The sequence below is a fragment of the Rhizobium sp. 007 genome (genome assembly GCF_015353075.1).
Taxonomy (GTDB): domain Bacteria; phylum Pseudomonadota; class Alphaproteobacteria; order Rhizobiales; family Rhizobiaceae; genus Rhizobium.
The window spans coordinates 1,021,079-1,078,749 of record NZ_CP064188.1 but is presented as its reverse complement, the minus strand read 5'-3'; the positions used below and the strand labels follow the sequence as shown (position 1 = coordinate 1,078,749).

53 protein-coding genes and 1 tRNA gene (2 of these 54 running past the window's edge) are annotated in these 57,671 nt (G+C 59.6%); 26 read left to right on the top strand and 28 right to left on the bottom strand.

Annotated features, from left to right (window positions below; genetic code table 11):
- The 3 genes from ISN39_RS26265 to ISN39_RS26255 all read left to right on the top strand — a co-directional run.
- On the top strand, positions 1 to 415 hold the 3' portion of the coding sequence (locus tag ISN39_RS26265; RefSeq protein WP_194731067.1) for an FAD-dependent oxidoreductase. The gene continues 1,208 nt to the left of window position 1, outside the view; only the last 415 of its 1,623 coding nucleotides appear in the window; its start codon lies off the left edge, out of view; its stop codon occupies positions 413 to 415.
- 236 nt (positions 416 to 651) lie between these two features.
- A complete protein-coding gene (locus ISN39_RS26260) occupies positions 652 to 2,064 on the top strand; it encodes an FAD/NAD(P)-binding protein (RefSeq protein WP_246763436.1) in 1,413 nt (470 codons plus the stop codon).
- A gap of 309 nt (positions 2,065 to 2,373) precedes the next feature.
- The gene (locus ISN39_RS26255) at positions 2,374 to 3,870 is read left to right on the top strand and encodes a DegQ family serine endoprotease (protein ID WP_194731927.1); all 1,497 of its coding nucleotides are present in this window, start codon (positions 2,374 to 2,376) and stop codon (positions 3,868 to 3,870) included.
- A gap of 328 nt (positions 3,871 to 4,198) precedes the next feature.
- On the opposite strand, the gene ISN39_RS26250 is transcribed toward ISN39_RS26255, so the two are convergent.
- From ISN39_RS26250 to ISN39_RS26200, 11 genes are all read right to left on the bottom strand, one after another.
- Positions 4,199 to 4,705 (bottom strand): RES domain-containing protein, encoded by a 507-nt coding sequence (locus tag ISN39_RS26250; protein ID WP_194731066.1) that lies wholly within the window; start codon positions 4,703 to 4,705, stop codon positions 4,199 to 4,201.
- Positions 4,698 to 5,069: a DUF2384 domain-containing protein gene (locus ISN39_RS26245; protein WP_074072035.1), complete on the bottom strand. Its 372-nt coding sequence runs from the start codon at positions 5,067 to 5,069 to the stop codon at positions 4,698 to 4,700. The genes ISN39_RS26250 and ISN39_RS26245 overlap by 8 nt, the downstream gene beginning before the upstream one ends.
- Before the next feature lie 63 nt (positions 5,070 to 5,132).
- The gene (locus ISN39_RS26240; protein ID WP_239600559.1) at positions 5,133 to 5,924 is read right to left on the bottom strand and encodes a crotonase/enoyl-CoA hydratase family protein; all 792 of its coding nucleotides are present in this window, start codon (positions 5,922 to 5,924) and stop codon (positions 5,133 to 5,135) included.
- Positions 5,921 to 6,790, bottom strand: a complete 870-nt coding sequence (locus ISN39_RS26235) for a hydroxymethylglutaryl-CoA lyase (protein WP_194731926.1) — start codon at positions 6,788 to 6,790, stop codon at positions 5,921 to 5,923. Before ISN39_RS26235 ends, ISN39_RS26240 begins: the two co-directional genes overlap by 4 nt.
- The gene (locus tag ISN39_RS26230; protein ID WP_194731064.1) at positions 6,790 to 8,769 is read right to left on the bottom strand and encodes an acetyl/propionyl/methylcrotonyl-CoA carboxylase subunit alpha; all 1,980 of its coding nucleotides are present in this window, start codon (positions 8,767 to 8,769) and stop codon (positions 6,790 to 6,792) included. Before ISN39_RS26230 ends, ISN39_RS26235 begins: the two co-directional genes overlap by 1 nt.
- Positions 8,770 to 8,776: 7 nt before the next feature.
- Positions 8,777 to 10,384 carry a carboxyl transferase domain-containing protein gene (locus ISN39_RS26225; RefSeq protein WP_194731063.1) on the bottom strand — a complete coding sequence of 536 codons (1,608 nt, stop codon included), beginning with the start codon at positions 10,382 to 10,384 and terminating at the stop codon, positions 8,777 to 8,779.
- Positions 10,381 to 11,544, bottom strand: a complete 1,164-nt coding sequence (locus tag ISN39_RS26220; RefSeq protein ID WP_194731062.1) for an isovaleryl-CoA dehydrogenase — start codon at positions 11,542 to 11,544, stop codon at positions 10,381 to 10,383. The genes ISN39_RS26225 and ISN39_RS26220 overlap by 4 nt, the downstream gene beginning before the upstream one ends.
- Before the next feature lie 316 nt (positions 11,545 to 11,860).
- Positions 11,861 to 12,892, bottom strand: a complete 1,032-nt coding sequence (locus tag ISN39_RS26215; protein ID WP_074072041.1) for a hydroxyacid dehydrogenase — start codon at positions 12,890 to 12,892, stop codon at positions 11,861 to 11,863.
- A gap of 331 nt (positions 12,893 to 13,223) precedes the next feature.
- Entirely contained in the window at positions 13,224 to 13,547 is a 324-nt protein-coding gene (locus tag ISN39_RS26210; protein WP_194731061.1) for a zinc ribbon domain-containing protein, read from the bottom strand.
- 122 nt (positions 13,548 to 13,669) lie between these two features.
- The gene (locus ISN39_RS26205) at positions 13,670 to 13,861 is read right to left on the bottom strand and encodes a hypothetical protein (RefSeq protein WP_074072043.1); all 192 of its coding nucleotides are present in this window, start codon (positions 13,859 to 13,861) and stop codon (positions 13,670 to 13,672) included.
- A gap of 290 nt (positions 13,862 to 14,151) precedes the next feature.
- On the bottom strand, positions 14,152 to 14,658 hold the full coding sequence (locus ISN39_RS26200) for an Hsp20/alpha crystallin family protein (protein ID WP_194731060.1): 507 nt from the start codon (positions 14,656 to 14,658) through the stop codon (positions 14,152 to 14,154).
- A gap of 335 nt (positions 14,659 to 14,993) precedes the next feature.
- Between ISN39_RS26200 and groES the strand changes: the two genes are divergently transcribed.
- The 10 genes from groES (at position 14,994) to ugpC (ending at position 25,142) form a co-directional block, all read left to right on the top strand.
- On the top strand, positions 14,994 to 15,308 hold the full coding sequence (gene groES / locus ISN39_RS26195) for a co-chaperone GroES (RefSeq protein WP_194731059.1): 315 nt from the start codon (positions 14,994 to 14,996) through the stop codon (positions 15,306 to 15,308).
- Between the two features lie 49 nt (positions 15,309 to 15,357).
- Positions 15,358 to 16,989, top strand: a complete 1,632-nt coding sequence (groL, locus tag ISN39_RS26190) for a chaperonin GroEL (RefSeq protein WP_194731058.1) — start codon at positions 15,358 to 15,360, stop codon at positions 16,987 to 16,989.
- A gap of 53 nt (positions 16,990 to 17,042) precedes the next feature.
- Complete coding sequence (locus ISN39_RS26185) at positions 17,043 to 17,279, top strand: hypothetical protein (RefSeq protein WP_074073087.1); 237 nt, start codon at positions 17,043 to 17,045, stop codon at positions 17,277 to 17,279.
- Positions 17,280 to 17,522: 243 nt separating this feature from the next.
- Positions 17,523 to 17,810 (top strand): hypothetical protein, encoded by a 288-nt coding sequence (locus ISN39_RS26180; RefSeq protein WP_022716313.1) that lies wholly within the window; start codon positions 17,523 to 17,525, stop codon positions 17,808 to 17,810.
- A 145-nt stretch (positions 17,811 to 17,955) separates the two neighbouring features.
- The gene (locus tag ISN39_RS26175) at positions 17,956 to 18,984 is read left to right on the top strand and encodes a LacI family DNA-binding transcriptional regulator (RefSeq protein WP_074072047.1); all 1,029 of its coding nucleotides are present in this window, start codon (positions 17,956 to 17,958) and stop codon (positions 18,982 to 18,984) included.
- Positions 18,985 to 19,024: 40 nt separating this feature from the next.
- Positions 19,025 to 20,263, top strand: coding sequence for a sugar ABC transporter substrate-binding protein (locus tag ISN39_RS26170; protein WP_194731057.1), 1,239 nt, complete (start codon positions 19,025 to 19,027; stop codon positions 20,261 to 20,263).
- A 75-nt stretch (positions 20,264 to 20,338) separates the two neighbouring features.
- On the top strand, positions 20,339 to 21,253 hold the full coding sequence (locus ISN39_RS26165; RefSeq protein ID WP_194731056.1) for a sugar ABC transporter permease: 915 nt from the start codon (positions 20,339 to 20,341) through the stop codon (positions 21,251 to 21,253).
- Entirely contained in the window at positions 21,250 to 22,113 is an 864-nt protein-coding gene (locus ISN39_RS26160) for a carbohydrate ABC transporter permease (RefSeq protein WP_074072051.1), read from the top strand. The genes ISN39_RS26165 and ISN39_RS26160 overlap by 4 nt, the downstream gene beginning before the upstream one ends.
- Before the next feature lie 22 nt (positions 22,114 to 22,135).
- Positions 22,136 to 24,064 carry a glycoside hydrolase family 127 protein gene (locus ISN39_RS26155; RefSeq protein WP_194731055.1) on the top strand — a complete coding sequence of 643 codons (1,929 nt, stop codon included), beginning with the start codon at positions 22,136 to 22,138 and terminating at the stop codon, positions 24,062 to 24,064.
- 1 nt (position 24,065) lies between these two features.
- Positions 24,066 to 25,142 carry a sn-glycerol-3-phosphate ABC transporter ATP-binding protein UgpC gene (gene ugpC / locus ISN39_RS26150; RefSeq protein WP_194731925.1) on the top strand — a complete coding sequence of 359 codons (1,077 nt, stop codon included), beginning with the start codon at positions 24,066 to 24,068 and terminating at the stop codon, positions 25,140 to 25,142.
- 34 nt (positions 25,143 to 25,176) lie between these two features.
- Here the strand turns inward: ugpC and ISN39_RS26145 are convergent, their stop codons facing one another.
- From ISN39_RS26145 to ISN39_RS26115, 7 genes are read right to left on the bottom strand one after another with little or no spacing between them, the layout of a single operon-like run.
- Entirely contained in the window at positions 25,177 to 25,788 is a 612-nt protein-coding gene (locus ISN39_RS26145) for an alkylhydroperoxidase domain protein (RefSeq protein ID WP_194731054.1), read from the bottom strand.
- Positions 25,789 to 25,800: 12 nt separating this feature from the next.
- Positions 25,801 to 26,433 (bottom strand): CMD domain protein, encoded by a 633-nt coding sequence (locus ISN39_RS26140; RefSeq protein WP_194731053.1) that lies wholly within the window; start codon positions 26,431 to 26,433, stop codon positions 25,801 to 25,803.
- Between the two features lie 30 nt (positions 26,434 to 26,463).
- Positions 26,464 to 27,513 (bottom strand): putative FMN-dependent luciferase-like monooxygenase, encoded by a 1,050-nt coding sequence (locus ISN39_RS26135; protein ID WP_074072057.1) that lies wholly within the window; start codon positions 27,511 to 27,513, stop codon positions 26,464 to 26,466.
- Positions 27,510 to 29,210: an ABC transporter ATP-binding protein gene (locus ISN39_RS26130; protein ID WP_194731052.1), complete on the bottom strand. Its 1,701-nt coding sequence runs from the start codon at positions 29,208 to 29,210 to the stop codon at positions 27,510 to 27,512. Before ISN39_RS26130 ends, ISN39_RS26135 begins: the two co-directional genes overlap by 4 nt.
- On the bottom strand, positions 29,207 to 30,124 hold the full coding sequence (locus ISN39_RS26125) for an ABC transporter permease (RefSeq protein ID WP_194731051.1): 918 nt from the start codon (positions 30,122 to 30,124) through the stop codon (positions 29,207 to 29,209). Before ISN39_RS26125 ends, ISN39_RS26130 begins: the two co-directional genes overlap by 4 nt.
- Positions 30,121 to 31,065 (bottom strand): ABC transporter permease, encoded by a 945-nt coding sequence (locus ISN39_RS26120; protein ID WP_074072061.1) that lies wholly within the window; start codon positions 31,063 to 31,065, stop codon positions 30,121 to 30,123. Before ISN39_RS26120 ends, ISN39_RS26125 begins: the two co-directional genes overlap by 4 nt.
- Before the next feature lie 52 nt (positions 31,066 to 31,117).
- Complete coding sequence (locus ISN39_RS26115) at positions 31,118 to 32,755, bottom strand: TIGR04028 family ABC transporter substrate-binding protein (protein ID WP_194731050.1); 1,638 nt, start codon at positions 32,753 to 32,755, stop codon at positions 31,118 to 31,120.
- A 334-nt stretch (positions 32,756 to 33,089) separates the two neighbouring features.
- Between ISN39_RS26115 and ISN39_RS26110 the strand changes: the two genes are divergently transcribed.
- Positions 33,090 to 33,818: a YoaK family protein gene (locus tag ISN39_RS26110; RefSeq protein WP_194731049.1), complete on the top strand. Its 729-nt coding sequence runs from the start codon at positions 33,090 to 33,092 to the stop codon at positions 33,816 to 33,818.
- A gap of 17 nt (positions 33,819 to 33,835) precedes the next feature.
- Here ISN39_RS26110 and ISN39_RS26105 read toward each other — a convergent pair whose 3' ends face one another.
- The gene (locus ISN39_RS26105; RefSeq protein ID WP_194731048.1) at positions 33,836 to 34,441 is read right to left on the bottom strand and encodes a class I SAM-dependent methyltransferase; all 606 of its coding nucleotides are present in this window, start codon (positions 34,439 to 34,441) and stop codon (positions 33,836 to 33,838) included.
- A 271-nt stretch (positions 34,442 to 34,712) separates the two neighbouring features.
- Between ISN39_RS26105 and ISN39_RS26100 the strand changes: the two genes are divergently transcribed.
- Together ISN39_RS26100 and ISN39_RS26095 are read left to right on the top strand one after the other, a co-directional pair.
- Positions 34,713 to 34,788, top strand: a tRNA-Val gene (locus tag ISN39_RS26100).
- Positions 34,789 to 34,878: 90 nt separating this feature from the next.
- Positions 34,879 to 35,442, top strand: coding sequence for a hypothetical protein (locus ISN39_RS26095; protein ID WP_246763435.1), 564 nt, complete (start codon positions 34,879 to 34,881; stop codon positions 35,440 to 35,442).
- A 458-nt stretch (positions 35,443 to 35,900) separates the two neighbouring features.
- Here ISN39_RS26095 and ISN39_RS26090 read toward each other — a convergent pair whose 3' ends face one another.
- The 8 genes from ISN39_RS26090 to ISN39_RS26055 all read right to left on the bottom strand — a co-directional run bounded on the left by ISN39_RS26090 (position 35,901) and on the right by ISN39_RS26055 (position 47,706).
- The gene (locus ISN39_RS26090; RefSeq protein ID WP_194731047.1) at positions 35,901 to 36,572 is read right to left on the bottom strand and encodes a hypothetical protein; all 672 of its coding nucleotides are present in this window, start codon (positions 36,570 to 36,572) and stop codon (positions 35,901 to 35,903) included.
- A 20-nt stretch (positions 36,573 to 36,592) separates the two neighbouring features.
- Positions 36,593 to 37,777: a hypothetical protein gene (locus ISN39_RS26085; RefSeq protein WP_194731046.1), complete on the bottom strand. Its 1,185-nt coding sequence runs from the start codon at positions 37,775 to 37,777 to the stop codon at positions 36,593 to 36,595.
- Between the two features lie 43 nt (positions 37,778 to 37,820).
- Positions 37,821 to 38,582, bottom strand: coding sequence for a TfuA-like protein (locus tag ISN39_RS26080; RefSeq protein ID WP_194731045.1), 762 nt, complete (start codon positions 38,580 to 38,582; stop codon positions 37,821 to 37,823).
- Positions 38,583 to 38,589: 7 nt separating this feature from the next.
- A complete protein-coding gene (locus ISN39_RS26075; RefSeq protein WP_246763434.1) occupies positions 38,590 to 39,816 on the bottom strand; it encodes a YcaO-like family protein in 1,227 nt (408 codons plus the stop codon).
- Positions 39,803 to 42,871 (bottom strand): AAA family ATPase, encoded by a 3,069-nt coding sequence (locus tag ISN39_RS26070; RefSeq protein ID WP_194731044.1) that lies wholly within the window; start codon positions 42,869 to 42,871, stop codon positions 39,803 to 39,805. The genes ISN39_RS26075 and ISN39_RS26070 overlap by 14 nt, the downstream gene beginning before the upstream one ends.
- 1,260 nt (positions 42,872 to 44,131) lie before the next feature.
- A complete protein-coding gene (groL, locus tag ISN39_RS26065; protein ID WP_194731043.1) occupies positions 44,132 to 45,772 on the bottom strand; it encodes a chaperonin GroEL in 1,641 nt (546 codons plus the stop codon).
- Between the two features lie 25 nt (positions 45,773 to 45,797).
- Positions 45,798 to 47,060 (bottom strand): 5-aminolevulinate synthase, encoded by a 1,263-nt coding sequence (gene hemA, locus ISN39_RS26060; RefSeq protein ID WP_194731042.1) that lies wholly within the window; start codon positions 47,058 to 47,060, stop codon positions 45,798 to 45,800.
- 25 nt (positions 47,061 to 47,085) lie between these two features.
- On the bottom strand, positions 47,086 to 47,706 hold the full coding sequence (locus ISN39_RS26055) for an SCO family protein (RefSeq protein WP_246763433.1): 621 nt from the start codon (positions 47,704 to 47,706) through the stop codon (positions 47,086 to 47,088).
- A 248-nt stretch (positions 47,707 to 47,954) separates the two neighbouring features.
- On the opposite strand from ISN39_RS26055, the gene ISN39_RS26050 reads away from it, so the two are divergent.
- The 10 genes from ISN39_RS26050 (at position 47,955) to ISN39_RS26010 (ending at position 57,164) form a co-directional block, all read left to right on the top strand.
- A complete protein-coding gene (locus ISN39_RS26050) occupies positions 47,955 to 48,671 on the top strand; it encodes a carboxypeptidase regulatory-like domain-containing protein (protein WP_194731041.1) in 717 nt (238 codons plus the stop codon).
- A gap of 100 nt (positions 48,672 to 48,771) precedes the next feature.
- On the top strand, positions 48,772 to 49,911 hold the full coding sequence (locus tag ISN39_RS26045; RefSeq protein ID WP_074072072.1) for a metallophosphoesterase: 1,140 nt from the start codon (positions 48,772 to 48,774) through the stop codon (positions 49,909 to 49,911).
- An 11-nt stretch (positions 49,912 to 49,922) separates the two neighbouring features.
- Entirely contained in the window at positions 49,923 to 50,390 is a 468-nt protein-coding gene (locus ISN39_RS26040; protein WP_194731040.1) for a hypothetical protein, read from the top strand.
- A 47-nt stretch (positions 50,391 to 50,437) separates the two neighbouring features.
- A complete protein-coding gene (locus tag ISN39_RS26035; protein WP_194731039.1) occupies positions 50,438 to 51,889 on the top strand; it encodes a cbb3-type cytochrome c oxidase subunit I in 1,452 nt (483 codons plus the stop codon).
- Entirely contained in the window at positions 51,886 to 53,556 is a 1,671-nt protein-coding gene (locus ISN39_RS26030) for a cbb3-type cytochrome c oxidase subunit II (protein ID WP_194731038.1), read from the top strand. The genes ISN39_RS26035 and ISN39_RS26030 overlap by 4 nt, the downstream gene beginning before the upstream one ends.
- A 3-nt stretch (positions 53,557 to 53,559) precedes the next feature.
- Entirely contained in the window at positions 53,560 to 53,748 is a 189-nt protein-coding gene (locus ISN39_RS26025) for a hypothetical protein (RefSeq protein ID WP_074072076.1), read from the top strand.
- The gene (locus tag ISN39_RS26020) at positions 53,708 to 53,923 is read left to right on the top strand and encodes a hypothetical protein (RefSeq protein ID WP_194731037.1); all 216 of its coding nucleotides are present in this window, start codon (positions 53,708 to 53,710) and stop codon (positions 53,921 to 53,923) included. Before ISN39_RS26025 ends, ISN39_RS26020 begins: the two co-directional genes overlap by 41 nt.
- A gap of 179 nt (positions 53,924 to 54,102) precedes the next feature.
- Positions 54,103 to 54,225, top strand: a complete 123-nt coding sequence (locus tag ISN39_RS37695; protein WP_257788118.1) for a hypothetical protein — start codon at positions 54,103 to 54,105, stop codon at positions 54,223 to 54,225.
- A gap of 33 nt (positions 54,226 to 54,258) precedes the next feature.
- Positions 54,259 to 54,975 (top strand): sulfite exporter TauE/SafE family protein, encoded by a 717-nt coding sequence (locus tag ISN39_RS26015; protein ID WP_194731036.1) that lies wholly within the window; start codon positions 54,259 to 54,261, stop codon positions 54,973 to 54,975.
- A gap of 56 nt (positions 54,976 to 55,031) precedes the next feature.
- Complete coding sequence (locus ISN39_RS26010; RefSeq protein ID WP_194731035.1) at positions 55,032 to 57,164, top strand: cation-translocating P-type ATPase; 2,133 nt, start codon at positions 55,032 to 55,034, stop codon at positions 57,162 to 57,164.
- Here the strand turns inward: ISN39_RS26010 and ISN39_RS26005 are convergent.
- Positions 57,116 to 57,671: the end of an NAD(P)/FAD-dependent oxidoreductase gene (locus ISN39_RS26005; protein ID WP_083635983.1), read on the bottom strand. 710 nt of this gene lie beyond the right edge of the window; 556 of the gene's 1,266 nt are visible here — the last part of the coding sequence; its start codon lies beyond the right edge, outside the window — the gene reads right to left on this strand; it ends in the stop codon at positions 57,116 to 57,118. The two genes, ISN39_RS26010 and ISN39_RS26005, sit on opposite strands and share 49 nt — an antisense overlap.

Genomic DNA, 57,671 nt, shown 5'->3' with positions numbered 1-57,671 from the left:
GCAAAGCCACGTGCGCTTGTCTGACAGTGTCGATGCTTTCTTCGTGCCGCGGCTAACGATCGACATGCGCGTGCCTGACGAAAATATCCGTGCACTCGTTCGCACCCATCGTCTCCTGAATGACTGGCTTGAAAAAAATTGCTTGGGTGAACTCGATCTGAATCGTAATGACGATACGCTTGCAAGTGCCATCGCTACGCGTATCCGCCATGGCACGCATCAGATTGGGCTGACACGGATGGGAACGAACCGCAACGACGCCGTCGTCGACGGGAACTTGAAGGTCTTCGATCTTTCTAACGCATATATTGCGAGTTCTTCTGTCTTTCCGACGTCGAGCCAAGCCAACCCAACATTGACAGCAATGGCCCTTGCCATTCGCCTCGCGCAGCACATCATCCAGCCGGCACCCTAGCGCTTCTCTTCTGGTGCATACCTCCGAGGACCTAAAGGGTTTCATTTGCGAGCTTCGAGGTTGTCGATTGCCGAAATGACTTTCAACCAGTCTCGGTGGTTGCAGCTGCAGGTTCTGATTGATCTCCATAAATCTTATAGATTAATTTACTGCGACCGCGCCAAATATCGGCTAGGCCGAGCCTCAAAGATGCGTCAAGCTCCTCCCAAATCTCGAACCCAGTTGGATCAGCAGCGGTGACGAAAAACGAAACGGACAGCGTCAAAAGACCCGCCATTGCCATCGTTGGCGGCGGCGTTTCCGGTGCGGGTGTAGCCTTTCATCTCGCAAGGACAATGCACGAGCTGCCACGCGTCATCGTCTTTGAGCCGCGCCGCGAATTGGGCCGCGGGCTTGCCTATGATACGAACGACCCTTCCCACCGCATCAATGTTCCGGCAGCCCGTATGAGCCTGCTTCCCGATGAACCGGAGGATTTTCTTGATTGGATTGCCGACAGCGATGGCGTCGCGGACGATCCGGAAGCGTTATGGCCGAATGGCAATCTCTTCCCGCAACGCCGGCTCTTCGGCGCCTATGTCGCTGCGAGACTGCGCCCATATCTTGAAAACGGTGAGGTCGAGCATAAGAGGACGCTCGTAAGAAGGGTGTTACCCGGTCCAAAGGAATGGTTGATCACCGACAGCAACGGCGATGAGACACGCGCGGATTTCCTCGTGATCGCCACCAGCCATCCAGCGCCCTCAGCACCGCGCAGCCTCTCCGCCGCATTGGCCGGCCACCCGCGCTTTGTTGCCGATCCGATGCGCCCCGGCTCGCTCGATGCCATTCGTCCGGACGATCGGGTCCTCATTGTCGGCAACGGCTTGACATCCGCCGATATCGTCGCGTCGCTGACACGCAGCGGGCATCATGGACCGATCACTTCGATTTCCCGCCGCGGGCTTCGTTCGCGCGGCCACCCACCATGCCCGCAGGAGCCCTTCGGCGACTTCCTTTCCGAGCCGGCTACAAGCGCTGCAGCACTCCTCCGGAACGTTCGAAAGACGATCGCGGGGGCGGCTGAAATCGGCGAAAGCTGGCATGCAGTCATCGATCAGGTCCGCAGCAACGGCCATGAAATCTGGCGCAATCTGCCTGTTGCCGAGCGGCGGCGCATCGTCCGCCATTTGCGGCCTTATTGGGACGTCCATCGCTTCCGCATCGCACCGCAGGTCGAAGAGGTGCTGGACCGGGCGATCGTTGAAGGACGCCTCGAGGTCCTTGCCGCTTCCGTTGCCGGTGCCAAAACCGACGGAGCGGCGATCGACGTACTTCTGTTCAGGCGAAGCGGCGAGCGCGTGGAGAAACGCTTCGATGCTGTGGTCGTGACCACCGGTCCTGCCCATGGCAGCATTCTCCAAAGCCAGATATGGCTGCATGAGCTCAACCAGGGCGGTCATCTGAAGCTCGATCCGAGCGGCCTCGGCATCGCCTGCAACGAGAGCTCAGAAGCGGTCGCAACGGATGGTCTGGCGAATTCGTCATTGCTGATCTCGGGTCCGCTGGCGCGCGGCACCTTCGGTGAACTGATGGGACTGCCGCAGGTAACCGAACATGCTGTCTTCATCGCAGCCGAACTTGCAAAAAAACTGAAAGCGGTCCGATAGCGTCGTGTGATTACCGACGAAGATCGGCCGCTTCGCCCCCCGATGTCCGCATAGGGTGCACGAACATTAACCATCTGTAATTCTTACATTTTTGCAATGAAACCGTAATGAACATTTAATTTGTAAATGCGGCTTGACCAGAGCATATCTCTCCAAGACGCCATTTCTTGAAACCGGCAGCATTCGCTACAGTTTCGATGATTGTCCTCTGGAGGCCAAAGGATTGGCGCCACGTTCACCCGACGCCCGCGTTCCCCGGCATGGAACCAAGACGCCGCCATGCAGTATTTTCGCAAGGGACCTGTCACCATGTTACCGATCCTCTCCAAGCATCGCACCGCAGCGCTGATCGGCGCAGCATTTATCGCCGGCACTGCCGTCGTGCCGTTTGCCATCAACGCATCCAATGCCGCCGCCGCTCCGGCGAAAACCAACGGCGCGCTTTCCTCCAGCGGCTCTTTCGCCTCGGTCGTCGATGCCGACAAGCCTGCCGTCGTCACTATCACCACAACGATGAAGGCCGACGCCAGCGCCGACGACGACCAATCGCCGATGGACGAGCAATTCCGGCAGTTCTTCGAACAGCAAGGCATACCATTTCCGAAGCAGGTGCCGCAGCATCAGCACGATGAGCGCGCCATGGCGCTCGGATCCGGCTTCATCATCAGCTCCGATGGCGTCATCGTCACCAACAATCATGTGATCGACAATGCTTTGGGCATCAAGGTGACCCTTGATGACGGAACGGAAATCCCGGCCAAGCTGATCGGTGCCGATCCTAAGTCTGATATCGCCGTCTTGAAGATTGAAGCTCCGAAGCCACTTGCAACGATCGCCTGGGGCGATTCTGACACGCTGAAGCTTGGTGATCAGATCCTGGCCATCGGCAATCCTTTCGGCATCGGCACGACAGTCACAGCCGGTATCGTGTCGGCCCGCGGCCGCGATCTGCACAGTGGTCCCTACGACGACTTCATCCAGATCGACGCGCCGATCAATCACGGCAATTCCGGCGGTCCGCTCGTCGATCACGGCGGCAATGTCGTCGGCATCAACACGGCGATCTATTCACCAAACGGTGGCAGTGTCGGCGTCGGTTTTGCCATTCCGTCCGATGAGGCCAAGGCGATCGTCGCCAAGCTTCAGAAGGACGGTTCGATCGAGCATGGCTATCTCGGCGTGCAGATCCAGGCAGTTACCAAGGATGTTGCAGATGCCGTTGGGCTCAATGCCTCGCAGGGTGCGCTCGTTGCAGCCGTCACCGGGGGAACCCCTGCCGCACGCGCCGGTGTCAAGACGGGCGATATCATCACCGCCTTAGGCAGCGAGACCGTAAAGACGCCGAAAGGCCTCTCGCGTCTCGTCGCCGACATGTCGCCGGGCGCCAGAGAAACGCTCACCGTCTGGCGCGGCGGCCAGAGCACCGATCTCACCGTCACCATCGGCGGCAACGGCACCGGCGAGAAGCAGGCAGCAGCCGAAGAAAGCAGCGGCAGGACACAGACCGGTCCGGGCATCGGAATTGCTCTTGCCGATCTGACGCCGGATACCCGGGAGGAACTTAACCTGGCCAGAGGCGTCACGGGCGCGGTCGTCGCCAGTGTCAATCCGGACAAGCCGGCCGCCGAAGCAGGCGTTCAGACGGGCGATGTCATCGTCTCGGTCAACGACAAGACCGTACATAATGCAGGCGATGTGAAGAACGCCGTCGCCAATGCTGCAAGATCCGGCCGCAAGTCGGTGCTGCTGCTTGTCGAACGTGGTGGCAATAGGATCTTCGTAGCGGTACCTTTCGCAGCGGCTTGACGCCGAATATCATGCGCTCTGCATTCAACCGGATGCGGAGCGCTATTGCTCCAAGCCTTGCGCCGCCTCCACTTCGCTGAGCGCCAGGAAGCGAGTACTCCAGTGGACGCCAGCCAGCATTGGCAGCGTCCAGATCAGTGATGGCAGTAGGGGTTCCCGCATCCTCCCCGTTTCTAGCTTCGCGAGCCAGACATCTGCTACTTTGAACGACAGATGCGCCGACACCAGCTACTTAAGCAACCGTTCATTGCTCTCGAAGAGCGCTCATAAACTTCCGGAATGCTATAATTGGACAATTCCATCGCGATGTTCTCGACGCGTCCGTAATCTACAACCAGGAGGCCGGTGATTTGGGCAGTCGACCCTCTGGATCGATTGCGCGAAGCTCCGGTGCACCCGGCATATTCCATTCCCACAGCGCGACGCATGTGCCGCCGAGCGACATGAAAGATGGATAGATCGCGCCATGATATCGCGATGCAATCAGACGTTCGCGCAGGTGGTGGGTTGCCGGCACCTTGCTTTCATCCATCAGCATCCGCCATTCGCAACGATGGATATCCGCAGTAACGTCAAACTTTCGAAGAAGCATCTGGTCGGTCGTGTCCGCGAGGCGCGCCCCTTTGAGTTCCAATTGCACGATCATCGCCGGGTGCTGAACAAAGCCCTGGTTATATTCGGCCCAGGCCGTGGACAGCTCGCAGGCCGCATAGATGGTCGGGGCACCCACCCGATTCCACCGGCCACCAAAACGGCTGGCGCCCTCCCCAGAAAGCGGCGCATGGGCCCATCGTGGAACGAAGGCGCGCCATAGATGCACGACGGTCTCAGGCATAGACGCCGGAGCGGACGGCCTCGAGATAGGCGAGAACCCGGTCGGACTTGCCTTCGCCGACAAGGTCAAACGCCGTCTTGCCGCCCCAACCGGGGATCGGCTGATGCTTGAACCATATGACCGCACGGTTTTCGTCGCCGGCCATTTCGCTTGCCATCGCAAGGATGCGGACGACGTTGCTCAGCGCATTATCCACTTTGCGGGCGCCCGATTTCGCCGCCAGCGTATTGCGCGCAACCCCGATCAGCCGGGCTAGCTCGGAGAGCGTTACGCCCAGTTGCTCGGCGACGCGCCGGGCCGATAGAAACGACGAATGTTCATCGCCGAAGCGTGCAGCGACATTGCTGAGGCCTGTGGCTGCCATGATGGGTAATCCTCGCATATTTTGATCAATCCTCAATCAAAGTATGCTCAAAGTACGCTCAATTCAAGCATCACTTCGCCAGGATGGCTCCCGCCGCTCGAAAAAGGCGGCAATGCCTTCGCGCGCCTCTTCCATTTCCCAGGTGTCGGCTAATTGCTCGATGACGCTTTCGATGACCGCGTCCGTGATCGGCATTCCGAGCGAGCGCGCAAGTGTCTTGCCTCTTGCCACTGCATCGGGCGACGCCTTCAGGAAATGCCCGATTTCGGCCTCGACTGCCGCATCGAGATCCTCAGCGGGTACAACGTGCCCGGCCAGCCCGGCAGCCTTTGCCTCCGATGCGTTGATCAGTTTACCGGACATGATGAGCGGCCGGGCAGCTCCTTCGCCGATCCGCGCGACGACGAAAGGACTGATCGTTGCCGGGATGATGCCGAGGCGAACTTCGGTCAGGCCGAAACGGGCGGTTTCAGCGGCAATCACCAGATCGCAAACGCTGAGAAGGCCGACACCGCCCCCAAAGGCATTGCCCTGAACACGGGCAATCACCGGCTTCGGAAGGTCATTCAATGCACGGAACATGGTGGCAAGCCGCCTTGCCTCGGAAATCCGCTCATCCCGCCCCGCCTCAAACTGCGCGCGCATCCAATCGAGATCGCCGCCCGCGCAGAAGCTTGCCCCCTCTGCGGCAAGCACGATTACCCGAACGCTGCGATCAGCACCGAGAGCCTTTGATGCGGCGGTCAGTTCATCCATCATCTGGGGCGAGATCGCGTTGTGCTTTTCCGGCCGCGCAAGCGTCAGCCGCGCAAGGCCGCGGGCGTCGATATCGATGTGAAGCGTTTCAGGCATCACGACTTACTCCTCAGCTCACGGGCAAAGGCGGCTGTCTGCCGCAGCTTGTCTTCCGCAAGCCCTGTCGAAAAACCTCTTGCCGCGAGATGCTGCGCGACGGCCATGGTGTCGACATTGCCCTTTGCACCCGGTGCGTAAGGACAGCCTCCGAGCCCGCCGATCGAGGCATCGAAGACGCGAAGCCCATGGTCGAGCGCAACGTCGACATTTTCGAGCGCACGGCCTGAGGTGTCGTGGAAATGGCCGGCAAGCATTGTGGCAGGCGCTTCGTCAAGCACGGCGGCGAGCATCCTCGCCACGGCTTCCGGTGTTCCGCGGCCGATCGTATCGCCAAGGCTGACCTCATAGCATCCAAGTTCCCTCAGCAATGCTACGACCTTCGCGGCATTGGCGGGCCGTACGGCACCTTCATAAGGGCATTCGACGACACAGCTGACATAGCCGCGTAGTGGAATACCGTGCGCGCTGCTTGCCAGCGCGACGGGGCGGAAACGGTCGATGCTCTCGGCAATCGAACAATTGATATTATGCTGGGAGAAGCTTTCGGAAGCTGCGGCAAAGATCGCGACCTCGTCCGCCCGTGCCGAAAGTGCCGCCTCAAAGCCCTTCATGTTGGGGGTGAGGACGGCATAGCGCACGCCAGGTACGCGGCGAATTCGGGCCATCACTTCGGCGGCGTCGACAAGCTGCGGCACCCATTTCGGACTCACGAAACTCGTCACCTCGATGCGCTCGTAGCCGCAATCGGACAGCATATCGACAAGAGCAATCTTGTCTGCCGTCCCGATGAAGTGTTCCTCATTTTGCAGACCGTCACGCGGTGCCATCTCGACGATCGAAACATGTTCCTGGTGTGCAGCCGTCATCATGCCTCTCTAGCCTTCAGGGTGACGAGGACGGCGCCCTCGGAAACCTGCTGACCCTCACTCGCGTGAACGCTTTCCACGATGGCGTCTCGCGCGGCGGTCAGCGTCAGCTCCATTTTCATGGCCTCCATGACGATCAGCGGCGCGCCTTTCGAGACGGTGGCACCTTCGCTTGTCCGCACGATCTTGACGAAGCCTGGCATCGGTGCGATCAGGCGATCGCCGACCTCCGCTTCTGAGGCAGTACCATCCAGCGGATCGGGCAGCGCAAAGAGGTGCGAATTGCCGTCGAGCCTCAGGCACAACCGATGTGTCCCGCGCTCCACCTCGACAGAAACCTGTCTGCCATCGGTCTCCACTTGCAAACGGTCGGCATGGCGGCTGACAATCCTAATGGGAATCACCCGGCGGCCGTCATGGACGGCGAACATGCCGAAGCCTCGAGCGACGACACACAGACTTGCAGGACTGCCTGCATGTTCCAACGTCACTTTACGCTGCATCTCGCCCCAGAGCTGCCAATGGCCGAGCGTGTCCCACGGATCGCGGCCGTGGCTCTTTCCCTCCAGCGACAGCACCGCCGCAAGCGCAATCACCGTGTCTTCGGCAGCTGGAATTGCGGTCAGGGTCTCAAGATTGCGCTCGATCAGACCAGTGTCCGGATGGCCAGAGACAAACTCCTCCTGACGGCTCAGTTTGGTGAGAAAGCCGATATTGCTCACCGTCCCGGCGATGTGCGATGCCTGCAGTGCCCGCGTCAACACCCCAAGCGCATCGGAGCGATTCGCGCCATGCACGATCATCTTGGCGATCAGCGGGTCGTAATGGGCAGAAATCCGATCGCCTGTCCTGACGCCCGCATCGATCCGCACGCCGTCCTTTGGGAAGCGCATCTCGTCGATCACGCCCGTGGCGGGTAAAAAACCCCTTGCCGCGTCCTCCGCGTAAATGCGCGCCTCGAAGGCCCAGCCGTCGATCTTCAGCTCGGATTGTTTTTTCGGAAGCGGTTCACCGGCTGCCACCCGCAATTGCCATTCGACGAGATCAACGCCCGTAATCGCCTCCGTTACCGGATGCTCGACCTGCAGGCGCGTGTTCATTTCCATGAAGAAGAAGCGGTCCGGCCACAACCCCTTCGAGACATCGGCGATGAACTCCACGGTCCCGGCGCCGCGATAATCGATCGCCCGCGCAGCACGCACGGCCGCATCGCCCATGGCGCGACGCACCTCGGCGGTCATGCCCGGAGCCGGCGCCTCCTCGATGACCTTCTGGTGGCGCCGCTGGAGCGAACAATCGCGCTCGAAAAGGTGCACGACATTGCCGTGCCGGTCTCCGAAAACCTGTACCTCGATATGACGCGGTCGAAGCAGGTATTTTTCGATAAGCACGGCATCATCGCCGAATGCCGCCTTCGCCTCGCGCTTTGCCGCCTCCAGGGCAGATGGAAGCTCTTCGGCCCGGTCGACACGGCGCATGCCCTTACCGCCGCCGCCCGCGCGCGCCTTGATGAGAACGGGAAAGCCGATCTCGGATGCCTTGACCGCCAGAAGGTCCGGATCCTGGTCGTCGCCGTGATAGCCGGGCACGATCGGAACGCCGGCGCTTTCCATCAGGGCCTTGGCGGCATCCTTGCGGCCCATTGCCCGGATCGCCATTGGCTGCGGACCAATGAAAACTATTCCCGCCGCCTCAACAGCCTCGGCGAACTCGGCGTTCTCCGAAAGAAAGCCATAGCCCGGATGGATCGCATCGGCGCCAGCCCGCTTGGCCGATTCTATAACACGCTCGATCGAGAGATAACTTTCATGGGCCGCCGAACCGCCGATGCGGATCGCTTCGTCGGCAAGCTCGGCGTGCAGCGCGCCGCTGTCGGCATCGGAATAGACCGTGGCTGTGCGCACGCCCAGGCGGCGGGCGGTACGAATGATACGGCAGGCGATTTCACCACGGTTCGCAATCAGGATCTTTCCAAACATCGCAGCCTCACATCCTAAACAGGCCGAAGTGCGTGTTCTCGATCGGCGCATTCAGCGCTGCTGACAGCGACAGGCCGAGAACATCGCGGCTCTTTGCAGGATCGATGATGCCGTCGTCCCAAAGGCGGGCGGAGGCATAGAGCGGATGGCTCTGGCTTTCGAAGAGATCGAGAACCGGCTTTTTGAAAGCCGCCTCGTCTTCAGCATTCCAAGGCGTTCCGGCGCGGATCAGCGCTTCGCTGCGAACGGTCGCAAGCACGCCTGCCGCCTGCTCGCCGCCCATTACGGAAATCCTGCTGTTCGGCCAGGTCCAGAGGAAGCGCGGCGAAAAGGCGCGGCCCGCCATGCCGTAATTTCCGGCGCCGAAGGAACCCCCGATCAGCATGGTGATCTTCGGTACCTTGGTGGTTGCCACAGCCGTGACCAGTTTGGCGCCATGCTTGGCGATACCTTCCGTCTCGTATTTGCGCCCGACCATGAAGCCGGTGATGTTCTGCAAAAAGACCAGCGGGATTTTCCGTTGCGAGCAGAGCTCGATAAAATGTGCGCCCTTGACCGCAGATTCGGAAAACAGGACGCCGTTGTTGGCAAGGATCCCGACAGGGACGCCATGGATATGCGCAAAGCCGCAGACGAGCGTGGCGCCGTAGCGTGCCTTGAACTCGTCAAAACGCGAACCGTCGACGATGCGGGCGATCACCTCACGGACCTCGTAGGGCGTGCGAAGGTCGGCGGGCACGATACCGGCGATTTCCGCGGGATCGTAGTGCGGCGGCTCTGCCTCGCGAAGTTCGACCGTATGTGCTTTTTGCCGGTTCAGCGAGGCAACGGCGCGGCGTGTCAGCGCCAGGGCATGGGCATCGTCGCGCGCCAGATAGTCGGCAACGCCAGAAAGGCGCGTGTGCACGTCGCCGCCGCCGAGCTCCTCGGCAGAGACCACCTCACCCGTCGCCGCTTTGACGAGCGGCGGCCCAGCGAGGAAGATCGTTCCCTGCCCTTCCACGATGATGGCTTCGTCAGACATGGCAGGGACATAGGCGCCACCTGCCGTGCAAGAGCCCATCACCACGGCAATCTGCGAGATTCCGGCCGCCGACATATTAGCCTGGTTGAAGAAGATCCGGCCGAAGTGATCACGATCGGGAAAGACCTCGTCCTGGTTGGGCAGATTGGCGCCGCCGGAATCAACCAAATAGATGCAGGGCAGGTTGTTCGCCGCTGCGATCTCCTGCGCCCTTAGGTGTTTCTTCACCGTCATCGGATAGTAAGTGCCGCCTTTGACCGTCGCATCGTTGCAGACGATCATGCATTCGCGACCTGCGACGCGGCCGATTCCCGTGATCAGCCCGGCTGCCGGCGCCTCATCGCCGTACATGCCGTAAGCAGCTGTCGCGGCAATTTCCAAAAACGGTGTTGCCGGGTCGATTAGTCCCATGACCCTGTCGCGCGGTAGCATCTTGCCGCGACCCACATGCCGCTCGCGTGCCGCCGTCCCGCCGCCGTTCTGGGCCGATCGCGCGACGTCCTCAATAAGCCTGACAGCCTCCTGCATGGCCGCCTGATTGGCCCTGAAGGTTTCAGAATTGATCGCGATCTGGGATTTGAGTACGGTCATGCCGTCTCCGCAAAGAGCTCGCGTCCGATCAGCATTCGCCGGATTTCGGAGGTTCCGGCGCCGATCTCGTAGAGCTTAGCGTCCCTCAAGAGCCGCCCTGCGGCATAATCATTGGTATAGCCATTGCCGCCAAGCGCCTGGATCGCTTCGAGCGCCATGCCAGTTGCCTTTTCCGCTGCATACAGAATGCAACCTGCAGCGTCCTTGCGGGTCGTCTCGCCGCGGTCGCAGGCCGCCGCCACGGCATAAACATAGGCGCGCGCCGTATTCAGCGTCACATACATGTCGGCGAGCTTGGCCTGCATCAACTGGAATTCGCCGATCGCCCGGCCGAACTGCTTGCGTTCATGCAGATAGGGCAGAACAAGATCCACGCAAGCCGCCATGATGCCGAGGGGACCGGCCGAAAGCACCACGCGTTCGTAATCCAGGCCTGACATCAGTATCTTCACGCCGTCGCCGATTGCGCCCAGCACGTTCTCCTCGGGCACTTCGCAATCTCGAAAGATCAGCTCGCAAGTGTTCGAACCCCGCATTCCAAGCTTGTCGAGTTTCTGGCCTGTGGCAAACCCCTGGAAGGTCTTCTCGACAAGGAACGCCGTGATGCCGCGCGGTCCGGCCTCAGGGTCGGTCTTGGCATAGACCACGAGCAGATCGGCATCCGGACCGTTGGTGATCCACATCTTGTTGCCGTTCAGGAGATATCGATCGCCGCGCTTTTCGGCCTTGAGCTTCATCGAAACGACATCCGAACCGGCATCCGGCTCCGACATGGCGAGTGCGCCGACATGTTCGCCCGAGATAAGCTTGGGCAGATAGCGGCTCTTTTGCGCGTCATTGCCGTTGCGGTTGATCTGATTGACGCAGAGGTTGGAATGCGCCCCATAGCTCAAGCCGACCGAGGCCGAGGCGCGGCTGATCTCCTCCATGGCGACGCAATGGGCAAGATAACCGAGACCCGCGCCGCCATAAGCGTCGTCCGCCGTGATGCCGAGCAGGCCCATATCTCCCATCTCCCGCCAGAGCGGTGCTGGAAAATTGTTACTGCGATCGGTCTCTGCCGCTAGTGGCGCAATGCGTCCACTCGCAAACCGCCTGACACTTTCGCGCAAGGATTCGATCTCGTCGCCGAGTGCGAAATTCAACCCACCTGAATACATCCGGCCTCTCCCCTTAGCCGTCGATCACGCCGCATCGTCACCGGCATCTGCTCTCCTTCGAGGTCGCAGTGTTGATCCATGATACTGGAAGCAATGCTCCTCCGCTTCATCAGTCCAAGTCAGAACGATAGCACCCGATCCGCAGAATTTCCCCACCAAAAATGCTGCCGCGGCGCATCAATCGAAAAGCGAATGCCCAGGCTCGCGATATTTTCATAAAGGAGCTGGGATCGACGGTTGTTGAACCATCTGCCGCCGCGATTGTGCGGCAAACAGCCGGCCGGCGCTATTGGCACGCGGCACCGCGCATAGCTGATCAATTGATCTTCACGCCCTTCGAGCGCATGCGCGAAACGGTCTCACGCTCGGCCCGCTTGCACCGCATGGGCGGCAAACCGCGGTCCATCAGGTCCATGTCCTCCAACACCATGTCGCCCATCTTCTTGAAGGCACCGTCGAGTGCACCGGCACGATGGGCGGAGCGGATGAACCCCTTCAAACTGCGCACCGGATGGTCAAGCGGCAACGGCTCTTCGGGATACACGTCGCTTGCCGCAACGATATGGCCCGATGCGACGGCCGCCATCAGCGCATCGAAATCGACGACATCGGCCCGACTGAGCAGGATGAACGCCGAGCCGGGCCGCATGCTGGCAAACGCCTCAGCGTTAAGGAATTGCTTGTTCTCACTGGTCACAGCCGCAACGACAAAAACGAAATCGCTCTCGGTTAGCACCTCTCTTAGGCTCGCCGCCTCGACGCCGTGCTCCTCCAGGATGGAGCGCGGCAGCCAGGGATCGAAGACCCGGATCGTCGCCCGGAAACCGCAAAGCACCCGCCGGAGCGCCTTGCCGAGATCGCCGAAGCCGATGATGCCGATCTCGGAGCCTGAAATCAGTCGGGAACTTGCATTGCCCTCTCCGCCCCAAAGCTCTCTGCCTTTACGAAAAGCCAAGTCCTGGTCGACGATGCCGCGCGCGAGCGAAAGTGCAAAACCCAGACCGATTTCCGCCACGGGTTCGGCAAAGACCTGTCCCGTTGTGACGACGTGAATGCCGCGCTGGAAGAGGATTTCATAAGGCATGTTGTTGATGAGATTGCTTTCGACGTTCAGCACGCAGCGTAATTCGGGCATGCGCGCCAAGGTCCCGACCGACAACGGCGGCTGGCCGATGATGTAACGCGCCTTGCCGAGAACGTCATCGCCGAGCCCGGCGACATTCTCCGGATCGGCCTCGATGATCTGATATTTGGCGTGCAACAGTTTTCGCGCCTCGTCGGTAAAGATCAGATCGAGCGTGCGCGGTTCCGGTGCACTGATCGCCAGTGGCCGCTCGTCATATGCCATCTCTTCTCCTCCGCAGCCCTTTAGGGGCTGCCTGCTTAACGCACCCTAGAGCAACCCCGCATTCGTTCGCGAAGCTACCAGATGCCTGGCACAAGCCGGTGCTTCACGTTCCGGCGATAGCGATCATAGCCGGATAATTCCTTGACCAGGTGCTTTTCTTCGTCGAGCAGCCTGGGACCAGGCCTGTAGCGACTGGTTGACGGCCACGAGAAGGTAAAACGGAGGCGTACAATCCCATAGAGGCCTGTCGAGTTAACATCTCCCCCGGCCGAAAGGACGGGATTTTCAGGGGCGGCTCTGGCCGCCCCTTTCGCGTTCTCGGGAGACGGATTTAATCGCCGATGGCCGTGTTCCGGCCGCTAGGATGTTGACCGCCGCGTTGACGTCGACATGGTCTGCGTGTCCGCAGGAGAGGCAGAGGAACTTCGCTTGGTTTTCGCGGTTTCCCTTGTCCCTCGACCCGCATTCGGGAGCAGGTCACGGACGTGTATCGCGGATCGACCTTCACGAGGTTGCCGCCGAGGAAGGCCAGCTTGTAGGAGAGCAGCCGTTCGAAGCGGTACCACGCCGCCGCGAGGATCGAGCGGTTGAGTGCGGCCTTCTGCGCGACGTTCTTTCCCGGTTCCTCTGCCGTCCCCTTGGCCGAGGCGCTCATGTTCCTGATCTTCAGGTCTTCGAGGACGGCCGTTGCGAAGCGCCGCGCGATGCGCGTCGTCGTGAAGGTCTATAGCATATCAGGCGCAGGCAACACCCTCTTCTGCCTATGGCAGACGCCTCTCAGTGATCGAGGTCAAGTTTGAGCTGCTCGCCGCCGCGGGTCTTTACGAGATAGGGGTTCGGCGGTCTCATCAACTGGATCCGCTCGAGCAGCTTTTCACGGCGTTCCAGATCGCGCTCGCGCGCCGAGCGGGATGCAGCAACAAAAGCCAAGGCATTCTGTATAACGAGTTCTGCGTGCGTCATGAGCATCTCCGTTACATTTGTTCCCTATATGTTCTCATTCATCGGCAAAGTCAACCTGCGACGCCCCGGTGCACGGCGATTCCCAGCGTCGCTTTTCCACAGACTACGGCTGAAGTGAGGCTTAGGCACTCACCGCGGGCGCCGATGCAACTGACGATATCCTCCTGGCGCTCGCTCAAAGCCGAATATAGCATCCATTGTCGCCAAAGGCCGAGGCGAAGAGAACGGGGTCGCTGCCAGCGGTCCCGCCCTGTTTCTCGGCCCACGGATGCGGTTTGGCAACGGTGTTCGGCGGCCTAGCTGTTGATCGTAATGCGCTTGGCGGTCGATTGCGCCGTTTCCGAGCGTGGCAGGGTGATCGTCAAGACGCCGTTTTTGAACGAAGCGTCGACCTTGTCTTCCTGCACCTCGTTATTGAGCGACAGGCGGCGCTCGAAGCGGCCGTAGAACCGCTCGGAGAATTGCCGGTCCTTGTCCTCGCTGTCGGCCCGCTTTTCACCGCGGATCGTCAGGATGCCATTGTCGATCAGGAGTTCGATATCCTTCTCGTCCATTCCTGGGATTTCGGCGACGATACGGATGTCCTTGTCCGTCTCCGCGACTTCGATCTTCGGCCAGGCCGTTTCGAACATGAAACCGGACCCGACAGTCGGAAAATGGCCCTCGACGCCGCGGAAGACATCATCGAGCAACCTGTTCATCTCGCGATGAAGCGCAAGGAACGGGTGCTGGTCTCTGCCTGCATAGCCTGTAGGGACCGGACTGTTGCTGCGGCCCCAGGGAATAAGATCACGAACGCTCATCTAAGCCTCCATGTTTTCAACGCGCCGGATCATCCGGCGCACTCGCCTTTGCCCTGGCGGGTATCAGGCGACAAGTCACTCTTCGGAATACACTTGACACTGCGCAGAACTGCCTGCGCCGCATCACAGATTAAACGCTGATGGGGAAGCTTCCGTTCCGCGCGTTAGCACTCTCCTGACACGAGTGCTAATTTTTTGCCGTGGCCCTCTTGAAATTCGAAAAAATCGGTAGCAGATTTTTTCCGCCGAGCGGTCAGCAAGGCTCGGTAGCCGCCCGGATTGGTCGCCTGGTCCGGGAGCGTGATAAGTGATCATCATCGTCCATGGAGGAAGACATGACGTTCCGACCGCTTCATGATCGCATTCTCGTCCGCCGGGTTGAGTCCGAAGAAAGGACAAAAGGCGGTATCATCATTCCCGACACCGCCAAGGAAAAGCCGCAGGAAGGCGAAGTCATCGCCGTCGGCCCCGGCGCGCGCAATGACGCCGGCCAGATCCAGCCGCTCGACGTCAAGGTGGGCGACCGTATCCTGTTCGGTAAATGGTCCGGCACCGAGATCAAGATTGACGGCGAAGACCTGCTGATCATGAAGGAAAGCGACGTAATGGGCATCATCGAGGTTCCGGCGGCCGGCAAGAAGGCCGCTTGAGGCGCCTTTCAGCTAACGCCAGCCGACTACCCAATGGAGGAGTGAAGACATGGCTGCCAAAGAAGTCAAATTCCACAGCGACGCGCGTGACCGCATGCTGCGCGGGGTCGACGTGCTTGCCAACGCGGTGAAGGTGACGCTCGGCCCGAAGGGCCGTAACGTCGTGATCGACAAGTCCTTCGGCGCGCCGCGCATCACCAAGGACGGTGTTTCGGTCGCCAAGGAAATCGAACTTGAAGACAAGTTCGAAAACATGGGCGCGCAGATGCTGCGCGAAGTCGCGTCTAAGACCAGCGACGTTGCCGGCGACGGCACGACGACGGCAACCGTTCTAGCCCAGGCCATCGTTCGCGAAGGCGCCAAGGCCGTTGCTGCCGGCATGAACCCGATGGACCTGAAGCGCGGTATCGATCTTGCTGTCGATGCCGTTGTCAAGGAACTGACGAACAACGCCCGCAAGATCTCCAATAATGCCGAAATCGCCCAGGTCGGCTCGATCTCCGCCAACGGGGATGTCGAAATCGGCAGTTTCCTTGCTGAAGCCATGGAGAAGGTCGGCAATGAAGGCGTCATCACCGTCGAAGAAGCCAAGACCGCCGAAACCGAACTCGAAGTCGTCGAAGGCATGCAGTTTGACCGCGGCTACCTGTCGCCGTACTTCGTTACCAATCAGGACAAGATGCGGGTCGAGCTTGAGGATCCCTATGTTCTCATCCACGAGAAGAAGCTCTCGAACCTGCAGTCGATGCTTCCGGTTCTCGAAGCCGTCGTGCAATCGGGCAAGCCGCTGCTCATCATCGCTGAAGACGTCGAAGGCGAAGCACTTGCCACGCTCGTCGTCAACAAGCTGCGCGGCGGGCTGAAGATTGCTGCTGTCAAGGCTCCGGGCTTCGGCGACCGCCGCAAGGCCATGCTCGAGGACATCGCGATCCTCACCGGTGGTACGGTCATCTCCGAAGACCTCGGCATCAAGCTCGAGTCCGTTACCCTCGACATGCTCGGCCGTGCGAAGAAAATCGTTGTCGAGAAGGAAAACACCACGATCATCGACGGCGCCGGCGCCAAGTCCGACATCGAAGGCCGCGTTGTCCAGATCAGGGCGCAGATCGAAGAAACCACCTCCGACTACGATCGCGAGAAGCTGCAGGAACGTCTTGCCAAGCTCGCAGGCGGCGTTGCCGTCATCCGCGTCGGCGGCTCGACGGAAGTCGAAGTGAAGGAAAAGAAGGACCGCGTCGACGATGCACTGCATGCGACCCGTGCGGCAGTCGAGGAAGGCATCCTGCCAGGCGGCGGTGTGGCGCTGCTGCGCGCCGTCAAGGCGCTCGACAACCTCACCACGGCCAATTCTGACCAGCGTGTCGGCGTCGAGATCGTCCGGCGCGCAATCGAATCCCCGGCACGCCAGATCGCCGAGAATGCCGGGGCGGAAGGTTCGATCGTTGTCGGCAAGCTGCGTGAAAAAGCCGAATTCTCCTACGGCTGGAATGCTCAGACCAATGAATATGGCGATCTCTATCAGATGGGCGTGATCGACCCGGTCAAGGTCGTGCGCACAGCGCTTCAAGATGCTGCCTCCGTTGCCGGCCTGCTGGTGACGACGGAAGCGATGGTGGCGGAAAAACCCAAGAAGGAAGCCGCCGCCCCTGCCATGCCCCCCGGAGCCGGCATGGACTTCTAGGTTGACATACGGCCCGCCCGGCAACGGGTGGGCCGTATGGAATGGAGGTCAAGATGGTTCAGACGATCATAAACAGATCGGACGTGCCGCTCGATACCCGTGACCTTGAGATGTGCCAATGCGTATTCGACGAGGTTCGATCGGAAGCCAAAGTAGCCAAGGATTCCGAAGAAGCGGAGCGGATTGCTGCCATAACGATCGAACTCTATCGCCAGGGCGTGCGCAGGCCCGACCATCTGAAGGTCATGGTAGAGGCGGCTCGCGGTCTTATCGCGCAGCGCGAAAAGTAAAATGAATGGAGCCCAGACTGTCATGGCCGTTTGAAATCCGCAAACGGGCAGGCAGTGAGATGGGAGGACAAACGTTCAATAGCAGGGACAGACGGTCTGCCGGCGACGCGCTGATAAAATTCTTTGCGGCCCTGCATGTCCGCCGCTTGCCGATGATCTGATTTTTTGCCCCTTTTTTGAGGAGGTTCCATGAATCTGTGCTAAGTCGCGGCAAAGAACGCCACCATAGGACTTATCGAACCCATGATTGAACTTACGCCATCGCAGGTCGCAGCACTGAAACTCGCAAGGGACGGCGATCTTTATCCTCAGCCGATGAAGAAGTGGACGCACCAAAACGCCACGGTGACTTACGCGAAAACCGACCGTTGGAAAGAACGGCCGCAGAAAGTGAAATCCGTAACCAGCAAGGCGCTGGACGAATTAAAAGCGTCCGGGTTTCTGGAACGGCGCCATCTCGATCATGATGCTTCAAAGGACGTCTACGGGATCACGATGGCTGGCAAGATGTGGCTGCTAAAGAACAAGTAGGCCTTACCGGATCCTCATCAGATCTTTGATGCTGACCAGTTTTCCGTTCGGCACAGTCGCCTAAGATTGTCTCCCAGAAGGTGAGAAAACGTTTTCGCAGTTGACATTTTTGTTGCGAAAAGGTTTTCTCTTATGGGGTGGAAGAATGAGACTGGACCACACAGGAAGAAAGCAGAGCCGCATCACGATCCACGATCTTGCCGCTGCGGCCGGGGTCAGCATCTCGACGGCATCAAAGGCGCTGAACGATACGGGCCGCATGGGCGAGGAAACACGCGAGCGGGTCAAGCGCATCGCGCGGGAAATTGGCTTCAGGCCGAACGCGCTGGCGCGTGGCCTCTTGAGCAAGCGCAGCTTCACTATTGGGCTTTTGACCAACGATACCTATGGCCGCTTCACCCTTCCGGTGATGGCAGGCATTTCGGAAGCGCTTGTCGATCACGGAGTTTCGGTTTTCCTGTGTGCGATCGAGGACGATCCGGCCCTTGGGCAGATTCATGTGGATGCGATGCTGGACAAGCAGGTCGATGGCATCATCGCATCGGGAAAACGGGTCGATCGGCAGCTTCCGGTCGATTTGTCGAGCCTTCCGGTACCCGTGGTCTATGCCTTTACGGAAGGTATGCCGGGCAGCGTCAGCTTCCGCTCGGATGACGCACAGGGCGCAAGGCTCGCTGTGGAATGGCTGATCGGGCTCGGGCGTTTCCGCATCGCCCATATTACTGGTCCTGAAAGCTTCTTTTCGGTGCGCGAACGCGCTTTTGCCTATCGCGAACTGGCAGGTGACGGTGAACCGGTTCTTTACGGCGTGTGGGCAGAGGCCTGGGGTCACGAAGCGGTCGACCAGATATGGAGCCGCGCCGGAGAAAAACCCGATGGCATCTTCTGCGGCAACGATCAGATTGCCCGCGGCGTCGTCGACGCGCTGCGCGAACGGGGCGTCAAAGTGCCGGAGGACGTTTCTGTGGTCGGCTTTGACAATTGGGAGATCGTCGCCGCACAGACGCGGCCGCCGCTGACGACGATCGACATGGAATTGAAGGAGCTCGGGCGTCAGGCAGGATTGACCGTGCTTGCCCTCGCCGAAGGCCGGCCCGTCGAGCCCGGCGTGCGGAAATTGCCGTGCCGTTTGATCGTGCGGCAGTCATGCGGGAGTGATGCCCGCGAAGAATGAGAAGCGGCGCGAGGAGACGCGCCATATTGGGAGGAATGTCATGATCAAGCGCCTAATAGCAGCGACCAGCATCGCTACCCTATGCCTGGTATCCGGAGCATCGGCCGCCGAAAAAGTTGAAATGTGGGTCCGCTCGGGGATCGGCGACGCCTTCAAGAAGGTCGTCGAAGCCTATAACGCCAACCACGAAAACCAGGTCGTCGCAACCGAGGTGCCATTTTCCGAACTGGTGCAGAAATATGCAACCGCGATTGCCGGCGGACAGGCCCCCGACGCCCTTTCGATGGATCTTATCTATAACCCGGCCTTTGCTGCGGCCGGCCAGTTGGAGGACCTGACGGACTGGGCAAAATCTCTGCCTTACTTCAATTCGCTGTCGCCGTCACACGTTCGCCTCGGAACCTATCAGGACCGCATTTACGGCCTGCCGCTCTCCGTCGAGACATCGGTCTTCGCGTGGAACAAGGATCTCTACAAGAAGGCCGGTCTCGACCCGGAAAAGGCACCGGAAACATGGGACGAGATTACCGCCAACGCGGAAAAGATCCGCGCGCTCGGTGAAGACACCTACGGATTTTATTTCTCCGGCGGCGGCTGCGGTGGCTGTATGATATTCACCTTCACGCCGCTCGTGTGGGGTGCCGGCGCCGATATCCTGTCGGCCGACAGCAAGGCAGCAACACTTGATACCCCGCAAATGCGCAAGGCCGTCGATATCTATCGCAACATGGTCAAGAAGGACCTCGTGCCGGCGGGAGCTGCAAGCGACAACGGCGCGAACTTCCTCACCTTCACCAATGGCAAAATCGGTCAGCAGAGCCTCGGCGCCTTTGCCATCGGCACGCTGGTGACCGAACATCCGGACATCAACTTCGGGGTAACGCTCATTCCTGGCGTCGACGGAAAGCCGTCCTCCTTCGCCGGCGGCGATAATTTCGTCATCACCAAGGGCACGAAGAAGATCGACGCCGTGAAGGAATTCCTCGAATACGTCTACTCAGTGGATGGCCAGAAGGTCATGGCGAAATACGGCAGCCTGCCGACGCGAGGCGATATCGCCGACAAGGTCCTGGAAGGCCTCGATCCGCGCATGCAGGTCGGCCTCAAGGCCATTGGCGTTGCCAAGACACCCTATACGCTGCAGTTCAACGATCTGATCAACAGCGCCAACGGCCCATGGGCCAGCTTCACCAATGCCGCGATCTTCGGCGACGATGTCGACGGCGCCTTTTCAAGCGCCCAGTCGGAAATGCAATCGATCATAGACAGCGGCCAATAATCCTCTCCCGGCCGCGGGCCGGGAGGCGGTGGCAGCTTCCCGGCCAACCTCAACGACAGATGCGGAGCGTTCTCGATGACAGGTTCAGGCTTACCGCGCCAATCTTCCGCGCGCAGGCGTCGGAGATCGCAATGGCGCGGCCTTGCCTATATCGCGCCGGCCATGGCGCTCGTTATCGTCTTCTTCATCATGCCGGTGCTTTTCACCGGATGGATGAGCCTTCACAACTGGCCGCTGATGGGCGCTTCTCGCTGGATCGGATTCAACAACTATTTTCGCATGTATAACGACAGTCGCTTCATAACAGCGCTGAATTTTACGGCCTATTATACCGTGATCGTCACGATCGCGATCTTTTCGGTGGCCTTTCCGCTCGCGATCTTCGTCGAGAAAGAGCGGCAGTTTGTCAGCGCCTACCGCACGGTCATCTTCCTGCCTGTGGTCGTCGGCCTTGCGACGGCCTCGCTGCTTTGGGTTTGGCTCGCCAATGTCGACAGCGGTTTCATCGGTCCCGCCTTGAAAGGCCTCGGCCTCGTGGCAAAGAGCCCCAACCTGCTTGCGACTTTCGACACGGCGTTTCTGACGATTGTCGTGATGGTCGTCTGGAAGATCGCAGGCTTCACCATGATCATCCTCCTGACCGGACTTCAGGCTATTCCCGCCGAACTCACCGAGGCGGCCCGCATCGATGGCGCCGGGCGTTGGCAACGCTTCGTGCACCTGACACTGCCGCTGATGCGCAAGACGATCGCACTGGCACTGATCGTCTCCGTCACCGGATCGATCCTCGCCTTTGACCAGTTCTACATCATGACGGCCGGCGGACCGCAGAACAAGATGATCTCGGTCGTCTACTACATCTTCAATCAGTCCTTCGTGTCCTTCAATCTCGGCTATGGCGCAGCGCTCTCGATCGCGCTGCTCGCGATCCTGGTGGCTATCAGCATCGTGCAGCTCCGGCTGCTCCGTGTCGGAGGGGATCACCCATGATTTCCGCGAAGGAAAAACGTGCACGAAAGCGCTTGCGCCAGAAATCGGCCTATCACCTGACCGGGATCGCCATCGCAATCTTCTTTCTGGCGCCTTTCGCCGTCACGCTGCTTGCCTCGTTCCGGCATGGAACCGAAGCGAGCCTGCCGCCCCTGCCACCATGGCCGACCGCGGGAATAAGCTTCGATTCCTACAGATTGCTGGATACCTTCGGCGCCGGCATCTGGCGGCATATGATCAATTCTCTGCTTGTTTCCCTTGCCACCGTGGTACTCACGGTTGTAGTCAGCCTGCTAGCGGGCTACGGATTTTCGCGCTACCGCTTTCCTCTGAAGAACGTGCTCTTCGTGCTGATCATCACGACACTGATGATCCCGTTCCAGTCGATCCTGACTCCGCTTTTCATCATCCTTGCAAAGCTCGGTCTCAACAATTCGCTGCTCGGGCTGACGCTCGTCTATGTGACGCTTCAGCTACCCTTTTCCGTCTTCATGATGCGAAATGCTTTCGACGCCGTGCCGAAGGAAATCGAGGAGGCTGCGCGCATCGACGGCGCCCGTGATTTAAAACTCCTCGGGCGCGTGCTATTGCCCCTCGTCTTGCCGGGTGTCGCCACCGTCGCGATCTTTGCGTTCCTGAATGCCTGGAATGAGTTCCTGGCAGCACTTGTGCTGCTCTCCAGCAACGAGAAATACACCCTGCCGGTTCTCATGACGGCGGTGCGCGCCGGCCGCCTTGGCGCCATCAACTGGGGTGCTGTGCAGGCGGGCGTCGTCGTCATGACGATCCCCTGCCTCATCGTCTTCCTGCTTTTGCAACGCTACTACATGCGCGGGCTGATGGCCGGCGCGGTAAAATGAACCAGCTACAACGGATGAAGCCATGAACAAGCCAAAACGTGACCGCCAGTTCCGCCCCCTGCCCGTTCCAAACGTCGAGCTTTACGGGATCTTCGGTGACCGTCAGGATGCCATCTGCGAGTCCACGGCTGAGACACTTCTCGACCGCTGCGTGGAGGCGGGCATGCTGCGCGCGATCGATACCAGCCAGCCAGGCCCCGGTGTCGTCATTCCAATTCAGCCCTGGGGCGGTACGACGCAGATGTTCTGGGACAGCGACCTTGGAAAGTCGATCGAGACGGTCGCCTATTCGCTCTACCGGCGCCCCAATCCCCAACTTGAGGCGCGCGTCGACGAAATCATCGACATGTACGAGAAACTGCAGGACGCGGACGGTTACCTGAATGCCTGGTTCCAACGCGTTCAGCCCGGTCGCCGCTGGACCAATCTGCGCGATCACCACGAGCTTTATTGCGCCGGACATCTGATCGAGGGCGCCGTTGCCTATTATCAGGCGACGGGCAAGCGAAAGCTGCTCGACATCATGTGCCGGTATGCCGATTATATGATCAAGGTCTTCGGCCATGGCGAGGGCCAGATACCGGGCTATTGCGGCCATGAGGAGATCGAGCTTGCGCTCGTGAAACTCGCTCGGGTGACCGGCGAGAAGAAGTATCTGGATCTCGCCAAGTATTTCATAGACGAGCGTGGCACAGAGCCGCATTTCTTCACCGAAGAGGCGACCCGCGATGGGCGCGATCCGGCAAATTTCATCCAGAAGACTTACGAATACAATCAGGCGCATCAACCGGTGCGCGAGCAGAAGAAGGTGGTCGGCCATGCGGTGCGTGCGATGTATCTTTATTCCGGCATGGCCGATATCGCGACGGAATATAACGACGACACGCTGACTGCAGCGCTCGAAATACTCTGGGACGACCTTACCACCAAGCAGATGTATATTACAGGCGGCATTGGCCCGGCCGCGGCAAATGAGGGCTTCACCGACTACTACGACTTGCCGAACGAAAGCGCCTATGCGGAAACATGTGCTTCGGTCGGCCTTGTCTTCTGGGCAAGCCGCATGCTCGGCCGCGGCCCGAACCGCCGCTATGCCGACATCATGGAACAGGCGCTTTACAATGGCGCAATGGCCGGTATTTCGCTCGACGGCCGCACGTTCTTTTATGAAAACCCACTTGAAAGTGCCGGTAAGCATCATCGCTGGATCTGGCATCATTGCCCGTGCTGTCCGCCGAACATTGCCCGCCTGCTTTCCTCCATCGGGTCGTATATGTATGCCGTTGCCGACGACGAGATCGCCGTACATCTCTACGGAGAAAGCAAGGCCCATTTTGAAATTGATGGCTCCAATATCACGCTCGCGCAGGAGACGCGCTATCCTTGGGATGGCGCCATATGTTTCGACATCGTAACGGAAAGGCCGGCGCGTTTCGCAGTGTCGCTTCGTATCCCCGAATGGGCAAACGGCGTCGCGATCAAGGTGAATGGCGAGGCGCTTGAACTTTCATCCGTGGCGCTCGACGGCTATGCCCGCATCGAGCGGGAATGGAAAAGCGGCGATCACGTCGATCTCGACATTCCCCTTGCGGCGCGCTCGCTCTTTGCCAATCCGCTCGTGCGCCAGGATGCCGGCCGCACCGCTTTGATGCGCGGCCCTCTGGTCTACTGCGTCGAGGCAACCGACAACGGCTCCGGCTTGAATGGAATCCGGCTCAATGGCGACGTTTCGAAAGCGACAACTTCCGAAGTCGCCGAGCTTCGTGGTGCCGTCGCTCTGGATTTGCCCGCAAGGCGCGATGAGGCCGATTGGGGCAGCGCCCTTTACAGGGCGTCGCCGCCGCATGCACGCGAAACGACTGCGCGCTTCGTGCCCTATCCATTCTGGGACAATCGAGCGCCAGGTGAGATGCTTGTCTGGGTAAGAGCAGGTGAAGAACGCGGTGAGTAAACTGGCTGACACTGGCGTCGTGCTGGCGGGCGTCCGCAAGAGTTTCGCCAGCCTCGATGTCATTCATGGCATCGACCTCGAAATTGCCGAAGGCTCCTTTGTTGTCTTCGTCGGACCGTCCGGCTGCGGAAAGTCGACGCTGCTTCGCATGATTGCCGGATTGGAAGAGGTCACCGACGGCGAGATCGAGATCAAGGGACGCAACGTCACCGATCTCGATCCTTCCGAGCGCGGCATTGCCATGGTGTTTCAGTCCTATGCGCTTTACCCACACATGAGCGTGCGCGAAAACCTCGCCTTCGGACTGAAGATGGCGAGAACGGCGGCAGCAGAGATCGAAGCACGTGTGAAGGCCGCGTCCGCGATCTTGAAGATCGAGCACCTGCTCGACCGCAGGCCCGGACAACTCTCCGGCGGTCAGCGCCAGCGCGTTGCGATCGGCCGGGCAATCGTGCGCAAGCCGGACGTGTTCTTGTTCGACGAGCCGCTATCCAATCTCGATGCCGAATTGCGGGTCTCGATGCGCATCGAGATTGCTCGGCTGCATCGCGAACTCGGCAACACGATGATCTATGTGACGCATGACCAGACCGAGGCGATGACGCTTGCGGACAAAATCGTCGTTCTGCGCGATGGGCGTATCGAACAAGCCGGAACGCCGCGTGAAGTCTATGAGAACCCGGCCAATGTCTTCGTAGCGGGTTTCATCGGCTCACCGCGGATGAATTTACTGCAAGCGACATGGTCAGGCGACGGCACAATCAGCATCGCCGGGACCGTCATCCCGGCGCCGATTGCATCTGGAAAGCTTTCGGCGGGCGAAAGGCTTACATTCGGCGTTCGCCCGGAGCACTTCATTGTCGCTGAAGCTGCGGCGCAGACGCTTAGAGCGCGCGTTGATTTTTTTGAGTACCTGGGCGGAACTCAGTACCTCTACTGCCAACTCGATGATGGCCAGACCGTTACCGCTGAACACAGGTCTTCGCTCACAATCGAGGCCGGCGACACCGTCCATCTTGCAAGCGAGATGACCAAGCGCCGCTTCTTCGATGCAGATGGAAAGCGGCTGGCGGATTAAAATCTTCTCTCTATCGAGATAAAATTCGGCGCCATCAGGCTTCAGCCGCAGGTGTCGGCTCGCCCAGCGAGAGCATCAGTCGGTTGGCCCAGTTGAAGAAAGCGGCACCATGGATGACGTCGGCAATTTCCAGATCGTTCAGACCTTCGGACCGCAGCCGGGCGATCTCTTCTTCATTGAAGGCGGATGGTGTCGCCGTCAAAGCGACCGAAGCCTCGACGATTGCATTCCACCTGCGGCTGCCGAGGTCGGTATCCGTTCCTTCGTCGAGCAGGCGCTGAACATCGCTGGTGCGCTTGGAATAATGAGAGGCAAAACGGGAATGGACCGAGGCGCAGAAAATGCAGCCGTTCAGCCGCGACGCGGCCGTCGCAGACAGCTCCCTATCGGCGCGCGGCAGACCGGCCGCCGTATTGTAGAAGATGTCCTTGTCGGTCTTCGTGCGAGCCTCTAGGATCTCCGGATCGCGTACAAGCAGCATGAAGTAAGCCGACTTGGCGCGCGATGGATCAACGAGCCCGGCCCAATGCCGGTCTGTCAGTTCCTCTTCTACGAGCGGTGCCAACCAGGGTGTCCAGCCAATCTCGGCCTGTGTGAAGGCGGTCGGGCGGTGCTCGAGCTCAGGATGGATTGCAATCTCGGTCATGTAATCGTCTCCTTATTCGGCTGCTGCCGAAGCAAGTGTTCCCTCGCCCGCCTTGGATAGCGCCGCAAGCCCCGTGACCACGCGGATCTGGAATGCAAGGAAGGAAACGATCTGCGAAAGCGTCACGATCGCCGTCGTGCTCCATCCGGCATCCAGCAATTTTTGCAAGGCAGCCGGAGACGCCTCTCGCGGCCGGAACACCAGCAGATGGCTATGTTCAAGCGCCGCCGAAAGCTTAACTCCGAGAGCGACGCGTCCAAAATCGGATACCTCAAAGACCAGGCCCGACTTGTCTCCAGCCGATAGGGGTGCCGCACGATACCTGCCGTAGGGGCCATGCGTGCGCCCCTTCTCGACCTCTGCTCTGACGGCTGCGGCAAGAGAAGCGCCGCCCGTCGTCTCGATGATGCCGGCCGTATAGAATTCTGCTGGCGCGCTTGCATCGTGCAATCCCGCAACGAAGGCGGCAACGGCAAGCCGCTCCATCCGCAAGATGCCTCCTTCCTGTACCGGCTCGAAAAGTGCCAGATAGCTCTTCTGCGCATTTGAGCGTGTTTCAGGCCGTTCCGCACGAATGCGATCGACGAAGGATCCGGCGTGGATGCCGGCTAAAAGATCGATAACGTCAGGTGTCGAAGAGGTCATGGTCGTTACCCTTTCTTGGAGAGCCGAAAATCAGGCGTTGGCTGCGAGCCGCCGCTCGTGATGAAGCAGAGCCTGGCCCGTCCAGCCAAGCGCGGGCGCCACGATGGTTGCCGTCAATTCCAGCGAGCGCAGGATATGCTCTTGCGGCGGATCAACCGAATGCACCTGGAAGACGAGATCGGTCACTCGCGACAGCGCAGTATCGGCCTTAAGCGACGCAATCACGTCGTCCGGCGTTCCGACATGCACATCGAATGCCTTGATGAGGTCTTCTGTCGTCGTGCCGGTAATCTTATGACCGCTTGCGACAAAGCGCTCGACGCTGCGCTTAAGCCCGAGTTCGGCAAAATGCAGCGCCTCCTTCCGGTCATCGGCGACAAAGAGGCTGCGGGAACCGAGAATGCGCGGCGCGCGGCAGTCGGCCAACGCTCCGAGATAGGTATCAATGATCGGATTTTGCAATTCCCAAAGCGCCGCAGACGGGGCTTCAAGCGGACGCGGCTGCGTCCGCGAAAGCATCAGACCATCACCATCACGGCCAGCACGCTCGCCGCCGTCGACGGAAAACGTCGCCTGCCAGACATGATCAAGCAAGTGCGGCGCATCTGGATAGAGGCGGTTGCCGCCTTCCAGCTCGCGGCCGGCCCAGGCGCCGCGCACCATCGCAAGGCTCTTAGCATAGACCTGGCCGCGATCGGCACTTTGCAGGCCGAACGGCAGGAAGGCTGCAGGCGTGCCGCCCGTGCCGAAACCGATTTCAAGGCGGCCATTCGAAAGGATATCGAGAACCGCCGTGTCCTCCGCAACACGAACCGCATTCTCCATCGGAAGCGTGATCACGCCTGTTCCGAGCCGGATGCGCGATGTTCGCGCCGCAAGTTCGGCAAGAAGGATAAGGGGTGAAGGAAGTCCCCCTTCTTCGCCATTGAAGTGGTGTTGGGCAATCCAGGCGCTGTTAAATCCGAACTTTTCCGCATGGATGACCTGCTCGACAACCAGCCGGTAGCGGGTTGCCGGATCGGCCTGGTCGAGTACCCGACTGAAAAAGCCGAGACGCTTCGGCTGGACTGGATATCTCACGGATTCGTTCCTGCATTGGTCAACGACGACCGCCTCGGGATGGGCGGATATTTCTTGCCGGGAATGGCATCGATCAACTCACGCGTGTAGGCATGCTGCGGATCGCCGAAGACACCCTCCACCGGCCCGCTGTCGACGAGCTTGCCTTCTTTCAGCACCGAGACCGTGTCGGCGATCTGGCGGACCACGGCGAGATCGTGGGAGACGAAAAGATAGGTGAGCCCAAGCTCGCGCTGCAGTTTGTCGAGCAATGACAGGATCTGCGCCTGCACGGTGACGTCGAGCGCTGAGACCGCCTCGTCGAGAACGAGGATCTGCGGACCAAGGACCAGCGCACGGGCAATCGCAACGCGCTGACGCTGTCCACCGGAAAGCGCATGCGGCCTGCGCTGCAGCATATCGAGCGTCAGCCCCACCCTTTCGAGTGTGTTTGCGACCCTTTCAGCCCGTTCGGCGCGTGAGATCGGATCGAAGTTCAAAAGTGGCTCCTCGACAATCCGTGCAATGGTCTGGCGCGGATCGAGTGAGCCAAAGGGATTCTGATAGACGAGCTGGATCTTCTTGCGAAAGAGCCTCAGCGTTTCACCGCCCAGACGAGCCAGGTCTAGACCATCGACGAACACGTTCCCCGCCGTCGGCTTCTGGAAGGCCGCCACAGTACGGATTGTCGTTGTCTTGCCGGATCCCGATTCACCGACAAGCGCATGAGTCGTGCCGCGCCGGACCCGAAACGAGATGTCGTCGACGGCGCGAAATTGGCCTTTGTGTCCGCCGAGGCCGAAATCCTGGATTAGATTTTCGACAACGATGATATCGTCCGGCTCTGTGGCCGGCGCTCCTGCAGCAGCCGGCACGCGGCGTCGACCGGCATTGAGAGACGGCGCGTCGGCAAGAAGCTGTCGCGTATATGCACTTTGCGGCGCCCTCAGGATATCGCCGATACGGCCTTGTTCCTGAATGCGGCCATGTTTCAGCACCACCAGCTTGTCGGCCCGGTCGGCGGCAACTCCAAGATCGTGCGTCACCAATAGGAGCGCTGTCCCACATTCGCGGCGCAGCGCGTCGATGAGGTCGAGAATGTGCTTCTGGACCGTCATATCGAGCGCGCTCGTCGGCTCGTCGGCAATAATCAGCGAGGGTCTCAGTGCAATTGCAATCGCAATCAGCACGCGCTGCTTCATGCCGCCGGACAGCTCGTGCGGATACTGCTGGGCACGCAACGTCGGCTGATAGAGGCCGACGCGCCCAAGCAGTTCGATTGCCTGAGCATAGGCAACCGGTCCGGAAGATTGGTCGTGGATTGCGAAGATCTCCGCCACCTGTTTGCCGATAGTCTTAACCGGATTGAGCGCGTTGCCCGGATCCTGCGGTATCAAGCTCACGACTGAACCGCGAATGCCATCGAGCCGCTTCTGAGGCCAGCCGGCAATCTCCTGCCGGTTCAGCCGGATACTGCCTTTCTCGAGGCGTCCGTTTTCCGGCAGAAGGCCGATGATTGCCTGCGCAGTCGAGCTCTTGCCCGAACCTGACTCGCCGACAAGCGCCACGACCTCGCCCGGATCAACGCGAAAATCGATCCCGCGCACCGCAGTACGCGTTCCGTTCCGATCGCTGTAGGAGACCGTCAGCCCCGACACTTCGAGGACTGCGGCGGGCTGGGTCGCGCCGTTCGGCCGACTGACCGGTTGGATCGTCATCTCTGCACCTTTCCGATTGCCTGGCTGACCCGGTTAACCGAGAGAACGACGAGCACCACGGCGATGCCGGGTGCGGCCGTCAGCCACCATGCGGTTGCGATATAGTTGCGGCCTTCGGCAATTAGCAGGCCCCATTCCGGCGTCGGGGGTGGCGCGCCGTAGCCCAGAAAACCGAGGGTCGAAAGTTGCAGGATGGCCGACCCGACCTGCAGCGCTGCAAACGCAATGACAGATGTCAGCGAATTCGGCAGAACGTGCCGCCACAGCACTTTCAGGAACGTGGCGCCGCTGCCGAAGGCCGCCTCGACATATTCGCTGCGGCGCACCGTCACGACCTCCGAGCGCACGATACGGGCAAAGCTTGCAATCGACGTTACGCCGACGGCGATGGCAGCGTTTGTCGTGCCGAATCCGAGAAGGATGATGATACCGAGCGACAGCAATAGGGCCGGGATCGAGAGCAGCACATCCATGAGACGCATGATGACCCCGTCAACCAAACCGCCTAAGGAACCTGCAAGAAGGCCGAGCGCCGTGCCGATGGCAATGCCGATGGCGACAGCCGCAAGCGCGCCGGAAAGCGTATGCACCGAACCATGAACGAGCCGCGCGTAAAGATCGCGGCCGAGCGAATCCGTACCGAGCAGATGCGCTGTCCCAGGCGGTTTCAATTGCTGACCCGCCTGCCCCTGGATCGGGTCATACGCGGTAAAGAGCCCTGGAACGACAGCCCATAAAACGACAAGGGTTAGGATCACAACAGCGAGCACAAAGTCGGGCTGGACGCGGATGCCGTGCCTCTTTCCTTCGGCGGTCGGCAGCGTCTCATCGGCGACCGGTGCTTCCGCGATCCAGTCGACCGGATCCGGACTTTTGATATTGAGGTGCCGTTCTGCACTGTCGAGCTGGGTCATCGCGCGGTCCCCAATTTGGTTTTCAGTCGCGGATCGAGCACGGGATAGAGCAGATCGATCGCAAGGTTTATGGCGACGAAGGTGGCTGCAGATATGACGACGATCGCCTGCAAAACCGCGACATCCTGGAAGGTCACTGCCTGTTCGGCGAGGCCGCCGATTCCGTTGAGGCCGAAGACGGCTTCGGTCACGACGGCACCGGCCAGCAGTTCGCCGAAGAGCACACCAGCCACCGTCAGTACTGGCAGCAGTGCGTTCCTTGCGACATGGCGCCACAACACCCAGGAATGCGATGCGCCCTTGGCGCGCGCAACAGCCACGAAGGGACGCGTAAGGACCTCATCGATGTTCCGAAGCAGGATTTGCGCCATCGGTGCGGAAATCGGAACGGCAACGGTCAGGACGGGAAGGATCAGTCCCTCCCATGGCCCGGGATTGATCACCGGCACGAGTTTCAGCCGGAACGAGAATATCTGGATCAGCATGATGCCGAGCCAGAAAGTGGGCACGGAGACGAACAGCGAAGGGATAGAATGAATGAACGAACGAAGCCGGCCGAGGCCCGGAATGTTGCAAAAGATCGCAAGAATGACCGCGAGGGTTAAAGCGGTGGCAAAGCCGAGCCCTGCAAGCCGGATGGTCGAGGGCAGGTTGACCGCAAGCTGCGCGCTGACGGCGACACCGCGCTGCAGTGAATAGCCGAAATTGCCTGTCAGGAAGTTGCCGATTGTTTGCAGATATTGCGACGCCAGAGACCCGTCTGCTGCGTAGGCTGCACGAATATCGGCCAGCTGTTCCGGGCTGAGGCCGTATTCCGGGTTCTGGAATTTGATCAGCACCGCGTCGCCGGGCATCGCCTGCAGCAGCACGAAGGAAATCGTGAAGGCGGCCCAGAGCACCAGAAGCGCCTGCCCTGTGCGTGAAAGAACATATCTTGCCATGGCAAACTCCGTCTCAGCGAACTAGCCCGGCTCTTGCCGGGCTTTCGGCCGGTTAGTGTTCAGCAAGCCAGATGCTGTAGAAGCTCGGGCGGCCGACCGCCTCGAAGGCTACCCCCTGCACATAAGGTGCGCCGGCAAAGGCCTGCGGCTCTTCAAAGATCGGGATGGCATAGGCCTGATCGATCACGTAGTTCTGAACCTCGCCGGCAATCGTCAGGCGCTTCGCACGATCGGGTTCTGACGAAAGCTGCTCAAGCAGGCCGTTCAGCCTGCCGTCCGCAAAGGACTTCACCTTGTCGCTCAATCCGCCCTTCTGGCGAAGCACGTCGCGGTTCTTCGGATAGTACTGGCTCTTGATGACGTCGGGATCGGCGCGGCCCACCATCGCCGGCGAAACGGGCGTCTTTTCCGGATCGAGATCATCGACCGTCTTGCTGCCGGCATCGCCTGCAAGAACATTGAGCGTCACGCCGAGCTTCGCCCATTGCTGCGCGACAAGCTGGAGCGTTGCCTTGTTCTGGGGCTGCGGCGGCGATTCATAGGCTGTCAAGATAAGTGGCTGGCCGTCTTTCGCACGCACGCCATTGGCGCCGGCCTTCCAGCCGGCATCGTCGAGCAGCTTTGCGGCTTCGACAGGGTCGTAGGCAAGCTTCGAGGACAGATCGACATAGCCCTGCGCCGTCGAAGCGATGATCGATTTTGCCTGGGGATAGTTGACGGAAAAGAGCGTCGACACGATCTCCTGCGTATTCGTGCCATGCAGCAGCGCCCGTCGGACGCGCAGATCGGCAACGAGCGGGTTGTCTGGGCGGAAGACGACGCTGTTGTTCACGCCGCGCGTGGGCGGCGTGAAGATCTTATAACCCTGGCTTTCGACCTGCTCTTCGTCATAGGCCTGCACTTGGCGGATGAAATCCGCCTGGCCGGAAAGCAGCGCGCCGATCCGCACGCTGTCCTCCCCGGTGATGACATATTTGATGCCGTCGAGGTAGGCGCGGCCCTGATGTTTAAACTTTGCAGGACCCCAGTTGTAGTCTTGGCGCGCCTTCAGCGAGAGTTCCTTGCCGAGCGTTTCGCTTTCGACGACAAAGGGGCCTGAGCCAATGATCTTGGTTGCATCCCCGAGCTGTTCGAACGGCAAAGCCAGCGTCGTCAGCGAAACTAGGCCGGAGCCGATAACCGACGTTCCCTGCAGAAATCCCGGCGATGGCCTTTTGAAGTAGAATTTTACGGTGAGCGGGTCGATAACTTCGGAATGGTCGTAATTGTTGATGACTTCCGAAACCGGCTGCTTCAACGCTTTGTTGCCGAGACCGAACGTATCGTAGTTTTTCGCAACCGTATTCGCATCGAGCCGCGACCCGTCCGAGAAAGTCACGCCTTCGCGCAACTTGAAGGTATATTCCGTCGCATTCTCGTTGACCGTCCAGGATTGCGCGATCCAGGGCTCGATCTCGAGCGTCTTCGGATTCTGATAGGTCAATTTATCAGTAATCTGATTGAGCACGCCGCCATTCGGATAGAAACCGCCGGCCGGGGGATAAAGATTGGTGTGCGCCTGCTGCTCGAGATAGATCAGCGTGCCGCCCGTAACCGGCTTGGCCGCATCTTCCGCAATGCCCGCGGAAGCAGAAATCGTCAACGACAATGCCCCGATCAATGCGGCAGCGCCCAAATTTGTGAAGCTCATGTCTATTTCCCTCGGATCGAACATGGCCGAAGGATATGGTTTTCATGTTTTAATCCATAGAATTGATGTTCTATTTTGCGTCCGCAGGATGAAATGAAGAACTCACGCAGGGATGAAACCGGCAATATCCGGCGTGGAGAGCCAAATGCGCCCGCTGAAAAGTCGAAACGCGTTTGAGGTGTCGACCGTGTTGACGTTCAGGTTGAAAAATGGATGGATCGCACAGAATCCTCTGCTCTCGGCGACCTAAAAAACGCCCGACCGCATCGATTTTTCACGGCATTGACCTTTTCTTCCTAGCATTGACCCGATCCCGCCACGTTGAAGACAGACCATGCTGATCCGCCAGGGGCACGAACGCAACGAACAGATTGACAGGAAGCTCGCCTCTTGTCTGGCGGCGATCGCCGGCGCGCTCAACGCGGCCGCCTTTTACGCGGTCGGCTTCTTTTCGGCGAACATGACCGGAAACATCTCCGCATTTTCCGACCACATTGCCGTCGGCGCGTGGATTTCCGCCCTGTTCTACCTTGCGATCATCGTCACCTTCATCCTGGGCGCCGCCGTCTCGACGCTGCTCATCAATGCCGGCCGCAGACGCAACATACATGCCATCTACGCCTACAGCATCCTGACCGAGGGGATATTGCTTGCGATACTCGGCTTTGCCGACCTTTGGCTGCTTGGAGAATGGCGGGCACCGGTTCTCGTGATCGGCCTTGCCTTTCTCATGGGCCTTCAAAACGCAGTCGTCACCCGTATTTCCAACGCTCGGGTAAGGACCACCCATATATCGGGAATGGCGACCGATGTCGGCATCGAGCTTGGGATGGCGTTTGACATCCTGCGTGGACGGGAGCGACCCAGGGAGGCGCAGTATGACCGCGCCAAGCTCCTTTTACATGTCCAAACCATCCTAGCGTTCCTGTTCGGCGGGATCCTGGGCGTCCTCGTCTATCGCTCCGCCGGCGGCTTGTTGCTTATCGCCACTGCCGCGCTATTGCTGGCGATTGCCATGGCCGGCATTTTCCGGGTGCGGCAGCAGCGGGCACAGGCCCCGTGACTTACGGGGCCGGTGCATCAGAGGCGCTGCAGGCAGAAGGAAAAATGCGCATCCGGATCCAGCGTCAGGTATTCGAAGCGCCATCCGTATTCCGCGCAGAACTTGTTGACGGCTTCCACGACGCCATAGACGATCGGCTTTACGGTGTTGCCGGTACAAAAATCGTGGCCGGCAATTCGCCCGCCGCGATTGACCTTGCAGTTTGACAGGACCAACTCCTTCCAGGTGAGTTCGAAGGAATGATCCGTGTCGATATAAACCCAGTCGAAAAAACCATCGTCAAACGTGCTGAGAGCTTCAAGCGACGTGCCCTGCCGGATCACCACCGTTCCCCCTTTTATCTCGTCGGCATATTTCTCGCTCACCGTCGCCATGCCGGCGGAGTAACGATCCATCCCCCACGGATCAATCAGGAAGAGTTTTTCGGGGCGGTTCCGCTTGAGGATTTCAGACGTGAACTCTCCTTCAGCGACGCCAATCTCGGCTGCAACTGCATGATTGGGCAGACGATAGAGGAGTTCATTGCGATCAGGCAGCAGTTTGGCGCCTTCGGTATGGACAAAATCAAGCCTTGTTCGAGGTGTGCTGCTCCTCAGGCGCAGCCGCTCTTCGCGCGTTTTCACTCTGTGCTCCAGTGCGGAATGATTTGTTGCCGCGACACAACACCAGAACGTGCCGCGACGCAGCCCATCTCTATACGCAAGTCCGGCGTCACGAAAGCTTGCAAGACAACAGGACCTGCCAGCGGTTCACAATAATCTGACGCGTGCCCGTAATGCATATGGGCTGATGATTGCCGGTTCGAAAAATTTTGGAGAAAAAACCCGGCAATGGTCTTGCAGTTCTGCGCCGATATCGATAGAGAGCCTGCACGCTGGATGCTGCGGCATCGAGGGGCGATTAGCTCAGTTGGTAGAGCGCCTCGTTTACACCGAGGATGTCGGGAGTTCGAGTCTCTCATCGCCCACCATTCCATCCCTTTGAAATCGTTGGAAGCCCTTGCGCCGTAAGGCGTTTTTCCCATATTGGCGTCACAAATCACGTCACAAATGGGTTTCGCATGGCCGGCAAGCCGCAACACTGGAAAGAGCGCAACGGGCGATATTCGGCCCGCGTTGTCATCCCCTCCCAACTTCGGCCATATCTCGACAACCGCGCGGAATTAGAAATTCAGCTCGGCGGCGACCGTCGAACCGCGCTCCGCAACCATGCTGCAGCGCTTGCTTCTATACAGCGGCAAATCGGCATCGCCCGACAGAAGCACGAGGCAGCAACCGGCCAGCAGCCAAAAGCCGCCCCCTATCCTCTCACAGTCCAGCAGATCGCAGTGCGTGAGTATCAAAGTCAGATCGACTTCGATGCAGCGATACGGAATCACGATCACCGCTATGGTCGACTAGATCCTGACCCGGACGACGGGCGCATGTTTCGCGACGGCTTTTCGGGCCGTCTATCAGATGACCAGCTAGAGCAATTGGTCGGCCATAGGATCACGAGTGCCCGACTGATTTTAAAGGTTCATAATGGCGGAGAGGGGGGATTCGAACCCCCGATGCCCTTGCAGGCATGCCGCATTTCGAGTGCGGTGCATTCAACCACTCTGCCACCTGTTGATTTGCACTGAGAAGTGACCCGGCATTGGGGGATATTTTCATCGAGAATTGAACATGGTGTTTCAATGTCGCTCGCAGGCGTCCAGGAAAAGCTGCCCACCTTCGTCGACGAGGATGGCAACGGCACGCCCCCACGCATACCATCAAACCAGACACCAACCTCATCGACTTCGCGCTCTCGGACATCGACCTGAAAAGCGAACGCATGACGAGAGCCGACATGTTGAGCGTCTTCGTCGACAGGGAAGACTGAGGCCTCCCTGGATGATTTCGAATCTACGGTTCACAAGATTTGAACCTGCCGCCACGACATCCTCGGTTGGTTCAACCAAAACATTGACGGACCAGAAACTCCAATCCTTCGAAAGCCAAACTGTCTCGAATTGGAGACGGGCAATCGCCAAAGGACATGATCGATTTGATTGAGTGAGACGCCGTCGAGCGGCCTTGCGGCCGCCGGCGCGGTCATTTAGTAGTCACGCTGACGCGGCGAGGCCAGCAGCATTGTCTGCGCATAGGCCAGCGGCGAACGGTTGCCGGGCAGGTTCTCATCCAGGACCAGTGTTTTGATATCGTCGGAACGAACATCCAGCACCACGACGCGTTGAAGCTTGTCGAGCGACCAGACGGCGTAGCCAAGTTCTGCTACATAACCGCAATCACACCCGCAAGTGCCGCCCACGATCCGCCGCGCCTCCTCTGGCAGCAGCATGATTTGCGGCTTCGGCAATTTGTAGCAATGGCCCTCATATGCGTAACCATATATGACGCCCAAGCTTTTTATATATTGTTCGCCGTCTTTGCAGCATTGTTGCGGAATATTGATGTCAATAGGCAAAGTATAAAGCTTTTTTTCGTGCGATAACGCAAACGTAATATTTTCGCCAATTAAGGCGAGACTTTCAATATAAACGGATTTGACGGTGTCTCGTATGGCGGCAAAATTCTCTCTTCCAAGTTTCTTCTCAACTATTTGCTTTTCAATGATCTCATCGAGATCGTTGGCTTTCATCTCGAATAATTGAGGACCGGCGGGGCGGCCATACAATCTTACCTCGCCGGGATTGTAGGAATTCCCGGTTGGTTCAGTCAGCCCGGTTTGAGTGCTACCCACGCGGGGATGATCACAGCAACAGCTCATTTCCCTCTCCTTTCAAGGTTTTATCTTGAACCGATAATTTCACGCCAAACGAAATTTTCCTCCAGTTGATCAGCCGCGGCGCCATCGGCGGCCGAGATGATGGCACTTGCTGCCTGATCAAGCCGCATGGTGTTCGGATCCAAATTGCGCAGCGACGCGGCAAGCGCGCGCCCAACGGAGTCCCGGGCGGTGATCAGCGCCAGTTTGAAAAACAGCGGCCTTTGTCTGAAAGTTTCCTCGGTCAATTGCCGAAATCTGTCGAATTCGTCTTGCGCCAGGTCCCGAAGGTCGATGTTGAGAAGCCGCTTGTCGGCGCAGCCATTTGCGACGAGTTGGCGATGGTATAGCTCAACGATGCTATCGAACACGGCGCCGACGAACGGAAGGGAGCGGTCGTGAACCTCCCGCGTAACTTCCGACATCCTTCGAAAATTCGTCGCGAGGCGGATCTGGGTCTCCGGGCTTGTCTCCGCAAAACGGTTGAGTTCGTTATACAGCAGCAGGTTGCCTCTCGTGCGGCGCAGCAGCCGGTCGATGGCTGAATCGAAATGCAGGAACGAGATAAGCGACACGATGTCGGAAAAAGCCTCGGCAAACGGAAAGTAGTCGGCTTCGCGCGTTATCCCGGTTGGAACGCCTGTCTCCGACAAACTTATCAAATGCCCGATCTCGTGGGCGATGGTATCGAAGTTCAGCGCGAAGGGCCGTTCCACGCCACCGGCTCTTGAGCAGCCGAGTTCAAGGAAACCATAGCCGGCCTGAGCATTGCTCCACTCCAGGAAGGGAACGATTTCAAGTCGCGGATAGGTCTGATCGAAGAACCAGCGGACGGGCCGCCCCAGGTAGCTGCGCCAGATATCGATGACGAAATTCACGCACGCGTAGGCGTGGACGCCGAGATACGATCGCGACCGTGGATCCAGACTGTCGAAGTGCCGATCCGGGCCGGGCCTGGTCGGTGGACGCATGGCGCCGTCGAATGGCGGCAATCGGGAAAGACCGTAAGGTTGCTTGTCGAAAAGTGGATCCACCACATACATTGAGATGTCACTGGGACCATCACCGATCTCGTCGGGCAGTATGGATAGCCATACGCGATCCGGCTGTTCGTAGCCGGGGATGAAGGGAGGTTGAGGAAATATCCAGAATCGCGTGCCCAAACGCGATTCCACTCTTTCTAGTGTAGCGTTTTGGCGCAGTTCCATCACGGTATCTCACAATGAAGAAAGGGATGGCAACAACGTTTAATTAGTATGTGCTTAATAAGCTTATGTCAATATGAGCAGCCTCCAGATCTCTGATGAACGTGTTGGTGACGATCCATGGATGCGCGACGGCTGGGCGCGTGCCGTGCTGTGCCGAAAGGCGGGAAGCCATGCGCAGGGCAAGCAGCGCGTCGACTTTTTTTTGCCTTGTCACCATATCCTTGCCCAGCTCGGAAATTCTATGATCCGGCCATCCCACAGCACGGAGAACCGCCCCGAGCGAGCGGTCCCTAAAATTCATCGCGCGAGCGACTGACGTAAGAAGGCTCCGCTCGGCGGGCGTGATGATTTTTCGGCGCATCAGAGCGGAGAACGTCCGCTGAAGGTCGATCATGGAATCCGTCAGCGGAAGAAAGCCGAGCTCCGCCGGTCCGGACTGAACGGCGACTGCATCATCGGGAGCAAGCGGCCACCTTCGATACCATCTGTAGATCAGCCCAAGGCCGATCATGCCGAATTCGCAGAGTTCCGCCGCCCGCAGCGCTCCCATGCTCGCAGCGCCGATCATCAGAATCCCCTGCGACATGGCCCACAGGATTTCCTTATGCCGGACAGCCGGCCTGTCTTCGAACTGGCCGTCAATGAGCACCATCGCGCGAGGATGGAAGGCATGAGCGGCGAGCAGGATGTCGCCTTGGGAGGCTGGTTGCAGAAAGATGGCATCGAGCATTTTCTCTGCCGCCCCCAGCAGCATGGTCGGGCCGAGAAATACCAGAATAGGGCCTTCACCGTTTGTAGCGGCCATGGGAGCTTCAACGCAAAATAGAGAAAGGATGTGCTGTTGGAAGAATGGTTCTGACGCATTGAACACCGGTTTCAGCATCCGACCCCACCGGCACAGCGAGCACAGGTCCCAGCCCGGCAGTAACGACCCTCTCGATCACATCGCCCGGACTGGAAACCACAAGGGCCTTACTTGATGAATCTCCTGCTGCGGGTGTCTGATTGAGAATGAGTTCGCGGGCCCTCGCAACGACGGCGTCAGTTCTTTTTTTAAAATGCCTTCTGGTTTGATCGTCTCGCGTACCCGATATCGCGCCGGCTCGCGCAGCCAAAGCCTCCAGCAGGGCGTCGGAGGCCGCAGCCTCGATGCTGGGACCCGCAGAATAACCCTCCGTGGGAAGCGCGAGAATGGGTTCGCTGGAGCCCGTCTCGATCGTCTGGCACCATACCACCGGAACCATTGCTGGCGAGGAGGCATGCCAAAGCCCGACTGAAATCCCGCGGGCGGCGGCTCGAGACAGCATTTGATCGAAGCTGCTTCCCAATCCGGAAGTCGATATCCGCATTCGATCCAGAAATCCGTGGGTCTGGAAAGCGCGAGCGATAGCATCGCGCTCGATGCATTCGAACAGCCCATGGAGGAAAGCCTCGCAGGACGTCATATGACAGGCAAGGCCGGTTGTCGTGCGAACGAACAGCCCGTCGTGCGGCGGCGGCTCGATATAGCACGTGTCGACGAGCTCCAGCGGAACCGGCTGCAGAGAACCGGTGACGACGTCGGTCCCGGAGACCCAGGGAATGGTCCGTTCCCGCCAACCGTTCCGGCAATCCGTCAAGACCAGATTTTCAAATAGACCTGGGGCTATGCCGAGATCGTCTGCCGTGGCGAAAAAGACCCGGTCCGACGGTATCGTCTCGGCATAGAAGCGCTCCAAGGATTCCATGATGGCGCCGACCGCCGCGGCCGCGATGGAAAGACCACGTCCGAGCGACGTGACTTCGGACAGGGCGCCCGGCCGGGTGGCTTGAACAATCAGAAGGCCGAGACGGTCGAGGCCGGTCAGGTCTCCCAGCCTGGTAATTTGCGCGCGGCGGCAGAGCGACAGGATGGTCCGAAAGCAGCGCTCGGTCTCGTCCAGACTAGGCTGTTGCGGGAGCGGCGACCTCATCTTCGAAACGATTTCGCTGTGCAAAGCCAAAAGCGCGCCATCGTCCGGCCGATTCAATCTCAGGCTCCCGCGCTCAGAATTCGACATCAACGGCGAGTTCCCTGATCGAATGGATAGCCCTTTGATGCAGGGCGACGGCCCCCTGATTGGCAGCGATCTTAACGGCCGTCCGCAGATCTGCGGCGGCCAGTTCCCTACCAGCCTTTCCCTTGGCATGAAGGACGGCGCGTCCCCTGTAAAGCTCCGCCAGCCAATAAGCGTGACCAGTGTCCTTGGCTTCCCTGATCGCATCGGTCGCCACCTCGATCGCTGATGCATAGTTGCCCGCGAGCCCCAACATGGTCGCATGCATGTATAGGTAAATCGGCAGATCAGCGACTGCTCCCAGCCGTCTGAGAAGCGACAGCCCTTCCTGAAACATCTCAAAACCGGCGGAGCGATTCTTGCTGTGCGCATTGGCCCATCCCCCAAAGAGAAGGGAGAGCCCTGAGAGAGATTGCATCTCGTGTTGTCGGGCAAATTCTCCCATTCGCAACGAGATCTCGACGAGGCGCTCATGATCGTTCCGATAGAAGGCCGATACCGCTTCGGTGTCGAGCGAATGAGCCTTGCTTGGAGCATGGGATATTCCATCGACAAATGCGACCATCTCCGAAAGCGCTTTGTCCGATGCCTCGACCTGTCCCGTGAGCCAAAGCGACAGTGCCAGTTGCCCAAGGCCGCAAACCTTCGCGTCGTGGCCGCCAAACAACGTCCTGCTCGTTTTTGCCAGCCGCTCGTCATAAAGCGCTAGGCCTGCCGCAATCGCATCCTGCGTTTCCCGATGTCTGCCGACGTTGAATTCAATCGCCCAGATGCAATGATTGACCTGAAGCCTTGTCTCCGGATCGTCGACTTGGGACAGCATCACCTGCACTTCAAGCGCCCGTTCGTGCATGACAAGGAAATCCTTACCGGTCAGCCACCAACCCCAATAGATTGGAAACCATTCGGACTGCTCCTCCATTGGCCGCCGCCGGGCGATGGCGACGCCGTCCTCATATAGCTTACGCGCTGGTGGCGAGTTCTGCCCCACTGTTGCGGTTAAGACGGGCCCGAGGGCAGTCAATGCTGAAAGCTGCAGCAACTCGGCCGAACTGCTTTCGCTGATCTTGTCGCAGAGTGCCAAGGCATGTTCGAGATAGTGCTGCGCCTCCACCATCGCCGACCGGCTCGAACTTTCCTTTCCAGCCAAAATGAACCGATCGATTGCCTCTTCCAAGAGATCCGCATGCTCTGCATGCTCGGCAACCGCGCCGATATCGAACCAAGGGGCGATTTCACGATCTTGGCTTACTGCCGCAAAAAGGCGCCCATGCAGTATCCTGCGTTGTTTGCGAAGCAACGTATTGTAGATCGTCTCCCGAATTAGGGCGTGCCGGAAGCCATATGCGATTGTTCCTGGCATTCTGATCTGCGTAAGAAATCCGGTCTCGCAAAGCGCATCCGCCGCGGTCACCAGAGACTTCTTGCTAAAGTCGGGCAGAAGCGCGCGAAGGAGCGGCAGCGTGACGCGGGCGCCCGAGACTGCTGCGGCTAGCGCGATATCCCTCGCGAAGCCGAGGTTATCAAGCCGCGCATCGAGTATTCCCGCCAATGCCGGAATATGACCCGGTGTAGCCTTTCCTGACATTTTCATCGGGTCGGTCTCTGCACTTTCGGAAAACCACCGGCAGATTTCCTGGATGAACAGGGGAATACCCGCTGATATGCGCTCGGTGACTTCAATCAGTTCCGGGAGTAGGGCCTTGCGGTGCTCCGGCCATCCCGCCTCTATCGCCAGCCTCGCTTCTTCACGGTCGAGAGGCTCGAGTTCAATACGCGTCGGATTTCTCTCATTCAGCCACTCCATCGAGGGGCCGGGACGAAAGGTGGCGACGAGAAGTATAGGGAACTTCTCCACGACTCGCGAGGCTTCTGCCAGCAAGTCCTGCGAGGTCGGGTCGATCCAATGGATGTCTTCGATGGCTATGACGATCGGTCCATTGACGGACATCATCTCAAGCGCGCGGACCATGGCACGGCGGGCTTTTTCCCGCACGGCCTTGGGATCGAGGTTCGACAAAACCTCGTTCCGGCCCGACGCTCCGAGAATATGGGTAAATACTTCAATAACATCCGCATCAAAAACGCCATGGCGCTGAAACTGAGTTGCAACGGCGGCGGCGGTCAGCCGCGATTGTCCGCCCGAGTCGGAGCCGGGAAAGCTGTTCCGGAGCGGATGAAGGGTCGAGCGGAAGCCGCCGGGAAGGCATTGAAACAGGAATGATTTCGACCGGCCGCTTTGTGTAATTTTCCTGATTTCGTGCAAGAGCCGCGACTTGCCGATCCCCGCATCGCCTTCGATCGAGAGAACTTCACCATGCCCTTCAAGCACGCTTTTCCATGACTTCGCAACCATGCCGAGTTCACGTGTGCGTCCGATGAACGGACCATCAAGCCTTCCGAACGCATAAAATCTGTCGACCTCCTTTTTATGACCCAGCGCACGCCATACTTTCTCCGGTTCGGCAAAACCTTTAAGCGTTCGAATGCCTTCGAATACAAAGGCGTGCGACCGGCCCGCGAGGTTGCGCGTCTCCTCGGAGACGAGAACGCTATCGGGCGCGGCTATGGCCTGCAGGCGCGTAGCCATGGCGAGGGACGCACCTGCAATAGGTTCCTGCGTCTTGTCCTTCTCCTGTGCCTTCTGGATCAACGCGACCGATGTCGCGATGCCGATGCGAACGTGCAAATGGCGACCGACTTCCCGGCTAAGTCGCTTGCAGGCGTCGATGATCCCCAATCCCGCGCGGATGGCAAGCGACGCGGCATCCCTGGCGCCGAGTTCGGCCGGAAACAGCGCTACCCCTCCGTCTCCGGCCTCAACAAGCATGACGCCGGAACGCGCCGTTATCGACTGTTTCGCAGCACTTTGAAATCCAGCGATCAGATCCTGGTAATCTTCGATGTCCATCACGTGGAAAAGATCGGTTGATCCCACCAGGTCGTAAGAAAGCGCAGTTACAATGCGCCGTTCTCCGCCATACCCTGAAGAGCGGCCTTTGCGCCGAGGGGTCTTTGGCGATGATCGTGGTATGTTGCTCGCACTCTCGTGAGGCATCGCCACTCCGCCTTTTTGAGTATGGGTCCTGCGCTCCGTCAGCCGGCGACTATAGTATAACCCATCTCCATTGTCGGGTCATGAAACCTGCGCATTCATTTGTCGCCGCATTTGATGGAATGGGGATAGTCGATCTTGCCGGATTGATAGTGCCCGGCAGCAGCATGGCGTTCGGCACGACCCGAGCAGAAATCCACCGATGAAGGTTCCAACAGTCGAGCTGGCCGCCAGCAAAAGCGGGGGTTCGATGTCGCGGAAGGGGAATGGCGATCCGGCAGCGGATAGCCAGAACTCATCACCTAAGAGCCAGTGATAGAGGCTCACATACGAGAAGTCTGGATGGATCTTCTGCCCCACGCCGCCTATCCGCCCCTATGTCAAGATCGCAAGATGTTCTTCACAGGTTCGAACACGGGTCGGCATACTCGATATGTCTCGCGACCGTTGCTGTCGTAATCGAGGTGACGAGATCGGCCACCTGAAGAACACGCGAGTTGTTAAACGGCATCGTGAGTATGTTCGTCGCAAGATTTGCGAACTTGGCATAGACCGTTCCTGCTGAGACGATGTCGGCGCAGTCCGCGAGAAAGGCGTCTTCGCCACTGCGTCCGCCAGACGTGCCACTGTTTTACCATGCTGGAAAACTCTCGATGCTCGGATTGGATCTCCCATCCACTTTATCCACAGGCAAGCGCAGCAAGAGTCACAATTTTCGGGCCGTCACAATGTCACAAATTTCAATATCTCTATATGCTCAATCTTTTTTGTAACCAGATACTTAAGACTCTTCCCGATGAGAGCCTTGAGTTTTCGAGTCTCTCATCGCCCACCATTCCATTTTTTCCTATTTGATTATTCATCGCTTTTTCCCTCGTTTGTCTCACCCTCATTTTTGGGCGGCAAAAGTGAGACATTTTGCTCGCTCAAATCGGCGGTCAAAGGCGTTCGCCGTCATCCGCCGTTTGTTCGCTTTCTCGGCATTTGCTGAATGTTTGGGGGCTGAGAAGATCGCGACCAAGCATTGGAGCCCTCCTCGAGATCGGAAGCCCTGCATGCGCTCGCGTTTTCCATAACGGTCGTGCGACCGATGTTCGACGCCCATGGGCGCCCGAACTTGTCGGTGATCATTCGCGTTCTCTTTGGCACGATCCCTTACTTTCTCAGGGGCCGTGTCAATGACGGAAATCGGCCAATGGGGTTTTGTCCCCTATCGTGGAACCGGTCACGTTCATATTTTGGATTGTTGCAACCGTGTCTCGATTAGAATTCGATGTCCAAATTGTCCTCATGATCGTGATGGCCCGGAAGCTCGGGCGGCGGCGGCCCCGGAACCTCTGCCACCATTGCCTCCGTCATGATCATGAGACCGGCCACGGACGCAGCGCCCTGAAGCGCCGCGCGCACCGCCTTGACGGGATCGATGATGCCCGCTGCCACCATGTCGCCGAACGCTCCCTTCTGGGCGTCGTAGCCGTAGGCGAAATCATCTTTTTCGAGAATTCTCGCTGCAACGACCGAACCGTCCTCGCCCGAATTGGCCGCAATCTGCCGCGCCGGCCAGCGTATCGCCTCCGCGACGAGGCGGATGCCTGCCTGCTGGTCGGGGTGATCGATCTTGAGCGCCTCGAGTGCCTTTCCTGCCCGCAAGAGGGCGGTGCCGCCGCCTGGCAAGATACCCTCCTCGATGGCAGCGCGAGCAGCATGGACGGCGTTTCGGATGCGATCCTTCTTCTCCCTGACCTCGATCTCGCTCGTTCCGCCGACCCGGACCACGGCGATCCCACTCGAAAGCCGCGCCAGCCGTTCCTCCAGCTTGTCGCGGTCATAGTCGAAGTCAGACTGTTCGAGCTGGCGCTTGATGGCGGCGATGCGCGTCTCGATATCTACCGGTAGACCACGCCCTTCCACGATCGTCGTGTTTTGCTTGTCGACTGTAATCTTCCCCGCGCGGCCGAGGACATCGAGCGGCACGGTCTCGATCTTAAGGCCGAGATCCTCCGAGATGACCGTACCACCCGTCAACAGCGCAATATCCTGCAGGATCGCCTTGCGGAGCTCGCCGTAGGCAGGCGCCTTGACCGCTGCCACCTTGAGGCTGCCGCGCAGCTTGTTGACGACGAGCGCTGCTCTGACTTCGGCCTCGACATCTTCGGCGATAATGAGAAGAGGTTTGCCGGTCTGCACGACCTTTTCCAGGAGCGGCACCACTTTGTCGAGGCTCGCCAGCTTCTTCTCGCCGAGAAGGATATAGGCATCCTCGAACTCCACCCGCGTCCGCTCGCGGTTGGTAGTGAAATGCGGGGAGATGTAACTGCGGTCGAACTGGATGCCGGTGACGATCTCGATCTCGGTTTCGAGCGACCTGCCTTCCTCGACTGTGATCACGCCATTGTTGCCGACCTTTGCCATGGCTTCGGCGATGATGCGGCCGATTTCGGTGTCGCCGTTTGCCGCGATCGTGGCGATCTGGGCTATCTCCACATTCGAGGAAACGGCTCTTGCATTCTGCTTCAGCTCCGCCGCGACAGCCTCGACAGCACGATCGATGCCGCGCTTCAAGTCCATGGGATTCATGCCGGCCGCCACTGCCCGCACGCCGCCTCTGATAATAGCCTCGGCGAGCACGACCGCAGTCGTGGTGCCGTCGCCGGTCAGATAGGAGGTTTTGACGGCAACTTGCCGGAGCAACCGGACGGCCATGTCCTCAAACCTGTCTTGAAGCTCGATCTCCTTTGCAACGGTCACGCCGTCCTTGGTGATTTTCGCACCGAAGGGCCGGGCCATGGCGACATTCCGCCCCCGCGGTCCAAGTGTGACGCTGACAGCCCTTCCGAGCGTACCCACGCCATCTAACATGCTGTCTCGCGCCTCGAAGGCGTATTTGATGTCTTTGGCCGTCATGGCCTTCCTCCCAAGAGTTGCCGCCTCACTCCGCGGCCTGAGCAGTATTGGCGTATGGTAATCCGAGCCGGTTCCAGACATCGGACAGCGCCGCCACAAGGTGGCTGATCATGATGTCATCGTGGCATGGCGACGGCGTGATGCGCAGCCGCTCGGTTCCCTTGGCGACGGTCGGATAGTTGATCGGCTGGATGTAGATGCCGTACTCGGCCAGTAGAATATTGCTCGCCGCCTTGCACTTTGCCGGATCGCCGACCCACACGGGAACGATGTGGCTGTCGCTTGGCATGACCGGCAGCCTTGCCGAATTCAGTTCGGCCTTGACGCGCCGGACGCGGTCTTGGTGGCTTTGACGCTCCGACTGCGAGGTCTTCAGGTGGCGGATCGCGGCGGTGGCCGCTGCGCAGATGGGCGGCGGCAAAGCCGTCGTGAAAATGAAACCCGGCGCGTAGGAGCGCACGGCGTCGATGAGATCGCTATTGCCGACGATATAGCCGCCGAGACATCCGAAAGCCTTGGCCAGGGTACCTTCGATGACGTCGATCCGCTCCATGGCGCCATCGCGTTCGGCAACGCCGCCGCCTCTCGGCCCATACATTCCCACCGCATGCACCTCGTCGAGATAGGTCATGGCACCGTAGCGTTCGGCGAGCTCGCAGATGCAATGGATCGGCGCGATGTCGCCGTCCATGGAATAGAGGCTTTCGAGGACGATGAGCTTCGGCCGCTCGAAGGCGACGGCCTTCAGCAGTTCCTCAAGGTGTCGCACGTCGTTGTGGCGGAAGATCTGCCTTTCCATTCCGGATTGGCGAATCCCCTCGATCATGGAATTGTGGTTGAGCGCATCGGACAGGATCAGACAGTCGGGTATGAGCTTGGCGATGGTGGAGATGCCCGTCTGGTTGGATACATACCCCGACGTGAAGACCAGAGCCGCATCCTTGCCATGCAGATCCGCGAGTTCGGCTTCCAGTTCGACGAGCGGATGGTTTGTGCCGGAAATGTTGCGGGTACCGCCCGCACCTGTCCCGTGGCGTCGCGCAGTGTCAATCATGGCTTCGATCACCTTGGGATGCTGTCCCATACCGAGATAATCGTTGGAGCACCAGATGACGACCTCCCGCAGTCCCGATGGGGAGCGCCAGGTGGCGAAGGGAAAACGTCCCGCGATCCGCTCCAGATCGGCAAAGACGCGGTATCGCTGCTCTGCATGGAGTCGTGATATGGCGGCGGCGAAGTACTGGCCGTACCGTCCAGTCCCCTTGTTCCCACCCTTCCCCCAGGTCATGTCCGGCCTCCTCGCCGGCGTCCGCTCAACCTCCATTGCGAGCCTCCGTCATCAGATGGCGCAAGGTGGCCGCGATGTCGTCCGCCGGCGTGTCAGCCGACATGCCCCGTGCAAACTTTCCCTCCGGCGACATTATGTAGATGTACGTGCCGTGATCGATGAGATAGTCGTCCCGGCCTGTTCCGGTGCGGTGCCGCTCGCTGTAGACGCCGTATGCCTGCGATACCGCTGCGATCTGCTCCGGCGTTCCCGAGAGCCCGACGATCCGCTTGTCGATTGCTTCGGTATATTCGCCCATTGCCTTTGGAGTGTCGCGCTCCGGATCGACCGTAATGAAGATCGGCTGCACCTCTTGCGCATCCGCCCCGAGCTGCTCGAGCGCGACCGCGATTTGGCTCAGCGTCGTCGGGCAGGCATCGGGGCAGAAGGTGTAACCGAAGAAAACCAGCAGCCACTTGCCGCGGAAAGTCGCATCCGTCACAGCTTGCCCGTCGGACGCAGTGAGGGTGAAGGGGCCTCCCACCGTCGTTTCAGAGATCGCGCGAGCGGGCCAGGCGGTCACCACCGCCGTCGCCGCCAGCATGGTTGCAGCGAGGGCTAGCCACTGCCGCGCCGAAGCGCGATGGTCCTTCCATGGGCGATCCATCTTTTGCCTCCGGGGCCCGCAACTGTACATTACCGCACAGTTGAGGTCGGTAGCGATGGGACAGAACGTTCGCAGAACAGGTAAATCGGCTCGCGGTTACCATCCACACGCCACGCGCCGAGGGAATCTGCTTTTTCTGCCGCGTAAATCTGGCCGGTATTCCACTACCAGTTCAGATCGATTTCCCTTGATATTAGAATCATTCTGATCAAGAATGCAACATCTCCGTTAAGGAAGAGGAGGGTGCTGTGAGGAGGCATCATTTCTTCTCTGGATTTCTTACGGTGGCAACGGCGGCGATTGGCGTTCCTGGTCAATCCTATGAAATTACCGCCGTTGCGGGAGGAGGCTCCATCGAGGGTGTTGTTGTCTACAACGGCACCGTCCCGACGAAGAAGATCATCCCCACCAAAGACGTCCAGGTCTGTGGAACTCCACGCGACGAACCGTTGGTCCGGCTTGGCGCCGGCAAGGCCGTTGAAAGTGCGGTCGTATATCTGGTCGACGTGGCATCTGGCAAAGAATGGCCAACGGCAGGGAAGACGCCCGAACTCGACAATGAAAAATGCCGTTTCGAACCGGAAGTGCAGGTTATCCCGGCGGGCCCGCTGAATGTCGTGAATTCCGATCCCGTGCTGCATAATACGCATGGCTACTATGGCAAGCGCACGGCGTTCAACCTTGCCTTGCCCAACAAAGGCCAGACCATTCCCACCGAATTGCCCCGGCCCGGAACGGTACGTATTGACTGCGACGCGCATGGCTGGATGGAAGGCTGGATTTATGTTGCCAACAATCCCTACTACTCAGTCACGGGGAGCGATGGCAAGTTCTCGATCACCGACGTCCCGCCGGGTGACTACAAGCTCGTGGCCGTGCAGCCCTTCACCGGGCCCATGGAAATGTCTGTCAGCGTTGAGGGTGGCAAAGCCACGAAGCTCGATATCGAACTTAAGAAACAGTAGTACGAAGTAAAGAGCAAAAAGAAAAGTCCTGATGTGGCCTAGCGCGTCACGTCTGCCTCTGTGACGGCCGAGCCTTTTTTGGCCAGGTAGGAGAAACCCCATGTCTGACGAGCTTGATCGTTTGCGCCGGGAAATGCATGCGGTGCTGCAGCCCGCTGGGGTGCGTCCAGATGACACGCTCCAGATAACGCGCCGCACTTTCGTTCACAAATCGCTGTTGTTCGGTGCCGCCACGGTCGCGCAGACCTTCGCGTGGTGGCCGTTGCTCAACACGATCGACATCGCGCACGCAGCCGAAGAGCCGTTTATGTTCGCCTGGATTTCGGACACACACCTGTATCCGCGATCCCTGAACACGCGCTTCGTCGACAAAACCATACGCGCGGCCCAAGAGGTCAAGGCGATGAATCCGCCCGCCGACTTCCTGGTCTTCGGCGGCGATCTGGCGCAGCTCGGCAAGATCGAGGAGCTCGAGCTTGGCGTCGAGTTGCTGAAGGACGTCACAATACCCAAGCACTATATACCTGGCGAGCACGACTGGTATCTGGACATGGGCAAGAAGTGGGGCGAACTGTTCGGCCAGTCCAATTGGACCTTCGACCATAAGGGCGTCCGCTTCATCGGTCTCGATACAGTGAGCCGGGGACCGGACTACTGGAGCGCCAAGAACATGACGCCCGAGGAGCGCATGGGCCACATGGCGACCCTCGACGGCACAGTCGCCGGTCCCTGGGCCGGCGTCGGCCGCGACCAGCTCGACTGGATGGAGAAGACACTCTCCGACTGGGACAAGGCAAGACCCGTGGTGATCTTCAGTCACAATCCGCTCTACGAATACTATCCACCCTGGAATTTCTGGGTCCGCGACTGGCGCGAAGTCCATCAGGTATTGATGCCCTTCAGCAAGGTCACGAACATCCACGGCCATACGCATCAGGTGCTCTATAACGAGATCGGCACGATGCGGTCTATCGGCATGCTTGCGACCTCGTGGCCGTGGCCCTATGCGCCCGAAGGCGTACCAAAGCTGACGAAGCCGATGATCCGCGTCGATCCCGGCGATCCTTATGACGGGGTCGGCTGGGGCAAGATCGACGTCGCCGCAAACGACGATGTAAACGCGGAATACGTGATGTGGGGCCGCAAGGAGGTCTTCGTCCAGTCTCCCGAGGACCACGACAAGAACGTGTCGGAAGTCATCCGTCCGCGGATCGCCGATAACATGTGGCCATATCGATAGGAGGAATAGCTATGACAAGCAAAGCAACCCTCCCCGGCACACTGCGGATTTCCTCGATAGGAGGCGCAATCGGCATTGCCCTTCTCGTCGGACCGGCCGGCGCGCACAAGGATCCGATAACCCCGCAACAGTTGAAGGCCTTTCAGGACGTTTTCCTGGAACAGGTCAGGAAGGGAGACCTGCTTTTTCATGGCGATCAAGCGACGGCTGACGCCATGGGCGTCGGCGACAGCCTTTCGACTACGGGAATGGCTTGCGCCATGTGCCACCCCATGGCGTCGGACACCCATCCGCAGTCCTTCCCGAAATTCCAGGCGCAAATTAACCAGTTCGCGACCCTGCGGGATATGATCAACTGGTGCATCGAAAAGCCGAACCAGGGCGTGAAGATCGATCCTGAGTCCGAGGCGATGAAGTCGCTGGAAGCCTACATTACTTGGTCCAATACGGGCTCGGTGCTCCAGCCTGGCAAGTTTTAGGCTTCAGCCGCTGCCGGCGGTACCGGCACGCAAAGAGGAGATGTGTCTTGGCAGAAACCGCGACAGTGTTGCGGGGCCGCTTCGCCAATGTAGACCTCGATGAATTGGTCGACCGTCCGGTCGTGCGCGTCTGGCTCTACTGGGGCATGTTCTGGCTGATGGTGACGCCGTCCGTCGGGGTGGCGATTTCGGGACTGTTCAACTATCCGGACTATCTCGGCACCGAAAATCTGGCGCTCACTTTCGGGCGCCTCCGGCCGGTGCACATCAACGGCGTCATCTTCGGCGCCTTTTCGGCGCTCTTCATCGGGGAATGCTACTATCTCGTGCCGCGTCTCTGCGGCGTGCGGGTGCCTTGGCCGCGGCTGAGCGTCTCAATGGCCTGGCTGTGGAACATCGTTATGGCCGCTGCCCTCGTGGCACTGGCCCTCGGCGAAAATCACGGGCTCGAAGCGGGCGAGCTTCCGCTATTCGCCGAGATTCCGATCTTCGCCGTGATCGCGACGGTCACGGCGCAATTCCTGATCACCATCGCCCGGCGCCTCGAGCCGCCTCTCTACGTCGCGCTGTGGTATCTGATCGGGGCGTTCGTCTGGACGACGATGAACCTCGTGCTGGGCAGCTTCATCCTTCCCTACACCATCAGCGGAATCAACAGCGCCGCCTTCCACGGCCTCTACATCCACTACATCGTAGGCCTGTGGCTGACGCCGGCGGGCTATGTACTGATCTACTACTTTCTGCCGGTCAGCGCGCGCAATCCGCTCTTTTCCCACAAGCTTTCGCTGGTCGGCTTCTGGTCGCTCGCGCTCTTCTATCCCTTTGTCGGCATTCATCACTATCTCTTCAGCCCGATCGCCGACTGGGCCGAGACAATCGCAATCGTCACATCGATGCTGCTGATCATCCCGGTCTGGACGGTGCTGGTGAACTTCTTTGGAACCATGATGGGCAAATGGCATGAACTCGGCACGAACCTTCCGGCCAAATTCCTGATCACGGGCTCGATCATGTATCTCTTCGGATGCTTCCAGGGATCCACAGAAGCCTTGCGAGCCCTGCAGCAGCCGACGCATTTCACCGACTTCGTCATCTCGCACTCGCATCTGACCGTGTTCGGAACCTTTGTCGTCTGGGCAATGGGCGGGCTGGTGTACGCCTGGCCGCGTTTGTGGGGCCGCGAACTCTGGTCGTTTCGGATGGGCAACTGGTCTTTCTGGCTGATCACCGCCGGAATCTCGACCATGGGTATTGGTCTAACCGCCGGCGGACTTCAGCAGGGGTTTCAGTGGATGAACGGCGTTGAATGGCTGGACTCGATCGTCCACATGAAACCCTATTGGCTGCTGCGCACGCTGGCAGGCATCACCATGGATATCGGCATGTCGCTGCTCGTCCTCAACATGATGATGACCGTGATTAGAGAGCCCGTAAAGTTAAGAGAACGTGAGCCGATACCCGGCTCGAGCACCATACCGGTCGGTGGGCCCGCCCAATGAGCGCACGGTTCGTCGCACTGGTGGCTGGTATCGGCTTCTTCTTCCTTGCGGTGTTCACGCAGGGAATCCTTCCATTCTTCGAACCGTCAGCCCGCACGACGAAGGTCACAGCCGCTGTCCGTACCAGCTTCGGCCAGGTCAAATGGATGGTGGCCGATGCGACCGACTACACACCGCTGCAGAGCCGAGGCCGCGCCGTCTATTTGCGGGAAGGCTGCTGGTATTGCCATTCGCAGTTCGTGCGCCCGGTGACCGGCGAGACTCGCCGCTGGGGCCCAGTTTCGGAATCGGGCGAATTCGCCTATGACGTGCCACACCTGTTCGGAACGCGCCGCATCGGCCCGGATCTCACACGCGTCGGCCTGAAATACGGCGACGAATGGCACCTCGCCCATTTCTGGGATCCGCGCATGCTGGTTCCAGATTCGGTTATGGCACCCTATCGCGGTCTTTTCGATGAGCCGGAGGGACCCCTTAGGATTGTCGACGATGGTGCCGGCGGTCGCACACTGGAAAGGACGCCTGTTACCGAGCGTTTCTTCCGCTTTGACAGCCAGGATCTGATATCGCTAACGCCGAACGCCAACGGGCTGCTGTTCGTGCCGATCGAGGCGCGACAGAAGAAGCCAGTCATTCTTATCCCTAACGAGGAATTTACGGGCCAGACCGTAACGATCGCGGCTGAGACCGAGGATCTCCACGCGCTCGTTGCCTATATGCAGAAGCTCGGCATGAACCGCGGGAAATGGCGCGACCTTTTCGAACCGCAGCAATTGCAGGTCGTCGACGTTTCCTTGCCACGGTCGCAGGAATGGATATTGCACGGCAAGAACGTCTATGAGCGCCGCTGCATTGGCTGCCACGGTGTGACGGGCGATGGCAATGGTCCGGCGGCAACTTTCATGTACAAGCAACGGCCGCGCGATTTCACGGCTGCCGTCTTCAAGTTCAGGCTGACGCAAGGGCCGCTGCCGACGGATGGAGACCTGCTGCGCACGATCACGCGCGGCGTGCGCGGCACCGCAATGCCTGCATGGCACGAACTGCCCATCAACGATCGCCTCGCCGTTATCCAATACATCAAGTTTGAGCTGGCGGTCGATCGCTCCGATCCCTCCGCGCCTTATGAATTCTTCACGGAAGAGCCCCCCGGCGGGCCGCTGCTGATCGGCGAGCTCCCGCAGCCTTCCGAGCAGCTTCTGGCGCATGGCAGGCAGATATGGCAGTCGGCCAAATGCTGGGAATGCCATGGACAGGAGGGGAAAGGCGACGGCGAGAAGGCCGCCGGACTGAAGGATGATCTCGGCTTCACCAGCGTGCCTGCGGACCTCACCAGCGGCCAGTTCAAATCCGGCCCGGCCGTCCAGGACATATTCCGGACAATGACCACGGGACTGAGCGGCACGCCAATGCCATCCTACCGCAATGCGTTCCCGGACGAGGATCGATGGGCGCTCGCCTACTACGTTCTGTCGCTTTCCGCCTACAAGGATCCCCTGACCCTCGAACCGCTGAACATAGCCGAGGCCGACCGGGAGGCGCTCGACGACCTCAACCGTCAGGCGTCCTCTCCGGACAAGGCTTACGTACCGGGCGCCGGTGCGGCAACCAGCCGGCTCGACAAGGGCGCAGGCGATGCTCCGGCGAAAATTGCTCAGGGAGAATGACGCATGGCGGATTTCGGAATTGCTGGTCCCTATGTCGGCGCAATGTTGATGAGCCTCGGGGCTCTCTGCCTCTTCATATGGGGGGTGCTTTCGGGAGCTTTGAGCAACGCAGACAGGGTCTCGCAGGAATTCTTCGAGAGGGAGATGGAAAATGACAGAAGGACAGACCACGAAACCGACCGGAAGCCGTGATGCGGACGTTCCCGAGAGTAGAGAGCATGAGATGGAGGAATATGCGGGCGGCCACATCGAAGCGCACCATGGATACATCCCCGTGTGGCTTCTGGCTGTCTATTTCGTACTTTTCGTATGGGGGCTTTACTACAGCTACAACTACTGGGGCGGACTTGGGCCGGGCCGGTTTTAGCGCATTGAAGCACGGCCTCTCGCGGAGCCCCGGATGGATTCAACGGCTGTGAGCAAGAAGGAGACCAATGATGTTGGCGCCGAGGATCATTATAGCCGTCGTGATACTGAACCTTCTCTTCCTGGTCAGCGGATTGGCGTTCAACGTCATCGCTGCTCTCTGAACTGTAGGAGGATGGGATGCTTGCTGAGACCATGTTTTCCTTCGCTGATGCGGGCTTCAACCAGACGCTTGCCTTCATCGGCGGCGCCGTCTTTCATATCGCCTTCTTCGCCTGGGTCGCTTACCTCGCTTGGAGATAGGACCGGCCTTTGATCAGGCAGGAGGAAGTTGCGATGACCCCGTATCTGGTACTTTTTGCAGCGGGCTTTGCCGGTAGCTTTCATTGCATCGGCATGTGTGGCGGTTTTGCCTGTGCACTCGGACGTGATCGGCATGGGCTGGGAGGGACAGTGCTACGGCATCTTCTCTACAATGGCGGGCGGCTGACCACCTATTGCTTCCTCGGCGCTCTTGCGGGCGCATTGGGCGCGGTGGTCTGTTCGAGCGGCGGCGGCCCGCCGGCCGTTCCGCTCTTCGGAGGCTACGTCGATCCTGCGCAGCGTATCCTCGCAATCGTTGCCGGCATCCTCATGATCAGCATGGCGTTGCAGTTCTTCGGTTTTTTGCAGGGGCTGCGTCGCGCAACAATCGGTCTGGGCGGCAGCGCGCTGGTCGTCTCGCTGCGGCAATTGCTCGCGGCACCTTGGAAAGCCGCTCCCCTCGCGTTCGGCGTCCTCAACGGCTTTCTCCCCTGCCCGCTCGTCTATGCCTTCGTTGCCCAGGCCACCAGCACCGCCGGAGCGCTTCCCGGCTTTCTCACCATGGCGGCCTTTGGTCTAGGAACTTTTCCGGCAATGCTGATGATGGGGGGCATCGGCCCGTCGCTCGCCCCGATGTGGCGGCAGCGCAGCGTCTGGCTAGCAGGCAGCTTCATCCTTGTGCTCGGGCTCGTGACCCTCGGCCGTGGCGTCCTGCCGCTAGGCCTATTCCATGGAACTCACTTCATATGAGCACACCGGACGATGCATTCTGCAGTCACTGCTTGCTGCCGGTGGGACGGCGGGCCATGCAGCGCACTCTTGACGGCGAGGTCCACACCTTCTGCTGCTATGGCTGCTGCATTGCCTTTCAGGTGACGCGCGGCAGAAGCGAGGAATCGGAAGCGGCCTGGCTGCTCGTCCGCCTCGGAGTGGGCGCGTTCCTTTCCATGAATATCATGCTCTTCAGCCTCCTGCTCTATGATGACACGTTCGCCGGGGCGGACGCCTACATGCTTCCATGGATTCACCTGCTGCTCTGGATTTTCGCCACCCCGGCGGTCGTAATCCTCGGCGGTCCTTTCTTCCGCGAGACGGTGCATGACGCGCTGGACGGACGCCTGACATCGTCGGCCCTGATCGTCACCGGCGTCGGGGCGGCCTACCTTTATTCTGCCTTCGCAGTGCTCGCGGGCAGTACTCATGTCTATTTCGACACCGCTTCAATGGTGCTGACGCTGTTCACTCTTGGCCGCTATCTCGAGGCGACAAGCCGTGCCAAGGCGGCCCGTGATCTCGAACCGCTCCTTGCGGCAGAAAACGAGATCGCGACAGTCGTCGCCGGTGGAGCCGAGACGCGTCGGCCGGTGCGCGAGATCCTCGCCGGCATGCTGGTACGAGTGCGACCGGGTGAGCGCATCCCCGTCGATGGCGTGATCGTCGAGGGAGAATCTGTCGCCGACGAGGCGATGATCACCGGCGAAAGCCACCCAGTTCCGAAAGCGGCCGGCATGTGTGTCATCGCCGGCAGCATCAATATCGACGGCGCCTTGCTCATCCGATGCAGCGGCGCGGTCAGTGATACGCAGTGGGTACGCATCTGTCGCTCGGTTCGCGATGCCCTATCCCACCGGGGCCTGACCCAGCGCATCGCCGACCGGATCATTGCGCTTGCTGTGCCGCTCGTGCTCGTACTCGGCGCACTGACGATTGCCTATTGGGCGCAATCGCAGCCTTTCGACCGAGCGTTGCTCATCGGGCTCGCAGTTCTCGTCGTTGCCTGTCCGTGTGCGGTTGGGCTTGCCGCTCCGCTTGCGACCACCCTCGGCATCGGACGACTGGCGCGCTACGGCTGCGTTGTTCGTGACCCCGGCATCCTGGAGGTGCTCGCAGAGCTCCGATCCGTGGCTTTCGACAAGACCGGCACGCTGACGAGCGGCAGGCTGCGTGTGGTCGAAATCTTAACCGATAGCGTCAGGTCTGAAGAAGTGCTGGCGCGCGCGAGCGGGTTGGAGCGGCATTCTGAGCATGCCATGGCAAAGCCCATCACCGCCGCCGCCGCTGCTCTCGGCGTTCCGCCAGATCAGACGCTGGCTACTCGCGCCGTTCCTGGCCGCGGCATCCGCGGCACCGTCGGCGGCATGCCGGTAGCTGCCGGCAACGCGGCACTTATGCGCGATTTGGGATGGGCGCTCTCGCCCGAGTTGCGAGAGCGTGCCCGGATTTCCGAGGCGACGGGCCACTCGCTTGTCCATGTCGGTTGGAACGGCCGCGTGCAGGGGGTACTCTCGCTCGACGACACGCCGCGCCCGGAAGCGCGCACAACGATCGAGGAACTGAGGAGCCGCGGCTTGCAGGTTGTTCTCCTGACCGGTGATCTGGCAGAACCGGCCCGACGCATCGGTGCGACAGTCGGCATCGCCGACATCGAGGCCGGTCTGTCGCCGGAGGCCAAGCGGGACGCCCTGAACCGCCTCCGCCACAACTGCGGAAGAGTGGCCATGGTTGGCGACGGCCTCAATGACGCTCTGGTCCTGGCGGACGCCGACGTCGGTATCGCAGTCGGCTCCGCCACCGACCTCGCCCGCGAAACATCGGCGCTTGTTCTGCCCGAGGCCGGGCTGTGGATGCTGCCATGGGTCGTCGACATGGCGCGCGCGGTCCGCCGGACCATCCTTACCAATCTCCTTTGGGCCTTCGGCTACAACCTTGTCGCGCTGACGGCCGCCTCGCTCGGGCTGCTGCAGCCGATCCTCGCCGCCGCAGTCATGGCCGGTTCGAGCATTCTCGTTGTAATGAATTCGTTGAGGCTGCAACGGGTGCCGGATCCCGATCCGTCTTGCCTCTCCCTTCGGGGATTTCCCGTAGACGGTCAGGAATCTCAACCCCTTGATCAGCCGAACACGTCCGCCGTGAAGGCCGAATACCAGCCGACGGCCTGATGCGCCATCCGGCGTCGGACCTCCGCACTCTCGCCAACCTTGCTGATAAACATCTTGACGGTCTTTATGCTTCCGCCCTCGGGAGCGAAGGTAATGGCATTGGTGAAGGCATCGTCTGGCGCGAGGAACGTGTAGCACGAATTGAACAGGTGCGGAGGAAAGCGTGGCGAGCCTGTAAGCGAAGCGGCGATGGCGAAGGCGCATGCCTTGGCCTGACTATTGGCGGAGAAGGCGGATTTTGGCATGTCGCCGCCAATGATCGCGTCGCCTACCAGATGGATGGCGGGCTGCAGCGTCGACTCGAACGTCACTGGATCGACCGGACACCAGCCGGTGCTGTCGGTAAGGCCCGCCCTTTCAGCGATAAGCCCCGCCTTCTGCGGCGGAATGACGTTGGCGACGGCCGCCTTGAAGGTCTGGCTTTCCGTTATGACGGAACACGTCGCCACATGCACGCCTTTGGTTTTCCCTATGAACTGCGCCGGCAGCCATTCGATCATACCCGGA

Coding starts and splice junctions, on each gene's coding strand:
- ISN39_RS26170 (WP_194731057.1), top strand. CDS start 19,025: ATGATCAAGCGCCTAATAGCAGCGACCAGCATCGCTACCCTATGCCTG.
- groES (WP_194731059.1), top strand. CDS start 14,994: ATGACGTTCCGACCGCTTCATGATCGCATTCTCGTCCGCCGGGTTGAG.
- hemA (WP_194731042.1), bottom strand. CDS start 47,060: ATGACCTGGGGGAAGGGTGGGAACAAGGGGACTGGACGGTACGGCCAG.
- ISN39_RS26115 (WP_194731050.1), bottom strand. CDS start 32,755: ATGAGCTTCACAAATTTGGGCGCTGCCGCATTGATCGGGGCATTGTCG.
- ISN39_RS26165 (WP_194731056.1), top strand. CDS start 20,339: ATGACAGGTTCAGGCTTACCGCGCCAATCTTCCGCGCGCAGGCGTCGG.
- ISN39_RS26145 (WP_194731054.1), bottom strand. CDS start 25,788: ATGACCGAGATTGCAATCCATCCTGAGCTCGAGCACCGCCCGACCGCC.
- ISN39_RS26180 (WP_022716313.1), top strand. CDS start 17,523: ATGATTGAACTTACGCCATCGCAGGTCGCAGCACTGAAACTCGCAAGG.
- ISN39_RS26200 (WP_194731060.1), bottom strand. CDS start 14,658: ATGAGCGTTCGTGATCTTATTCCCTGGGGCCGCAGCAACAGTCCGGTC.
- ISN39_RS26235 (WP_194731926.1), bottom strand. CDS start 6,790: ATGACGGCTGCACACCAGGAACATGTTTCGATCGTCGAGATGGCACCG.
- ISN39_RS26140 (WP_194731053.1), bottom strand. CDS start 26,433: ATGACCTCTTCGACACCTGACGTTATCGATCTTTTAGCCGGCATCCAC.
- ISN39_RS26130 (WP_194731052.1), bottom strand. CDS start 29,210: ATGACGATCCAACCGGTCAGTCGGCCGAACGGCGCGACCCAGCCCGCC.
- ISN39_RS26215 (WP_074072041.1), bottom strand. CDS start 12,892: ATGGCATATGACGAGCGGCCACTGGCGATCAGTGCACCGGAACCGCGC.
- ISN39_RS26175 (WP_074072047.1), top strand. CDS start 17,956: ATGAGACTGGACCACACAGGAAGAAAGCAGAGCCGCATCACGATCCAC.
- ISN39_RS26125 (WP_194731051.1), bottom strand. CDS start 30,124: ATGACCCAGCTCGACAGTGCAGAACGGCACCTCAATATCAAAAGTCCG.
- ISN39_RS37695 (WP_257788118.1), top strand. CDS start 54,103: ATGCTTGCTGAGACCATGTTTTCCTTCGCTGATGCGGGCTTCAACCAG.
- ISN39_RS26095 (WP_246763435.1), top strand. CDS start 34,879: ATGGCCGGCAAGCCGCAACACTGGAAAGAGCGCAACGGGCGATATTCG.
- ISN39_RS26255 (WP_194731927.1), top strand. CDS start 2,374: ATGTTACCGATCCTCTCCAAGCATCGCACCGCAGCGCTGATCGGCGCA.
- ISN39_RS26225 (WP_194731063.1), bottom strand. CDS start 10,384: ATGACCGTACTCAAATCCCAGATCGCGATCAATTCTGAAACCTTCAGG.
- ISN39_RS26250 (WP_194731066.1), bottom strand. CDS start 4,705: ATGCCTGAGACCGTCGTGCATCTATGGCGCGCCTTCGTTCCACGATGG.
- ISN39_RS26055 (WP_246763433.1), bottom strand. CDS start 47,706: ATGGATCGCCCATGGAAGGACCATCGCGCTTCGGCGCGGCAGTGGCTA.
- ISN39_RS26085 (WP_194731046.1), bottom strand. CDS start 37,777: ATGGAACTGCGCCAAAACGCTACACTAGAAAGAGTGGAATCGCGTTTG.
- ISN39_RS26040 (WP_194731040.1), top strand. CDS start 49,923: ATGACAAGCAAAGCAACCCTCCCCGGCACACTGCGGATTTCCTCGATA.
- ISN39_RS26185 (WP_074073087.1), top strand. CDS start 17,043: ATGGTTCAGACGATCATAAACAGATCGGACGTGCCGCTCGATACCCGT.
- groL (WP_194731043.1), bottom strand. CDS start 45,772: ATGACGGCCAAAGACATCAAATACGCCTTCGAGGCGCGAGACAGCATG.
- ISN39_RS26015 (WP_194731036.1), top strand. CDS start 54,259: ATGACCCCGTATCTGGTACTTTTTGCAGCGGGCTTTGCCGGTAGCTTT.
- ISN39_RS26220 (WP_194731062.1), bottom strand. CDS start 11,544: ATGTATTCAGGTGGGTTGAATTTCGCACTCGGCGACGAGATCGAATCC.
- ISN39_RS26010 (WP_194731035.1), top strand. CDS start 55,032: ATGCAGCGCACTCTTGACGGCGAGGTCCACACCTTCTGCTGCTATGGC.
- ISN39_RS26230 (WP_194731064.1), bottom strand. CDS start 8,769: ATGTTTGGAAAGATCCTGATTGCGAACCGTGGTGAAATCGCCTGCCGT.
- ISN39_RS26210 (WP_194731061.1), bottom strand. CDS start 13,547: ATGAGCGCCTCGGCCAAGGGGACGGCAGAGGAACCGGGAAAGAACGTC.
- ISN39_RS26080 (WP_194731045.1), bottom strand. CDS start 38,582: ATGGCCGCTACAAACGGTGAAGGCCCTATTCTGGTATTTCTCGGCCCG.
- ISN39_RS26025 (WP_074072076.1), top strand. CDS start 53,560: ATGGCGGATTTCGGAATTGCTGGTCCCTATGTCGGCGCAATGTTGATG.
- ISN39_RS26155 (WP_194731055.1), top strand. CDS start 22,136: ATGAACAAGCCAAAACGTGACCGCCAGTTCCGCCCCCTGCCCGTTCCA.
- ISN39_RS26160 (WP_074072051.1), top strand. CDS start 21,250: ATGATTTCCGCGAAGGAAAAACGTGCACGAAAGCGCTTGCGCCAGAAA.
- ISN39_RS26120 (WP_074072061.1), bottom strand. CDS start 31,065: ATGGCAAGATATGTTCTTTCACGCACAGGGCAGGCGCTTCTGGTGCTC.
- ISN39_RS26030 (WP_194731038.1), top strand. CDS start 51,886: ATGAGCGCACGGTTCGTCGCACTGGTGGCTGGTATCGGCTTCTTCTTC.
- ISN39_RS26045 (WP_074072072.1), top strand. CDS start 48,772: ATGTCTGACGAGCTTGATCGTTTGCGCCGGGAAATGCATGCGGTGCTG.
- ISN39_RS26245 (WP_074072035.1), bottom strand. CDS start 5,069: ATGGCAGCCACAGGCCTCAGCAATGTCGCTGCACGCTTCGGCGATGAA.
- ISN39_RS26075 (WP_246763434.1), bottom strand. CDS start 39,816: ATGTCGAATTCTGAGCGCGGGAGCCTGAGATTGAATCGGCCGGACGAT.
- ISN39_RS26070 (WP_194731044.1), bottom strand. CDS start 42,871: ATGCCTCACGAGAGTGCGAGCAACATACCACGATCATCGCCAAAGACC.
- ISN39_RS26110 (WP_194731049.1), top strand. CDS start 33,090: ATGCTGATCCGCCAGGGGCACGAACGCAACGAACAGATTGACAGGAAG.
- ISN39_RS26205 (WP_074072043.1), bottom strand. CDS start 13,861: ATGCTCATGACGCACGCAGAACTCGTTATACAGAATGCCTTGGCTTTT.
- ISN39_RS26090 (WP_194731047.1), bottom strand. CDS start 36,572: ATGAGCTGTTGCTGTGATCATCCCCGCGTGGGTAGCACTCAAACCGGG.
- groL (WP_194731058.1), top strand. CDS start 15,358: ATGGCTGCCAAAGAAGTCAAATTCCACAGCGACGCGCGTGACCGCATG.
- ISN39_RS26020 (WP_194731037.1), top strand. CDS start 53,708: ATGACAGAAGGACAGACCACGAAACCGACCGGAAGCCGTGATGCGGAC.